Below are 57,671 nucleotides of genomic sequence, written 5' to 3'. Positions count from 1 at the left end.
CTATCTGAATAAACAAGACAACAACGACCTCAACGATCGTATTACCTTTTTTGGTGAATCGGGGGACATTACCATCAACACAAATTGGAATACTTTTGACCTAAACCCTGAAATTTCCGGTTCCATCAGCAATAAAAAGCTAGAGGAATTCAATGAGATGATGTCACAATTCGGGATACGGGAATTGGAATTATTTCAGTTGGCTGCCCAACCTGAATTCCAAGAAGATACCCTTAAACAGGATTCCATTCAAAGACTTATCGATAGAAATGTACTAGGCACGTACAGGTACGCTCTAAATTTTGGGTTGATCAATGGGGATTCGTATGTTACCCCCTATCTTATGACTACAGTAGCAGAAGTGGTAAATCCTATATATTTGGATTCCGTTTACAAGGTACTGGAACCCCAGGTAGCTTCCTCCAAGTACGGGAAACTTCTAAGGGCACAATTGGATGGCCAATAGTATCTAGTTGGAGAGCTTGTTGAACTCTTGAACCAAGGCCATTGCCTTTTCTTCCAATAGATTTCGGATATTTTTAAAATGGGCTTTGTGGTTTTCCACATCCTTTTGATGGATCTTGGCCATAAGCTCATCAAAAACGTTAATGGCTTTGTCAATGATTACGGTTCCCTCTTCTGAATCTTTTTTATCAGAACCAGCTTCCCACAGGTAAACCGCCTCAATAATGTCTCCCAAGACAAAATTGACATCTTTCTTTAAATCGCGAATACTTGCCATACTAGTGTTTTTTCAAATGTACTATTAAATGGTTACTTCTAAAAGTTTGACTCCTTCTGTAGCAATGTTAATTTTTGTGCTGGCAGCAGGAACCAATACTGTTTCACCTTTCCTTATAAGTGCACTGCCTCCATCATTGCTTATGTTCGCTTCCCCTCCCACACACATGTAAATGCTAAAGGAATCCCTGTTTGTGACATCCTGTTCTAGGGAATTGGTGAGTTCCATGAAATTGGTTTTGAAATATGGGCAATCCACCATTTCATTTACCCTGTCCTGTTCATTGGAATAATTTACCTTGAAATCATCCTTCTTGGCATAGTCCATGGCATCCAAAGCCAATTCGGTATGTAATTCCCTGAGATTTCCGTTTTTATCCCTTCGGTTAAAGTCGAAAACCCTGTATGTCACATCTGAAGTCTGCTGGATTTCGGCCAGCAATACCCCAGCCCCAATTGCATGGATTTTACCCGTATTGATGAAAAAGGTATCCCCTTCAGCTACTTCCTCATAGTTCATTAAACTTTCCAAGGTTCCTTCCTCCAAGCTTTTTACATACTCTTCCTTTTCTACATCCCTGTTAAAACCCACAATCAGTTTTGCTCCTGGATCGGCGTCCATCACATACCACATTTCGGTTTTTCCAAAGGAATTATGCCTTTTTTTGGCCAATTCGTCATTAGGGTGCAACTGAATGGACAAGTCTTGTTTGGCATCAATAAACTTGATCAAAATAGGAAAATCCAACCCAAAACGCTCAACCACACTTTTACCCAATAAGGCCTCTCCATTACTTTGAATCAGTTCTTGCAATGAAGTGCCCTTCAAATCTCCATTTTCAACCACCGAAATATCACCATCAACCCCGGAAAGCTCCCAGCTTTCACCAGTAATTTCGCTTTCTATGGATTTGTTCAGTACATCTTTTAGCTTGGTCCCACCCCAAAGTCGTTCTTTAAGAATGGGAGTAAATTTTAAAGGGTAATTGTTCATTTTATCCTGAGTATGTTACAAAATTTCGAGGGGTTTCATAGAGCACCACCTCAAGTTCTTTGTCTTTATGAATATGTGGTCTTAGTTTATTCCAGATCACGATTGCGATGTTTTCTGCGGTGGGATTCAATTCCTTGAATTCCGGAACATCCAAGTTCAAATTTTTATGATCTAAGGCCTCTTCCACATGTTCCTTGATCAATTCTTTCAAAACCTTTAAATCCATAACAAAGCCGGTTTCTGGATCAATTTCTCCCGTAACACTCACAATAAGGTCGTAGTTGTGTCCGTGGTATCTGGGATTGTTACATTTTCCAAAAATGGCATCGTTCTTTTCATCGCTCCAATCCGACCTAAACAATCGATGCGCAGCATTGAAACTTGCCTTTCTGCTTGCCTTAACCTTCATGTTCGGTATTATTATCGGTTAGGTAATCGTAAAAACGCTCAAAAATAATCTTGAACCAGGCCGTATACTTATCTGGATTTAGGGCTATATCCTGTTTAATATCCGAAGGCTGCATCCATTTCCAACCTTCAACTTCCTCGGGATTTATATGGGGTGAATCGTTGTAATGGCCCATCATCACATGATCTAGCTCATGCTCTGTCAACCCATTGTCAAATGGAGCTTTATAAATAAAGGAAAACAGCTCTCGAAGCTCTGTGGAAAATCCCATTTCCTCCATCAATCGCCTTTTACCAGCTTGAATATTGGTTTCACCGTCACGTTGGTGGCTGCAACAGGTGTTGGTCCATAAAAGTGGGGAATGGTATTTATCCTTCGCCCGTTGTTGCAACATGGTCTCCCCCTTGTTGTTCATTATAAATACGGAAAAAGCTCTGTGAAGTACTGCTTTTTCATGGGCTTCCATCTTGGGCATCAAACCAATGGGTTCATCATTGGTGTTGACCAATATCACCTTTTCCTCTTCCATGGGGTAAAAATATGACCTTTGTCACGATTTAAACCCTAAGAGTTTCTAAAAAATGTGGCTTTTGCTGAATTATTTAGAAGAATCGAGGAGATTTTAGGTTCCCCAAATTCTTGATGAAATCGTATCTGAAGATTACTTCAAAGGAACCATCATTAAATGTGGCAGCGCCTAAATCCGTAATTTCCCGATCGTAGGCAAGTCCCAAAAAGATTTCATCAGACAGTCGGAAGCCTACAAGCCCACTGAAGGCAGCATCCCAACGGTACGCAATTCCTCCAACAAATTTCTCATTGAGCATGAAGTTGGCCGAGAGGTCCACTTGCAAAGGAGCTCCTTGGACCATTTTTCCCAAAACCGTTGGTTTGAATTTTAAAAATGGATTGATATCCCAAACGTAGCCGGTAATCATATACCAATTGATACGTTCTTTGGCGGTAGATACCGAGGCTTGATCAAAATGCGTAGTTTCCAGCAATCTCGGTACAGAAGCACCCGCATAAAATCGATCCGTATGATAATACACCCCAGCTCCGATATTGGGTGAAAACTTATTGCGAATGTCCTGTTGGGCCTGTAATTGTGGGTCAATCTCAAATTCATCCAATTCCGAATATCGAATATCCAACATATGGGCGCTGGCCTTAAGACCAAAGCTCAGTTTACCATCAAAAGAAGTTTGAATAGTATAGGAGAAATCCACATCAAAATAGGTTTCCGAGGTGGGCCCAATTTTATCATTTACCACTGAAAGACCAAGGCCGACACCTCGGTATCCCAAAGGGGTGTGTACGTTGAGCGTTTGGGTTTCAGGTGCACCATCCAATCCCAACCATTGGTTCCGATATAGCGCAGCTATGCTTAAATGCCCCCGGGAGCCCGCATAACCAGGATTTACGCTTACCGTGTTATACATGTATTGGGTATACTGGGCATCCTGCTGTGCATGAATCGAAGGAGCCAAGCACAACACTATCAAAATCCGCAACCATTTTATTTTTTTCCTAATATCCTTTACCACAGCTTCAAATTCGTTTATCGGTTAATGTATAGGTAGCCTGATAGCTGGTTCATTCTTCCTGTTGGGTCTTGGTAGTCTATGATATAGAAATACGTACCTACAGGGAGTTTGTTATCCTTGTTAACAGTTACCCTTCCTTCAGAAGTGCCATCGAAGACATTTCCGGTGGTGTTGTATGACTTGGTTGCGTAGACCTGCACACCCCATCTGTTATAAATCTTTACTGTGTTGTTTGGATAATCTTCTAAATTATTTATGGTGAATACATCATGGATTCCATCTCCATTGGGCGTTATCACATTGATCACATCAATGGCATCAACTTGGGTTGGCCCAAGGTCAGAATCAAGATAGTTCGGTATATTATCCCCATCCGAATCGTCATTAGCGTAGTTGCCGTCACCATTCAAATCTTCGTCAATGGTGGCAATTCCGTCATCATCGTCGTCTTCATCTCTATAATCTAGCACCCCATCCGAATCGGTATCCATCAAGTTGGTAATAGGATCATCTATTTCATCATTGACATCTATATCTATGGCTGTTGAACCCTCAAATGCATCATCAAGTCCATCATTGTCCTTATCTGACCCTGTTATGGTTACATCCGCAATCCCGTCTTGGTCTCGGTCGTTTCCTTCAATTAGGTCTGGTACATTATCATCATCACTATCCTCATCCACATAATCCGGAATGCCATCTCCTTCGGTATCAACTGGAATCAATCCCACGTTTCCTCCATTTTCGTAAGCGTCATCCAAGCCATTGTCATTGGCATCTGTCAAACTTGGTGGAATATATCCGAATGTGGGTTGGGCCTCCACATTATCCGGAATACCATCGTTATCGCTATCTATGTCCAGATAATCAGGAATACCATCCGCATCCGTATCAGTTGGGTCCGTAGTGGGATCGTTATCATTATCCGTGTTCAAATCCTCAAAAGCGTCAACAATTCCATCATTATCAGCATCTAAATCGATGGTAGGAACATTCACCATAATGGTAATGGTGGCAGTACTACAGTTAGCCGCGCCATCACAAATGGTATAATCCAGGGAATCAGTTCCCAAATAGCCTGGATTTGGGGTATATGTGATGAAATCATCCGAAGGATTGGTCGGTGTTCCGTTATCATTTAAGACGATGGATCCATTTGTAGGGCTTGTGGTTGTAATACTTCCAGTAAGCGGTAGATCATTGTCATTGGCCAACATATCAATGTCCAAGGCAACATCTTGATCTGTAGCTACCGAATCATCCAAAGCATCCACAATTGGGAGCACATCAACAGTTACCGTTGCAGTGCTACATGCCCCAAATAAGTTACATAAGGTATAGTCAAAAGTGTCGGTTCCGTTGAAATCTGGATCCGGTATGTAGGTCACAATATCGTCCGTTGGGTCATTGGCCGTGCCATTATCGTTAATTGTCACACTCCCGTTTGCAGGATCCGTTGTGGTAAGAATGCCATCGGTTGGTAAATCCGTATCATTGGCGAAAATATCCACCACCACACTATCATCTTCATCCACAGAAACAATATCGTCCATCAAATTACCGGATTGACTCATACAAACTACTGTGAATCTGGGGAGTTCGCTGGAATTCCCTGCTTTGCTTATGGTGGCTACATAGCGTTCCACGGTCTGGGTGCTGGTCACTGTGGGTTGGGTCTGATCTCCTGAGAGCGCAGGGTTCCAACTTACGGTGGCTCCCGAGGGAATACTGGCAGCAATATTCAAGGTAACCTGATTGTCTGGAGCAGCACAATCCGTCAAAATAAAGTAACCTGTGGCATTGGAACCACAAAGCGTTCCGTCATAAGTGGCAAAATACACTCCAGGTTGGGTAGCTTCGTAAAAAAAGTCTGTTCCCAAAACGGTTCCCAAATCTGAGGCCTCATACCATTGATAGTTGGTTTCATCACCACTATTGGGAGCTTGCAGCAAGAATTGTGCTTGTAATAACTGACTTCCAAACAGGAAGGCCAGCACTACAAATAATAAAGACTTATGTGGGGCAAATAATCTCAAAATCTTTGTTCAGTCTTTATGTTATTTTACAACGAATACAACATTGATCAATGAATTGTAGCCTGTGGGTACCGCATCTACTGTATAAGACATAACTCCTGTGTCGCTGATAGATACTCCAGAGAATACACTTGTATCATAATAGGTGATATAATAATGCAATTCATTGGCCGCATAGGTTGGAATAGCACTCGGTGCCGAGGGATTACTAACCGCTGGGCTTCCATATTGGGCCACATATTGGGCATGTAAATCGATTGGCGTAGCCGCTCCTACCGAAGAAGCAGGCACAGCAATTGAAGGTGGGTAGAAAATACGCGCAGCTTTTGATGTAATGGGCGCAATGGCTTGAATAGCCTCTTCTACTGTTGTTTCGTTTGTAGGCGATGCTTCTCCCGCTTCATCCATGTCCACAGGGGTAACCAAATCTACTTCGCTGGCGTTTTGATCATCGGTACTCACAGCACTTATGTCCACGGTAACCGGGGCAGCACCATCGTCCTGCAAGGAAATCGCAAGCTCACCGGTACCGGAGTTGAAAGTAAAGCTATCCACCGTTTGGTCATCTGTATCGGTATCCACTCCGCTTATGTCAACCGTGACAGGCGCCGCTCCATCATCTTCCAAAGAAATCGCAAGCTCGCCCGTACCGGCATTGAAGGTAAGTCCATCAACGGTCTGATCATCCGTACTGACTCCACTTATGTCAACCGTGACAGGGGCAGCGCCATCGTCCTCAAGGGAGATCGCAAGCTCGCCCGTCCCCGCATTGAAGGTCAACGCGTCGACAGTCTGGTCATCCGTATCTGTATCCACTCCGCTTATATCAACCGTGACGGGGGCAGCACCATCGTCCTCAAGGGAGATTGCAAGTTCGCCTGTTCCAGCATTGAATGTAAGTCCATCGACCGTCTGATCATCCGTATCTGTATCAACTCCGCTTATATCCACGGTCACAGGGGCAGCACCATCGTCCTCCAAAGAGATCGCAAGCTCGCCCGTACCCGCATTGAAAGTAAGCCCATCGACCGTTTGGTCGTCGGTACTTACACCGCTTATATCCACGGTAACCGGGGCCGCTCCATCATCCTCCAGGGAAATCGCCAATTCGCCTGTTCCAGCATTGAATGTAAGTCCATCGACCGTCTGATCATCCGTATCTGTATCAACTCCGCTTATATCCACAGTCACAGGGGCAGCACCATCGTCCTCCAAAGAGATCGCAAGCTCGCCCGTACCGGCATTGAAGGTCAATCCGTCGACCGTCTGATCATCGGTATCTGTATCCACTCCGCTTATGTCAACCGTAACAGGGGCAGCGCCATCGTCCTCAAGGGAGATTCCAAGCTCACCGGTCCCGGCATTGAACGTCAATCCGTCAACAGTTTGATCGTCGGTATCTGTATCAACACCGCTTATATCCACGGTCACAGGGGCAGCACCATCGTCCTCAAGGGAGATCGCAAGCTCGCCGGTTCCGGCATTGAATGTAAGTCCATCGACCGTTTGGTCGTCCGTACTTACTCCACTTATGTCAACCGTGACAGGGGCAGCACCATCATCTTCCAATGAGATCGCCAGTTCGCCCGTACCCGCATTGAAGGTCAATCCATCCACTGTTTGGTCATCCGTGCTCACTCCACTTATGTCAACTGTGACAGGGGCAGCACCATCGTCCTCAAGGGAGATCGCAAGCTCGCCTGTTCCGGCATTGAATGTAAGTCCATCAACTGTCTGGTCATCCGTATCTGTATCAACTCCGCTTATATCCACGGTAACAGGGGCAGCACCATCATCCTCAAGGGAGATTGCAAGCTCGCCTGTCCCTGCATTGAAGGTCAATCCATCGACCGTCTGGTCGTCGGTACTTACTCCACTTATGTCTACGGTCACGGGGGCAGCACCATCGTCCTCAAGGGAGATCGCAAGCTCACCCGTACCGGCATTGAAGGTCAATCCGTCGACCGTCTGATCATCGGTATCTGTATCCACTCCGCTTATGTCAACCGTAACAGGGGCAGCGCCATCGTCCTCAAGGGAGATTGCAAGCTCACCGGTCCCGGCATTGAAGGTAAGACCATCGACCGTTTGGTCATCCGTGCTCACTCCACTTATATCCACGGTAACCGGGGCCGCACCATCATCTTCCAATGAGATCGCCAGTTCGCCCGTTCCTGCGTTGAAGGTCAATCCATCGACCGTTTGGTCGTCCGTGCTTACTCCGCTTATATCCACGGTAACGGGGGCAGCGCCATCGTCCTCAAGGGAGATCGCAAGCTCACCCGTACCGGCGTTGAATGTAAGTCCATCGACTGTTTGGTCGTCCGTACTTACCCCACTTATGTCTACGGTTACTGGGGCTACACCATCGTCCTCAAGGGAGATCGCAAGCTCACCCGTACCGGCGTTGAAGGTCAATCCATCAACGGTCTGGTCATCGGTATCGGTGTCCACTCCGCTTATATCCACGGTCACAGGGGCCGCACCATCATCCTCAAGGGAGATCGCAAGCTCGCCCGTTCCTGCGTTAAAGGTCAATCCATCGACCGTTTGGTCATCGGTATCCACACCGCTTATGTCTACGGTAACTGGGGCCGCTCCATCATCCTCCAAAGAGATCGCAAGCTCGCCCGTACCGGCGTTGAAGGTCAATCCATCGACCGTCTGGTCATCGGTACTGACTCCACTTATATCCACGGTAACAGGTGCGGCGCCATCATCCTCTAGGGAGATCGCAAGCTCTCCAGTTCCTGCGTTGAAGGTCAATCCGTCCACCGTTTGGTCGTCCGTATCTGTATCAACACCGCTGATATCCACGGTCACAGGTGCGGCGCCATCGTCCTCAAGGGAGATGGCCAGTTCGCCCGTCCCCGCATTGAAAGTAAGCCCATCGACCGTTTGGTCGTCGGTATCAACACCACTTATATCAACTGTAACGGGAGCCGCTCCATCATCCTCAAGGGAGATCGCAAGCTCACCCGTACCGGCGTTGAATGTAAGTCCATCGACTGTTTGGTCGTCCGTACTTACCCCACTTATGTCTACGGTTACTGGGGCTACACCATCGTCCTCAAGGGAGATTGCAAGTTCGCCAGTCCCTGCGTTGAAGGTCAGTCCATCGACCGTCTGGTCATCCGTATCTGTATCAAGGGCCGAAAGATCAACTGTGACAGGGGCAGCGCCATCGTCCTCAAGGGAGATTGCAAGTTCGCCGGTCCCCGCATTGAACGTCAAGCCATCGACTGTCTGGTCATCGGTACTGACTCCACTTATATCCACGGTAACGGGAGCCACGCCGTCATCCTCCAAGGAAATGGCAAGCTCGCCCGTCCCAGCGTTGAAGGTCAATCCATCAACGGTTTGGTCATCTGTATCAACACCGCTTATGTCAACGGTCACAGGGGCAGCACCATCGTCCTCAAGGGAGATCGCAAGCTCGCCAGTTCCCGCATTGAAGGTCAAGCCATCCACGGTCTGGTCATCCGTACTTACTCCGCTTATGTCTACGGTCACAGGGGCAGCACCATCGTCCTCCAAAGAGATCGCAAGCTCGCCCGTTCCGGCATTGAAGGTCAATCCGTCAACGGTCTGGTCGTCCGTACTTACCCCACTTATGTCTACGGTCACAGGGGCAGCACCATCGTCCTCAAGGGAAATGGCCAGTACGCCTGTTCCCGCATTGAAGGTCAATCCATCCACTGTTTGGTCGTCGGTGCCTGTAAAGCTTGTTAGTGTACCATTTTCACTTGTGTAAGTAAAGGTTCCATCCAAATTATCTGTTAATGTTGTTATGGTTTCAGAAATACTTACGGACGCAACGTTCAGATAAAGTCCGCCGTCAGTTCCTGCGCTTATATCGTTGTTGGCGTTCGCACTGATCAAGTCCACTGTGGATGGTGCCACTCCATCATCTTCCAATGAAATGCTCAATTCACCACCGGTTATTGATAAGTTGTCAATTGTCTGGTCATCCGTATCGGTATCAAGGGCGGAAAGGTCAACCGTGACAGGGGCAGCGCCATCGTCCTCAAGGGAGATTGCCAGTTCACCTGTTCCTGCATTGAATGTCAATCCATCGACAGTCTGATCATCTGTACTTACCCCGCTTATATCCACGGTAACCGGGGCAGCACCGTCGTCTTCAAGGGAGATCGCAAGTTCGCCTGTTCCAGCGTTAAAGGTCAACCCGTCGATTGTTTGATCGTCTGTATCGGTATCAAGGGCCGAAAGATCAACTGTTACAGGGGCAGCTCCATCATCTTCCAAAGAGATTGCAAGTTCTCCTGTTCCAGCGTTGAATGTCAATCCGTCGACAGTTTGGTCATCCGTGCTCACTCCGCTTATATCCACGGTCACAGGGGCCGCTCCATCATCTTCCAAGGAGATTGCAAGCTCGCCTGTTCCGGCATTGAATGTCAATCCGTCGACCGTTTGGTCATCCGTATCTGTATCAAGGGCCGAAAGATCAACTGTTACAGGGGCAGCTCCATCATCTTCCAAAGAGATTGCAAGTTCTCCTGTTCCAGCGTTGAATGTCAATCCGTCAACGGTCTGGTCGTCGGTATCGGTATCAACACCGCTTATGTCTACCGTAACAGGTGCGGTGCCATCGTCCTCAAGGGAGATCGCCAGTTCGCCTGTTCCGGCATTGAAAGTCAATCCATCAACTGTTTGGTCATCCGTATCGGTATCAAGGGCCGAAAGATCAACCGTGACAGGGGCAGCGCCATCGTCCTCAAGGGAGATTGCAAGTTCACCTGTCCCCGCATTGAAGGTCAATCCGTCCACTGTTTGGTCATCTGTATCGGTATCAAGGGCCGAAAGGTCAACTGTCACAGGGGCAGCGCCATCGTCCTCCAAGGAAATAGCCAGCTCGCCCGTACCGGCATTGAAGGTTAATCCGTCGACCGTTTGGTCATCCGTATCTGTATCAAGGGCCGAAAGATCAACTGTTACAGGGACAGCTCCATCATCTTCCAAAGAGATTGCAAGTTCTCCTGTTCCAGCGTTGAATGTCAATCCGTCAACGGTCTGGTCGTCGGTATCGGTATCAACACCGCTTATGTCTACCGTGACAGGTGCGGCGCCATCGTCCTCAAGGGAGATTGCCAGTTCGCCTGTTCCGGCATTGAAAGTCAATCCGTCGACAGTTTGGTCATCCGTGCTCACTCCGCTTATATCCACGGTAACCGGGGCAGCACCGTCGTCTTCAAGGGAGATCGCAAGTTCGCCTGTTCCAGCGTTAAAGGTCAACCCGTCGATTGTTTGATCGTCTGTATCGGTATCAAGGGCCGAAAGATCAACTGTTACAGGGGCAGCTCCATCATCTTCCAAAGAGATTGCAAGTTCTCCTGTTCCAGCGTTGAATGTCAATCCGTCGACAGTTTGGTCATCCGTGCTCACTCCGCTTATATCCACGGTCACAGGGGCAGCACCATCATCTTCCAATGAGATCGCCAGTTCGCCCGTTCCTGCATTGAAGCTTAATCCATCAACGGTCTGGTCATCGGTACTGACTCCACTTATATCCACGGTAACAGGTGCGGCGCCATCATCCTCCAGGGAGATCGCAAGCTCGCCTGTTCCGGCATTGAAGGTCAATCCATCGACTGTTTGGTCGTCCGTACTTACTCCACTTATATCTACGGTCACTGGGGCAACACCGTCGTCCTCAAGGGAGATTGCAAGTTCGCCGGTCCCCGCATTGAAGGTGAGGCCATCGACTGTTTGGTCGTCCGTGCTTACTCCACTAATATCTACTGTAACGGGAGCAACACCATCATCCTCAAGGGAGATCGCAAGCTCGCCTGTTCCGGCATTGAAGGTCAATCCATCGACCGTTTGGTCGTCCGTGCTTACTCCACTTATGTCAACCGAGACAGGGGCCACACCATCGTCCTCCAGGGAGATCGCAAGCTCACCCGTTCCTGCGTTAAAGGTCAATCCGTCAACCGTCTGGTCATCGGTATCGGTATCAACTCCGCTTATGTCAACTGTGACAGGTGCGGCGCCATCGTCCTCAAGGGAGATCGCAAGCTCGCCCGTACCGGCATTGAAGGTCAATCCATCGACCGTTTGGTCGTCCGTGCTCACTCCACTGATATCCACGGTCACTGGGGCTACACCATCGTCCTCCAAGGAAATGGCCAGTTCTCCAGTACCCGCATTGAAGGTCAGGCCATCAACGGTCTGGGCATCCGTACCAGTAAAGCTTGTTGGTGTACCATTTTCACTAGTGTAGGTGAAGGTGCCATCCAAATTATCTGTTAATGTTGTGATGGTTTCAGAAATACTTACGGACGCCACGTTCAGATAAAGTCCGCCGTCAGTTCCTGCACTTATATCGTTGTTGGCATTTCCGCTGATCAGGTCCACCGTGGACGGCGCCACTCCATCATCTTCCAAGGAAATACTCAATTCACCTCCTGTTATAGATAAGTTGTCTATTGTCTGATCATCCGTATCGGTATCCACTCCGCTTATATCCACGGTCACAGGGGCAGCACCATCGTCCTCCAAGGAGATCGCAAGCTCGCCTGTTCCAGCATTGAATGTAAGTCCATCGACTGTCTGGTCATCGGTACTGACTCCACTTATATCTACGGTCACAGGGGCCACACCATCATCCTCAAGGGAGATCGCAAGCTCGCCCGTACCGGCATTGAAGGTCAATCCGTCCACTGTCTGGTCATCGGTATCAACACCACTTATATCAACTGTAACGGGAGCCGCTCCATCATCCTCAAGGGAGATGGCCAGTTCACCAGTACCTGCGTTGAAGGTCAATCCATCAACTGTTTGGTCATCTGTATCCACACCGCTTATATCCACGGTCACAGGGGCAGCTCCATCGTCCTCCAAGGAGATCGCAAGCTCGCCCGTACCGGCATTGAAGGTCAATCCGTCCACTGTCTGGTCATCGGTATCGGTATCCACTCCACTGATATCAACTGTGACAGGGGCAGCACCATCGTCCTCCAGGGAGATCGCAAGCTCGCCCGTTCCGGCATTGAATGTCAATCCGTCGACAGTCTGATCATCCGTACTTACCCCACTTATGTCAACCGTGACAGGGGCTACGCCGTCATCTTCCAAGGAGATTGCAAGCTCGCCCGTTCCTGCATTGAAGGTCAATCCATCGACAGTCTGGTCGTCCGTACTTACCCCGCTTATATCAACGGTAACTGGGGCAGCGCCATCGTCCTCCAAAGAGATTGCAAGCTCGCCCGTTCCGGCATTGAAGGTCAACCCGTCCACGGTCTGGTCATCCGTGCTCACTCCGCTTATATCCACGGTGACAGGTGCGGCGCCATCGTCCTCAAGGGAGATAGCAAGTTCGCCGGTTCCAGCGTTAAAGGTCAATCCATCAACGGTCTGGTCATCGGTATCGGTATCAACACCACTTATATCCACGGTGACAGGGGCAGCGCCATCGTCCTCAAGGGAGATCGCCAACTCGCCCGTACCGGCATTGAATGTAAGTCCATCGACCGTTTGGTCATCCGTACTGACTCCGCTTATGTCAACGGTAACAGGGGCCACGCCGTCATCCTCAAGGGAGATGGCCAATTCGCCAGTACCTGCATTGAATGTAAGTCCATCGACCGTCTGGTCGTCAGTACCTGTAAAGCTTGTAGGAGTACCATTTTCACTCGTGTAGGTGAAGGTTCCATCCAGATTATCCGTTAACGTTGTAATGGTTTCAGAAATACTTACGGACGCCACGTTCAGATAAAGTCCGCCGTCAGTTCCTGCGCTTATATCGTTATTGGCGTTCCCACTGATCAAGTCCACTGTGGATGGTGCCACTCCATCATCTTCCAATGAAATGCTCAATTCACCACTGGCTATCGATAAGTTGTCAATAGTCTGGTCATCGGTATCGGTATCAAGGGCCGAAAGGTCAACTGTGACAGGGGCCACGCCATCGTCCTCAAGGGAGATTGCAAGCTCACCTGTTCCTGCATTGAAGGTCAGGCCATCAACGGTCTGGTCATCGGTATCGGTATCAAGGGCCGAAAGGTCAACTGTGACAGGGGCCACGCCATCATCCTCAAGGGAGATTGCAAGTTCACCTGTCCCTGCGTTGAAGGTCAATCCATCAACTGTCTGGTCATCCGTGTCTGTATCAACTCCGCTTATGTCAACTGTGACAGGGGCAGCACCATCGTCCTCTAGGGAGATCGCAAGCTCACCTGTTCCAGCATTGAATGTCAACCCGTCGACTGTTTGGTCGTCCGTACTGACTCCACTTATGTCAACTGTGACTGGGGCCGCGCCATCATCCTCAAGGGAGATCGCCAGCTCGCCCGTTCCCGCATTGAATGTCAGGGCATCAACAGTCTGATCATCGGTATCTGTATCAACACCGCTTATATCCACGGTCACAGGTGCAGCACCATCGTCCTCAAGAGAGATCGCAAGTTCGCCAGTACCGGCATTGAAAGTAAGTCCATCAACTGTCTGGTCATCGGAACTGACTCCACTTATGTCAACCGTGACAGGGGCCGCGCCATCATCCTCAAGAGAGATCGCAAGCTCGCCTGTCCCTGCATTGAAGGTCAATCCATCGACCGTCTGGTCATCCGTATCTGTATCAACTCCGCTTATGTCAACTGTGACAGGGGCAGCGCCATCATCCTCAAGGGAGATCGCAAGCTCGCCTGTCCCTGCATTGAAGGTCAGTCCATCGACTGTTTGGTCATCCGTATCTGTATCAACTCCGCTTATGTCAACTGTGACAGGGGCAGCACCATCGTCCTCAAGGGAGATCGCAAGCTCGCCGGTTCCGGCATTGAAGGTCAATCCATCGACTGTTTGGTCGTCCGTACTTACTCCACTTATGTCAACCGTGACAGGGGCCGCGCCATCATCCTCAAGGGAGATCGCAAGCTCGCCTGTCCCTGCATTGAATGTAAGTGCGTCAACTGTCTGGTCGTCGGTATCAGTATCTACTCCGCTGATATCCACGGTCACGGGGGCAGCACCATCGTCCTCAAGGGAGATTGCAAGCTCGCCTGTTCCGGCATTGAAGGTCAGTCCATCAACGGTCTGGTCGTCCGTGCTTACTCCACTTATGTCAACCGAGACAGGGGCCACGCCATCGTCCTCCAGGGAGATCGCAAGCTCACCCGTTCCTGCGTTAAAGGTCAATCCGTCAACCGTCTGGTCATCCGTGTCGGTATCCACTCCGCTTATATCCACCGTCACAGGGGCCGCTCCATCGTCCTCAAGGGAGATCGCAAGCTCGCCCGTACCGGCATTGAATGTCAATCCATCGACCGTTTGGTCATCCGTATCGGTATCAAGGGCCGAAAGGTCAACTGTTACAGGGGCCGCTCCATCATCTTCCAAGGAGATTGCAAGTTCACCTGTCCCCGCATTGAAGGTCAATCCGTCAACCGTCTGGTCATCCGTGTCGGTATCCACTCCGCTTATATCCACCGTTACAGGAGCCACGCCATCGTCCTCCAGGGAGATCGCAAGCTCGCCCGTTCCTGCGTTAAAGGTCAACCCATCAACTGTCTGGTCATCGGTATCTGTATCAACACCGCTTATATCCACGGTCACAGGGGCTACGCCATCGTCCTCAAGTGAGATCGCAAGCTCGCCAGTTCCAGCGTTGAAGGTCAATCCGTCTACTGTCTGGTTATCCGTGTCAGTATCTATCAATGCCGCCAATGCTGCTAGGGCAACTGAAAATGTATTCGCGTCGGAATCCGTAATTTCAAGGTTGGTGTTAGTTCCATCAATTCCGAAAGAAGTAATTGTTGTATTGGTATCTGTAAGTGTATCGCTTAAACTGCTTAAATCGACACTTACATTTCCCCCATTTTCCAATGTCAATGTCAATTCATTTGTAGCTCCATCCAACGTAAACCCAGTTAACTGCTGATCATCTGTTGACGTCAATTCCCAAGAATTACCATCCCAGAAATAAATGGTTCCCGTATTGGTATTGACATAAACGTCTCCTGTATCTGCTCCAGCAGGAGTTATTGCTCCTGCCGCGGTGACCAAAGTTCCGCTCAAGACTTCGCAGTTACATTGATCTTGTAGGGTTACTGTGGTTTGAGAAAATGCAATTCCTGTAAAAAGCATGAGGATTGCAACTAAGATGCTCTTTTTCATGGGGTTATGATTAGTAGACATCGGGTCTGGGTTGAATTATTGTAATTGTTAGAGCTTAATAAAGCTTTTAAATCAGTTGTTCTTTTTGCATAGTATTTCTACACTTTACAAAATTACCCTTACCTCTAGGGGGGGAAAATATTTGTTGTGTACGCCTGAAATCCGACGGTATAGGGTTTAAATTCTGAGGTTACCTTTTTATTTTGAGGTGAAAAATTCAAGGTAGTTGGTCGATTAAACCAACGCAGTAAAAGGCTAAAGCGCATAGCAAAATTGATTTTCAGGCCCTTAAATTGGATGAAATAGTTGTAAGAATTGGATGTAAAAAAAGGTCTAATCCCTATTGACCCGATACGTAATTCCGCGATTGGTTATTACCGTAGGAATGTTTAAAACGGACATGGGTGAGAACTCAGAAGTAGAGTTACTCAAGGTAGCTGTTGCGGTAATCAAATCCCCACCAGAAGGTATCACGGTCAATGGAATCGAGAACTCAAATGCATTGGTATTATCTATATTTCCATCGGCATCCGAATAGGCTGAAACACTGCCATCCGTATCGGAACCACCACCTTCATCAGCACTACCGAGGTATGTTTGACCTTCCCCGTAGTCTATGGATAGGCCCAATTGATTATCCCCACTTGTCGCGGTTCCTTCACTAATATCGGTCAAGAAAAACTCTAAAGTTGTTCCAGGTCGTGACCAACCCTTGACCACGAGATTAGAACCTGAAAGATATGCAGATTCAATAACCGGGAAATTCAACAAATTGTTGGGTCCGCTATCTACATCTCCATTATCGTTTAGGGTAACTCCATCCCCGTCTCCCGCAGCGGCATCCAAATCAATACCTAGAGCTGCAGAGGAAGTTCCATTGGCATAAATGGAGTTTTGACTGATTAGATTACCTGTACCGCCAATTACCACTATTCCAGCACCACCATTGCTATAAATTTGATTATTAGTTAGTTGCGAGTTGTCCCCTGCGACCAACACACCCATGTTTTCCACATTTCCAGAGCAGTTACCACCATCTTGACCCGAGGCGGTAATTGCATTTTCCGTTATGATCAAAGCTCCAGAGCTTGCTGAGCCATCTATACCTGATGCTGCCGCGTTTTCTATGAGGTTTTGTTGAATGGTAATTCCAGTACCTCCGAGTATCTCAATATTGCCATCACAGGCCTGATCTCCATTGGAAGTTATATGATTGTTCTGAATCAGACTGCTTGTACCTCCATTTAGTCGTATTCCAGTATCCGTATTGGTAGCTATATAATTGCCATCTATTGTTAGACTTCCTCCCAATATCTCTATACCATAATCTATATTGCCACCGTTTGAACCTTGGGCATTGACCCCCAAAAGGTTGGATGTAATGTTCACTGTTCCACTATTTATCTGGATTCCAGCATTATTGTTCGCATATACAGCCAAGTTCCTAATAGTAGCATTGGCCTGAGCATCAAAAACATCTCCTTGATTTCTATAAACCTGAATCTCAGGTCTGGAATATGTTGGTAAGCTAATGGCTGAAGTTCCCACGGTGCTACCTCCAGAGCCTACTGTTCCTGAATTGGTATCCCCTGAATAAGCTGTTTGGGTACGACCATCTATACTAGTGTTGTCCCCAGTAATCGCGGTCAAAGGATTACCATTGCTAATGGTGATATCAAAGAAGCCACTGGAATAATTGGAATCGGCGGTTCTACCCAAGGCATCCGAGCTTGGGGGAATCATAAAAATAGAGGTGTCATCTCCAGCTGCTGGATTGAAAATGGCGTTAGCCCCAATATCCAATCCTGTTTCATCCAAATTATTGGAGTTTACAATAAATTGTTCCAAGGAACCTTGTCCATCCTCGTTGGTATTAACAATGGTGTTAAAGTTGAAGCCAAAGTCCAATCCCACAATACCACCGCTGTTAATGGTTACCGCGGAGGTGGTTTGAGCTCCTGTAAGGGTTCCGGTCCCAACATCTTCAGCAGAAGGGTCGGCACCACCAACTTCGCCTGTCACGTCCACAAAGGAACCCGAGGTATTGTAATTTCTATAGGTTTGGACTGGAATACATGAAGTACAGCCTATTCCGCCTCCTCTTGAAGATCTTACAGTAGAGTTTACAACGCGGATGGTATAGTCCCCGTCTGCCATTCCTCCAAAAGTGTAATCTCCATTACTATCTGTAGTAGTACTTTCAATATAAACATTTGATGAGTCATAGATTTCTAGGGTAGCATTGTTTACCCCTGCTCCTGAAGCGGTTGCCATGTCCCTACCTGAACCTCCAGGGTAGTTGACATCCTCAAAGACGGTTCCGTTCACCAAGTTGGACTGTACCCGAATCAAAACCGCATTAAAAAATACCGCATCCGAAGCCACAGAAACATTGGCTGTTACCTGGGAATCCCCAGGTGATATGTATGACGAGATCCCATAGGTGTCCAAATCAACACCGTAGGTAGTGGCGTCATTATACACAGGCGCCTGTGTATCATCATAAATAGTGCCGTTGTATGCGTTGTTTCCAGTTTGTCCACCATCTCCACTCAAAGTAAAGGTTGTGGTCGCTTGATTGGTAATAGAAAGTGTTTCCGAGGCGCCAGAGAGTGTATCGTCCCCTTCCCAAGACAAGAAAGTGGCTTTGGCACCTGAACCTGCAATGGCATAAAACGAATCTAATGTAAACGAATCGCTTGCATTTCTAAGTCGTTGAAAACCTTGATACAGGTTGATACTGGATGCCGGCAGCGTAGGGTCGTCATAAAAGATCATCAAAGCCCAACCTCCCAAAACACCCTGACTTCCACAACTACTTGTGGTATCAATGGTTAAATCGGCAAAGTCGTATGTGTTTGTAGAGGGGTCCGCCAAGCCTGTAACAATGGATGTAACATCGCTCAAATAACTCCAATAGGTTGCAGAATAGGCATTGTACGCCAAATCTGCCGTAATGGATTGTCCTTCAAAGGTAACATTCGCATCCATAGTAGAACTGGAATGTGCCCAGTACAAATAAGCTTTTCTAATGGTTGCCGTACCTGGGATTGGCGCAATCAAGGTACCTGAACTGGAATTGGTCACTGCACAAGGGTCCGTACCATTGTTTGCCGTTCTCAGGGTATTTCCAGTGACTACGTAATCCACATTCCCATGGAACTCCTCATATAGCACCAACGGAGCATCTGAAGAAATCTGAGAATTGATTGTACCTGTTGCAGTATCTGTAATATCTACTGTACCATCTGAGGAACTGGTAAATTGAATGGTAAATGTTTCATCCGATTCTATCACGGAATCATCCGTAATGGGAACGGTAATGATTTCTGTATCACCAACAGTACCATTAAAATTCAAGGTACCCGTGGTGCTTGTGTAATCGCTGCCAGCCAAGGCAGTTCCATCCACAGTTTGAAAGCTGACCGTAAATGCCCCTGAAGCACTTAAACCCGTATGTGTCACCGTAAATACAGCATTGCCTGCATCCTCATCAACACTGACATCCGTAATGTCCATTGTTGGGCCAGGAGTATAACAAGAAACGGTGGCTTCCCATCCATTGTTGGTCACACTAAAATCCGAGGTAAACCGAAAGGTCAAACAACCTGAGCCATCACTTGAGGTGATGGTACTAGGAGGGGTATTTCCATTGTGATACTGGCCAATTAGGGTCCCCCCTGTTGTGGTACCTTCATAAACATAAAGAAAGTCATATCCGTTCTCCACATCGAAACTAGTGAAGTTGATTCGGACAAAACTTCCTCCAGTATCCGGGCAAATGGTATACGTAATGTCTTCATTATTGGAGTATGTTGCAGATTGACCTCCTGTATCCAGGAAAGTTCCGTTACATGAGTTATCAGTTACCCCATCTGTGATAATCAGGCCGTCGTTATCTGTTATATTACCTATTGCCGTATCTGAAAAGTCCACGGAACCATCGGAAGAGGCTGTAAATTGAATGGTAAAAGTCTCGGTGCTTTCCAGAGTGCCGTCATCCGTAATGGGCACAGTAATTGTGTCCGTATCACCGGAAGTTCCATTAAAGTTAAGTGTTCCACTGGTAAAGGTGTAATCACTACCCGAAGTTGCTGTACCATTTACGGTTTGAAAATTAACGGTAAATGCCCCTGATGCGTTGGCGCCTGTATGTGTTACGGTAAAAACCGCATTGCCCGCGCCTTCATCAAAAGTTATGTCGTTGACCGTGACCGTGGGGTTAAAGGTTGCTGTAAATAGCACGTTGTCTATGTAAATGGTCTCACTACCTCCCCAATTGGAATCTCCACCTACAAACCGAATGGATGAATTGGCCGATATCTGATCGGCCGTTAAATTATGGGAAACCGAACCTGTATTGGTGCTATTTATTGTTGCCACCGTCTGGTAGGACGAGGTATTGTCGTTCCAAAGTTGTACCAAAAGGGACTCGTTGCCCCTGGAGGTTGCATCATAATCCAAATCCAAGGTTGCACTGGATGCTCCTGAAAGATCCAAATCCCTGAAAATGGTCCTACTGTCTATATTATTGAATTCCAGCTCATTCCCAACAATTTCTATACGCCCCGAACTTGGACTGTCATCATCATTGGTTTCGTCCCAACTGGTCGCAAAATTCTGGGTACCGTCGTTATTGGAATATGAGGTGGAACTAAAATTATCGCGATAGGTATCCTGCCCCATCATGGAGAAACAGGCAAAAACAAATAGCACATTGCATAGTGCAATTGTTCTTTTTAGAGGTTTTATTTTGGTAAGCATATAGTTAGTGGAATATACTTTTTCCAAATGTAACCGTAGTTCCATGCGCCTCTAAATAATTGTTGTGAAAGGGCTTATCGATAAAGTGAACAGGTATAAATGTGGGGTGAGGAATAACCGATTTGAGCTATAAACACAAAAAAAGGAACCTGAATTTGAGGTTCCTTTTTATATAATACGTAAAAATATTACGCTATTCGAATATGATAAATTCCGATCTTCGGTTCAACTGATGCTCGTCGCTTGAACAGCGAACCCCATTGCTACAGTTGTTTACCAATCGTTTTTCTCCAAAGCCCTCTCCCTGTAGTCTTTCTGCGGCTATTCCTTTGGAAATCATATAATTTACGGTGGATTCCGCCCTCTTCTGGGACAGCCATAGGTTATAGGCATCATTACCCCTACTATCCGTATGGGAATTTACCTTGATTTTCAAGCTGGGATATTTCTCCATGGCCACGATGACTTTTTGAATCTCAATTTCGGCATCTGGACGAATATTGTACTTGTTCAAATCAAAGTAAATGGTACTCAGCTGCAGTAATTTGGCCAAATCATCACCGAATCCTCCCGTGACCACATCACGTTCCAGATAAAAGTCCACAATTCTTGGTTTGCCGTAGGACTTGTTGAGGTATTCCTCGGCCGGAACATATCCATCCCTTGAAGCCCGTACAAAATTACCTTTGGAACAATCCAAGCTTAGCACATAGTTGCCTTGTGAATCTGTCAAGGTAGATGATACCTCCTTGTTTTCCTCGTCTATGATCATAACCGTTGCTCCTGCCAAAACCTCATTGGAAATCCTATCCCTTACCGTTCCTGTCACTTCTTGGATACAATCCAAGACCAAGGGTTCGTTCTCTGTAAATTCGTAAATATCGTCTTCACCCATACCGCCTTCCCGATTGGATGAGAAGTAGCCAATCTTGGTCTCATTATCCAGGATAAAGGCAAAATCATCTTGATTCCCATTTACTGGTTTTCCCACATTTACCACAGGTTCGTTGAAGTTTCCAAAAGTGATTTTGGTCGCAAAAACGTCCAAACCTCCCAAGCCAGGGTGCCCATCCGAAGAAAAATATAATATCCCTTCCTGGGTTATATAAGGAAAGGTTTCCCGAGCCCTGGTGTTAATGTTTTTGCCAAGATTGATGATAGGCCCATAGGTTCCATCGCCAATGATTTCCGTATAAAATATATCGGACTCTCCCACGGAACCTGGCATATCAGAAACAAAGTAAAGTTTCTTCCCATCCGGACTCAGGACTGGGTGGGCCACGGAATACGAATCGCTGTTGAAGGGCAATTCAAGGATGTTGGTCCATTCGCCATCCACCAATTCTGCACTATAAATTTTAAGCCTGATGATACCCTGCTCATCCTTGTATTTTTTGCCATCCAAGAAGTTGTTCCGTGTAAAATACATGATTGTCCCATCTTTGGAAACCACAGAAGTGGATTCGTGGAGTCTGGTGTTTACATCTCCAGGAACCTTGACCACACGATCATTGGAAACACTATCTGCATTGACCTTGTATAAATCCAAGAAATCCTTGGAGTTCCACGTATGTCTGTACCTTGCCAAATTTCCAGTATCCCTATCGGAAGAAAATATCAGTCCCTTTTCGTAGAATGCAGCTGCAAAGTCAGAGTACTTGCTGTTATAGGCAAAGGGTTTTACACTGAACCTGCCCGAATTCTTCTCAATCTTGGCCAAGTAGTCCTCATCTGAAGGGAAGTCTCCTTGGGCGGTCATTTGCTTGAACTTGGACATCATGTCAGATGCCGCATCGTATTCCCCAAGGGTTTTTAAACTTTGCGCATACCTGAAGAAATAATCTGGTTCTGTTTCATCAGGATAGGCCTCGGCCAACCTTTTGTAAACATTTGCCGCTTCTTCGTATTTGGCATTAAAGTAATAGGCATTTCCCAAGCGTTTCAACAAATCTTGGGATACATATCCTTTATCCAATACCTTTTTATAAATATCAATAGCCGGACTAAAGGAATATTCGTTATAGCGTTCGTCCGCCTTGGCCTGGGCTTTGGCTCCCTGTTTTTCATTCACCTTTACCTCCTCCTGAGACCAAAATGGGCTAGAATATCCTAGAAAAACAATTACAAGGATTAGTATTCTTTTTTGCATAGTTCAGGTATTAAAAGAATCTAGGTGAAACCGTTCTTTGGAATGCCTTCAACAATTCCAGTCGTAAAAACACTTCAAAAGACCCATCATTGAATTGGGTTCCTCCCAGTTCCGTGGTCTCCCGATCATACGCCAGACCGAGCATTATCTGATCCGTGATTTGAAACCCGGCTAAAGCACTAACAGCCGCATCCAATCTATAGGCCCCGCCAAAATAGAATTTATCCGCATACAGGAAATTGGCCGATATATCCACTTGCAAAGGAGCTCCTCCCACAGCTTTGGTCAACAAAGCGGGTTTGAACTGCAAATCTGCATTCAAATCGAAAACATAACCTGTAATCATATAGAAATTGATACGTTCCGTGGACAAGAAGTTTACGGAATTGGCATCGTTCGCATTGTTATCAAAATACTCCGTCTCCAAGATATTGGGAGCGGACACACCAAAATAAAACTTGTCCGTATGGTAGTAAATACCCAATCCAAAATTTGGGTTGAACTGGTTATCTATATTGTCCTGTTGCACCACCTCTTGATCAAAGTTCCGTAACCCGTTAAAATCCAAACTCAACATATTCCCCCCAGCCTTTAGTCCGAAGGAAAGCTTGGCATCCAAGGCAACATCTATGGTGTATGACAGCACAGCATCAAAATAGGTCTCTTGAACCACCCCATCCCCAATATTATCATTGACTATGGATACCCCATACCCCAATCTACTATTTCTTATGGGGGAATGAAGGTTGAGACTAAAAGTCTCAGGTGCGCCATCAAGGCCTATCCACTGGGAACGATACAAACCGGCAAAGCTCAATTGTCCCCGGGAACCCGCATAAGCCGGGTTCACAGTCAGCGTATTGAACATATACTGGGTATACTGGGCATCTTGTTGGGCAACAAGACTCTGAATTGTGATTCCAATAAGTAAAAACGGAATTAAAAAGTGCTTTTTAATCATTCTGTTTCAATATGTTACCTACTTATATAAATGTATTCGGAGTCGGTAAAACTTCCTTCTTCCGTTTCATAGTCAAAGATATAAAAATATACCCCTGCCGGAAGATAATCGTTCACGCTTAGGGTTGACCTACCGCGTGATCTGCCGTCAAATACATTATTGATGTTGTCGTAATCTTTTCCTTCGTAAACCGCCACACCCCATCTGTTAAAGATGCGAAGTGTACTGGTCTTAATATTTCTTACTCCTCTAATAAACAGGAAGTCATTTTTTAAATCCCCATTGGGCGTCAGCATTTGGTTCACCTCAATATTTTCCACGGATACTGTCACCACCGCTGTGTCACAATTGTCAGGGTCGTCCGCTTCACAAATTTGATATTCAATGGTATAGATGCCATCAGGCGTATTTGGAGCAACGGTAACACTTCCGTCCGGATTTATGGTCAAATCACCAGTCGAAGTCGAGGTGAGAATCACATTGATTATCGTTGCAGATTCGCCATTTACGGTATCGTTGCCAAGAACATCACTGCCAGCAATCAACCCACCAGCACTTGTTGAACCATATGCATCATCAGTGGCCACAATCTCATTTGCCATTCCTGGGTCTACCTCTATGGTCACGGTGCCCGAATCGCAGTTTTCCACATCCGCTATTTCACAAATGGTGTATTCGATGGTATAGGTTCCTTCTTCTGTTCCTGGAGTTACAAGAATACTTCCATCCTCAAGAATGGTTAGTTCTTGAGTAGGAGTTGAACTTAGAATAACATTCTCCAAAGTTACAGGCATCCCATCCAGGGTATCATTGTCAAGTACGTTACTGTTCGGAATCTCACCTCCGGAAGTATCAGCACCATAAGAATCATCCATTGCGATAATTTCGTTGCCCATACTTGTCCCTACCACTACTGTTACGGTTCCTGTATCACAGTTATCCATATTAGCTAGCTCACAAATGGTATATTCAATGATGTAGGTACCGTCAGGTGTTCCTGGCTCTACCCTGATGGTTCCATCCTCCAAAATGGTCAATACATCTGTTGGTGTGGAAATCAAAATGACATCCTCCAAGGTTACAGGTTCTCCGTCCAAGGTATCGTTGGCAAGCACATCGCTATTGGGAATCTCACCTTCATCTCCATTCGTAACAAATGAGTCATCTACTGCATCAATGGTCTTAGGAGTATCAGGATCCAGATAATCGGGGGTACCGTCATCGTCCGTATCGTCATTGGTGGGATCGTCGTCACCGTTCACGTCCTCGTCAGGAGTGTCGATTCCGTCCCCGTCGTCGTCCAGGTCGCGGTAGTTCACGTCATCCGTCCCATCTGTGTCCGGCAGGTCGTTGGCCGGGTCGTCGATCTCGTCGTTCACGTCATAACCATCATTGACATCAGACCCCTCGTAACCGTCGTCCAGTCCGTCGTTGTCCGTGTCCGTGCCCGTGTAGGCCTGATCGGGAACACCGTCAAAGTTGAAGTCGTTCCCCTCGTTGTTGTCCGGTACCAGGTCGTTGTCCGTGTCGTCGTCCAGATAGTCCGGAATTTCGTCGTCATCCGTGTTCTCAGGGGTAAGCCCGCCCAAATAGGCAGAGTTCACACCTTGGTTCGCCTCATAGGTCGCCTCGTCGTCGTCGTTCGGTGGGATATAGGTGGCCGTGGGCTGTGCCTCGACATTGTCAGGGATACCGTCATCGTCACTGTCGATGTCCAGGTGGTCGGGCCTTCCGTCACCATCGCTGTCCAATGGGTTGGTCAGCGGATCGTCGTCGCCATCTATGTTGTGGTCCTCCGTGGTATCGAGGATACCGTCATTATCGTCATCAAGATCAACAAGGTCCGGTACGCCATCATCATCGGTGTCGTCCCCAGGTCCGTCCGGATCCAGGTAATCGGGGGTACCGTCATCGTCCGTATCGTCATTGGTGGGATCGTCGTCACCGTCCGCGTCCTCATCAGGGGTGTCGATTCCGTCCCCGTCGTCGTCCAGGTCGCGGTAGTTCACGTCATCCGTCCCATCCGTGTCGGGCAGGTCGTTGGCGGGATCGTCAATCTCGTCGTTCACGTCATAACCATCGTTCACATCCGAGCCCTCGTAACCGTCGTCCAGTCCGTCGTTGTCCGTGTCCGTTCCCGTGTAGGCCTGATCGGGAACTCCGTCAAAGTTGAAGTCGTTCCCCTCGTTGTTGTCCGGTACCAGGTCATTGTCCGTATCATCGTCCAGATAGTCCGGAATTTCGTCGTCATCCGTGTTCTCTGGCGTAAGCCCGCCCAAATAGGCAGAGTTCACACCTTGGTTCGCCTCATAGGTCGCCTCATCGTCATCGTTAGGCGGGATATAGGTGGCCGTGGGCTGTGCCTCAACATTGTCCGGGATTCCGTCATCGTCACTGTCAATGTCCAGGTGGTCCGGCCTTCCGTCCCCATCGCTGTCCAAGGGGTTGGTCAGCGGGTCGTCGTCGCCATCTATGTTGTGGTCCTCCGTGGTATCGAGGATACCGTCATTATCGTCATCAAGGTCAACAAGATCCGGTACGCCGTCATCATCGGTGTCGTCCCCAGGTCCGTCCGGATCCAGGTAATCGGGGGTACCGTCATCGTCCGTATCGTCATTGGTGGGGTCATCGTCACCGTCCGGGTCCTCATCAGGAGTGTCGATCCCGTCCCCGTCGTCGTCCAGGTCACGATAGTTCACATCATCCGTCCCATCCGTGTCGGGCAGGTCGTTGGCAGGGTCGTCAATCTCGTCGTTCACGTCATAACCATCGTTCACATCCGAGCCCTCGTAACCGTCGTCCAGTCCGTCGTTGTCCGTGTCCGTGCCCGTATAGGCCTGATCGGGAACACCGTCAAAGTTGAAGTCGTTCCCCTCGTTGTTGTCCGGTACAAGATCGTTGTCCGTATCATCGTCCAGATAGTCAAGATTGTCAACGCCATCTGTATTTACAGGGTCAATTCCCTCATCACCACTTCCTTCATAGGCGTTGTCCAACCCGTCATAATCATCATCTTGCCCAGTTGGTGGAATGTATCCTGCTGTGGTCTGACCTTCGACATTATCTGGAATTCCATCATCATCTGAATCTATATCCCTAAAGTCTTTGACACGGTCATCATCTGAATCAATTGGCTGAAGTCCCAAACAACCACAAGCACTAAGTCCATAGGCATCATCCAAGCCATTTCCGTCCATATCTTTTCCTGAGGGCGGAATATATTCGGAGGTTTTTTGCGCTTCTATATTGTCCAGGATACCGTCATTGTCGGAATCAATATCCTTGAAATCCCATATATGGTCGCCATCGGTATCAACTGGAATCAATCCGCCACAGCTACCTGGAGTTTCTTCGTAGGCATCGTCCAATCCATTTCCATCTACATCTTCCCCAGAAGGGGCCACATACCCTGGCAAAGGTTGTGCCTCAATGTTATCAATGATACCATCATCATCAGAATCCAAATCCAAATAGTCGGGTACCCCATCTCCATCGGTATCGGTAGGATTGGTCCAGTACTTATCGTCCCCGTCCTCATTTTTGTCTTCAACCGAATTAATTATACCGTCGTTGTCATTATCTATATCCTTGTTGTCAGGAACTCCGTCTCCGTCTGTGTCCGTGTAGAACGAGATTGGTGCCTCCATTGTTGAAGCGTGAGCAGCATTTTGAAAGCTCAAACAAAATGCGACGAATGCCAGTGAAAAAAGACTATATGAAACCTTTTTCTTAAGATTTAAGAAAGTAATTTTTTCCATAATGATAGTTTTGGTCAACGTATCACCATGGCATTAGTGTTCTCGAACTAGTAAGAAAATGGGGCTTTTCTTTACTATTTTTGACTATTGGGTTCTCGCTTCCCAACAACCAACTTTTGCGCACATAGTTAATGCATTTGATGTGCAAGACCTATTTTTATCGACAAAAGGCAAATTCCTCATCATTACCTACCACTTATATTTATACGAACAGATTCTGTGAACGGATTATTGATAGGTAAAAATCTAGTTTTTTTTGCGACGGAAAATTACTTTACTTTTTTCTATCAAATGGCATTTTTAAACAATTTTTGTCTTCTTTCTTTTAACAAATGTCTAAGTGGCTCCAAATAGAATTTATAAGCCATAAAACCCCTATTTTTGCCGAAATTTTTGTAGATGGATTTTGAAAAGGAAATAGCCAGACGAAGGACTTTTGGAATTATCTCCCACCCTGATGCGGGTAAAACAACCTTGACCGAGAAATTATTGCTGTTCGGTGGGGCCATTCAGGAAGCCGGAGCGGTTAAAAACAACAAAATCAAAAAGTCGGCCACCAGTGATTTTATGGAGATTGAGCGTCAAAGGGGAATTTCCGTGGCCACATCTGTATTGGCCTTTATCTACAAGGACAAAAAAATCAATATTCTGGATACTCCTGGGCACAAGGATTTTGCCGAGGACACTTTTAGAACCTTAACGGCTGTGGACAGTGTCATTGTGGTAATTGATGTTGCCAAAGGGGTCGAGGAGCAAACGGAAAAATTGGTGGAAGTATGCCGCATGCGGAACATTCCCATGATCGTTTTCATCAACAAATTGGATCGTGAGGGTAAAGATGCGTTTGACCTTTTGGATGAAGTAGAACAAAAACTGGGACTTTCCGTTACCCCATTGAGTTTTCCGATTGGAATGGGCTACGATTTTAAGGGAATCTATAACATATACGAGAAAAATATCAACCTGTTCAGTGGCAACAGCAAACAGAATATTGAAGAAACCATAGCGTTTACCGATATGGAAAGCCCTGAATTGGAAAAAATCATTGGAGAAAGCGCCGCTGAGGAACTAAGGGATAACCTAGAACTTGTATCGGGAGTTTATCCTGAGTTTGATATGAAGGCTTATCTGGAAGGCACTCAACAGCCTGTTTTCTTTGGTTCTGCACTAAACAACTTTGGAGTTAGGGAATTGCTGGATTGCTTTGTGGACATTGCACCTCCGCCAAGAGCTAAAATGGCCGAAGAGCGTCTTGTGGAATCGGATGAAAAAGACTTTTCAGGATTCGTTTTTAAAATCCATGCCAATATGGATCCCAAGCACCGGGATAGACTGGCCTTTATCAAAATTGTATCGGGTACCTTTGAACGCAACAAACCTTACCTCCATGTACGACAAGATAAAAAGCTGAAATTCTCAAGCCCAAACGCTTTTTTTGCTGAGAAAAAGGAAATCGTAGATATCTCTTATCCAGGGGATATTGTGGGTTTGCATGATACTGGAAATTTCAAGATTGGAGATACCTTGACCAATGGGGAAAAATTAAACTACAAGGGCATTCCGAGTTTTTCACCCGAGCATTTTAGGTATATCAACAATGCTGACCCCATGAAAGCCAAACAATTGTATAAGGGGATAGACCAACTGATGGATGAAGGTGTTGCGCAATTGTTCACGCTGGAAATGAATGGTAGAAAAGTCATTGGTACAGTAGGCGCGCTTCAATACGAGGTAATCCAATACCGCTTGGAGCATGAATATGGGGCCAAATGTACCTATGAAAACTTTCCAGTTCACAAAGCCTGCTGGGTGGAGGCGGAAGACCCAAATAACGAGGAATTCAAGGAATTTAAACGGGTAAAACAGAAATTTCTGGCTACGGATAAAAGAGAGCAGCTCGTTTTTCTTGCAGACTCCGCTTTTTCGCTTCAAATGACCCAACAGAAGTATCCATCGGTTAAGCTACGCTTTACTTCGGAGGTGACGGAATAGGAACACTCTACACATACATTACGCATAATCAGGAAGTTGCAAAGATTCAATTCATGGAATTTTTGTACTTTATTGGCTGTAACCAATAAAAACTTTTCTTATGTCTGATTCAAACAAACCACCAGTATGGTTCTGGGTGGGAAGTGTTCTTCTTGTATTATGGAACCTTTCCGGTGTTTATAGTTATTTAAGTACCAAGTTTAACCAGGTTGAAATGTTGGAAGCCATGACCCAGGCACAACGGGAATTATTTGAAGCCTTTCCTGCTTGGGCGACAGCTGCTTTTGCCATTGCAGTATTTGGCGGAACAATTGCTGCTATTGGACTTTTGTTGAGAAAAAAATGGGCAAAACCCTTATTTGTAGTTTCCTTGGTAGCCGCCGTGGCCCAATTTATCAATTGGTTGTTTATCCAAAATGCCCCAGAAGCATTTGGTTCCGAAGCCTACACAATGCCCATAATTGTGGTAGTCATTGGGATTTTGCAGATTTGGTTTTCCAAAAAAGGCATACAAAAAGGATGGCTTAGCTAAGAAGGTCCGCATTAAAAAATATAAAACCCTGACTTTTAGGTCAGGGTTTTGTTTTATGCTTCGCCGGTAGGCCCAAAATTGAGCGGAATGGGAGGTTGCTCGTAGTCCTTGATGGTTCCATGGGCTTTTTCAAATCTTGCCACATTGTCATTTAAGGCCTTAAGGAACTTTTTGGCATGTTGTGGAGTCAATACAATTCTGCTCTTCACCTTTGCCTTGGGCGCTCCAGGCATCATGCTAATAAAGTCCACTACAAATTCTGAAACTGAATGATTAATAATGGCTAGATTGGAATAGATTCCTTCTGCCGTTTTTTCGTCCAGTTCTATATTGATTTGCTTTTGGGTTTTATCGTTTTCAGCCATTATGATTTATTTGATTAAGTTTCGTTAGAAATTGAATTCTATCACTCAAAAATAATCTGTTCATTTTGTCTTGAAACAAAACGAACCAAAAATTCAAGAGGATTTCAAGGAAATTTTTGCGATTTCATCTCAAAATCGCTGACAAACCTAATCGTTACATGCTCTTTTTTGCTTCGCAAAACGCACTTTCACTCGATTTGCAGCTATTTCAGCGAAATCCCAATCTCAGTTTGAAGTCAATTCCTAAAAAAAGAAAACCCTGACAATTGCCAGGGTTTTGTTTATTAGAATTTGAATTCCTCTTTTCGGGCCATGATTTCATCGTATTCTTCTTTGGAGCCTACAATGATACTGTCATAATCCCTCATACCGGTACCGGCTGGAATTTTGTGTCCTACAATTACATTTTCCTTCAAACCTTCCAAGGTATCCACTTTACCGCTTACCGCAGCTTCGTTCAATACTTTGGTAGTTTCCTGGAAGGAAGCTGCAGAGATAAAGGACTTGGTCTGTAATGAAGCACGCGTAATACCCTGTAGGATTGGAGTTGCCGTAGCTGCTACAGCATCTCTCGCACTTACCAAGGTCTTATCCGCTCTTCGCAATACAGAGTTTTCATCTCTCAAGGCACGGGCAGAAATAATCTGTCCAGCTTTCAAGTTTTCAGAATCCCCTGCATCTTCAACAACTTTCTGACCGAAAATCTCATCATTTTCACGGATGAAGTCGTCCTTGTGAACCAATTGGTTCTCCAAGAAAGTAGTATCCCCAGAATCCTCAATTCGTACTTTACGCATCATCTGACGAACAACAACCTCGAAGTGCTTGTCGTTGATCTTAACCCCTTGCAGACGGTATACTTCCTGAACTTCGTTCACCAAGTATTGTTGTACCGCAGAAGGCCCTTTGATCGCCAAGATATCCTCTGGAGTAATAGATCCATCAGACAATGGCATTCCTGCACGAACGTAATCGTTCTCCTGAACCAAGATTTGGTTGGATAGTTTTACCAAGTACTTCTTAATTTCGCCAGACTTCGCTTCGATAATGATCTCACGGTTACCTCGCTTGATCTTACCGAAGGAAACCACACCATCAATCTCGGAAACCACGGCAGGATTGGAAGGGTTACGTGCTTCAAAAAGCTCGGTCACCCTTGGAAGACCACCTGTAATATCCCCTGCTTTAGCGGACTTACGTGGAATCTTCACCAAAATCTTACCTTCCTTGATCTTCTCACCGTCGTCCACCATCAAGTGGGAACCAACGGGTAAGTTATAAGAACGCAAGGTCTCTCCTTTGCCATCCTTGATCAACAAGGTTGGAATCAATTTCTTGTTTCTGGATTCGGAAATTACCTTCTCTTGGAAACCAGTTTGTTCATCGATTTCAACTTGATAGGTAACTCCTTGCTCTATGTTTTCGTAGGCAATTTTCCCAGTGAATTCGGAAACAATCACACCATTATAGGGATCCCATTGACAAACAACGGTTCCTGGTTTGATTTTGGCCCCGTTCTTCACAAATAATTGAGATCCATAAGGAATGTTATTGGTACTCAAAGTAATACCGGTATTGGCATCCACCACTTTGATTTCAGAAGTTCTGGAGATTACAATATTGGCTTTTTCGCCTTCGCTGTTTTCTCCAACAACGGTTCTCAAATCCTCAATTTCGGCAATACCTTCAAACTTGGCTTCCAATTTGTTGTCCTCGGAAATGTTACCTGCAATACCACCCACGTGGAACGTACGAAGTGTAAGCTGTGTACCAGGCTCACCAATGGATTGTGCTGCCACAACACCTACGGCCTCACCACGCTGAACCATTTTATTGGTTGCAAGGTTTCTACCGTAACACTTGGCACAAATTCCTTTTGGAGCCTCACAAGTCAACGCAGAACGTACCTCAATCTTCTCAATTGGCGCAGCATTGATTTTCTTCACATCGGCTTCAGAAATTTCCTGACCAGCGGTCAATAGCAATTCCTCCGTTAATGGATTGTATACATCATGTAGTGAAACCCTACCCAGGATTCTTTCACCCAAGGTCTCCACTACTTCTTCGTTCTTTTTCAAGGCTTCAACCTCAATTCCCCGAAGCGTACCGCAATCCTCGATATTGATGATCACATCTTGGGAAACATCCACCAAACGACGTGTCAAATATCCAGCATCCGCAGTTTTCAAAGCGGTATCCGCTAGACCTTTACGCGCACCGTGGGTAGAGATAAAGTATTCCAAGATGGAAAGTCCTTCCTTAAAGTTGGAAAGAATCGGGTTTTCAATAATCTCACCACCACCTGCGGTAGATTTTTTAGGCTTAGCCATCAAACCACGCATACCAGTCAACTGGCGAATCTGCTCCTTGGAACCCCTTGCACCTGAATCCAACATCATATACACAGAGTTGAATCCTTGTTGATCTTCACGAATTCGCTTCATGGCCAATTCCGTCAACATGGCGTTGGTAGAAGTCCACACATCAATTACCTGGTTGTAACGTTCGTTGTTGGTAATCAGACCCATGTTATAGTTCATCATAATACCATCAACCTGATCGTTGGCATCGTTGATCATATCATGCTTCTCTGGCGGAATGATAATATCACCCAAACTGAAGGACAAACCTCCTTTAAAGGCGAAATCATATCCCATGGCCTTGATTTTATCCAAGAACTCCGCCGTAGCTGGAACATCGGTCACTGCAAGAATGTCTCCAATGATATTTCTAAGGGACTTCTTGTTCAAAACGGTGTTGATATAACCCGCTTGTTCAGGCACAACGCTGTTGAACAAAACACGTCCAACAGTGGTTGGAATGATTTGGTTTACCAGCTCTCCCTCTTCATTAAAATCTTTGGCCCTAACCTTGATTCCAGCATTCAAATCCACCATTCCTTCGTTAAAGGCAATCTCTACTTCTTCAGCAGAGTAGAAAGTCAAGCCTTCTCCTTTAATTGGAACTTCCTTGGTAGATTTACGCTCCTTGGTCATATAGTACAGACCCAATACCATATCCTGCGAAGGAACGGTAATTGGGGAACCGTTGGCTGGGTTCAAAATGTTTTGGGAGGCCAACATCAATAGTTGCGCTTCCAAAATGGCCTCTGGGCCCAAGGGTAAGTGAACTGCCATTTGATCCCCATCAAAATCCGCATTAAATGCGGTACATGCCAATGGGTGCAAACGGATTGCCTTACCTTCAATCAACTTGGGCTGGAACGCTTGAATCCCCAATCTGTGCAATGTGGGGGCCCGGTTCAATAGTACCGGATGTCCTTTAAGGACATTCTCCAAGATATCCCAAACCACAGGCTCTTTCTTGTCTATGATTTTCTTGGCCGATTTTACCGTTTTTACAATCCCTCTTTCAATCAGTTTTCTGATGACAAAAGGCTTGTACAGCTCGGCAGCCATATCTTTTGGTAGACCACATTCGTACAACTTCATTTCCGGCCCAACAACGATTACGGAACGAGCGGAGTAATCCACACGTTTACCCAAAAGGTTCTGACGGAAACGACCTTGCTTACCTTTCAAGGAATCAGAAAGGGATTTCAATGGTCTGTTTGATTCTGTTTTTACAGCAGAAGCTTTTCTTGTGTTATCAAACAAGGAATCTACAGCTTCCTGTAGCATACGCTTCTCGTTTCTCAAAATCACCTCGGGGGCCTTGATCTCCATCAATCGCTTAAGACGATTGTTACGGATAATTACCCTACGATATAGATCGTTCAAATCGGAAGTTGCGAAACGACCACCATCCAACGGCACCAACGGACGTAATTCTGGTGGAATTACGGGAACCACTTTCATGATCATCCATTCTGGGTTGTTTTCCCTGTTGTTTTGGGACTCACGCAAAGCTTCAACAACCTGAAGTCTCTTCAGTGCCTCTGTTTTACGTTGCTTGGAGGTTTCTGTGTTCGCTTTGTGTCTCAATTGATAGGAAAGCTCTTCCAAATCGATTCTGGACAACAAATCAATCAAACATTCAGCACCCATTTTAGCCACGAACTTGTTAGGGTCCGTATCTTCCAAATACTGGTTTTCTGCTGGAATGGATTCCAAAATGTTCAGGTATTCCTCCTCGGTCAAGAAATCCATTTTATTGATTTCCTCACCTTCCGGTCCTTTGGCAATACCAGGCTGAATCACCACATACCTTTCGTAATAGATGATCATATCCAATTTCTTGGACGGTAATCCCAATAGGTATCCAATTTTATTTGGAAGGGAACGGAAATACCAGATATGCGCTACAGGAACCACCAAGTTGATGTGCCCCACACGATCTCTACGTACTTTTTTCTCCGTTACTTCCACACCACAACGGTCACAAACAATTCCGCGATAACGGATACGCTTGTATTTACCGCAGGCACATTCGTAATCCTTTACCGGGCCGAATATACGCTCACAGAACAGTCCATCCCTCTCAGGCTTGTGCGTTCTGTAGTTAATGGTTTCTGGCTTTAAAACTTCACCACGGGACTCTGCCAAAATGGACTCTGGAGAGGCCAATCCGATGGAAATTTTATCAAACCTTTTTGGTGCGTTATTATCTTTTATTCTAGCCATAATACTATGGAGATGATATGATTAAAAATGCTTTATTATTTACTACTCTTCCAATCGGATGTCCAAACCTAATCCCTTAAGTTCGTGCATCAATACGTTGAAAGATTCTGGCAATCCAGGTTCTGGCATGGTCTCACCTTTTACAATGGACTCATAGGTCTTGGCCCTACCGATAACGTCATCAGACTTCACGGTCAAGATTTCACGTAGGGTTGATGAAGCTCCATAGGCCTCTAGTGCCCATACCTCCATCTCACCAAAACGCTGACCACCAAATTGTGCCTTACCACCCAACGGTTGCTGTGTGATCAAGGAGTATGGTCCAATAGATCTAGCGTGCATCTTGTCATCTACCATGTGTCCTAATTTCAACATATAGATAACTCCCACGGTTGCCGCTTGGTCAAAACGCTTCCCTGTTCCACCATCATAAAGGTGGGTGTGTCCAAATCTTGGCACTCCAGCCTCATCTGTAAGTGCATTGATCTGCTCCAAGGTAGCTCCATCAAAAATTGGGGTTCCGTACTTTCTGCCCAATTTAAGACCTGCCCAACCGAGAACAGTTTCGTAAATCTGTCCAATGTTCATACGGGAAGGTACCCCAAGTGGGTTCAATACGATATCCACTGGTGTTCCATCTTCCAAGAACGGCATATCCTCCTGACGAACGATTCGCGCCACAATACCTTTGTTACCGTGTCGACCCGCCATTTTATCACCTACCTTAAGCTTACGCTTTTTGGCGATGTATACCTTGGCCAATTTCATGATTCCCGCAGGAAGTTCATCCCCAACAGAAATAGTAAACTTATCTCTACGTAGGTTACCTTGGATGTCGTTCAACTTGATCTTGTAGTTGTGCAACAAGTCGGCCACCAATGCATTGGTTTTGTCATCCGTTGTCCAGCTACCACCAACCAAGTGAGCAAAGTCATCCACGGCATTCAACATTTTAATGGTGTATTTCTTTCCTTTTGGAAGTACTTCTTCACCCAAATCGTTGATTACCCCTTGTGAAGTTTTACCATTGATCAAGCCAAACAATTTCTCGATCAAGATATCCTTCAACTGTTGGAATTTCACTTCGTAGTCCATTTCCAATCTTGAAATGGCCTCTTTATCCTCGGAACGCTTACGCTTGTCCTTGATGGAACGGGAGAACAACTTCTTGTCAATCACCACCCCTCTCAAGGAAGGAGAAGCTTTCAAGGAAGCATCTTTTACATCACCCGCCTTGTCACCAAAGATGGCACGCAGTAATTTTTCTTCCGGAGTTGGATCGGATTCCCCTTTTGGAGTAATCTTACCTATCAAGATATCACCAGGCTTTACCTCGGCACCGATACGGATCATACCGTACTCATCCAAGTCCTTGGTTGCCTCTTCGGAAACGTTTGGAATATCGTTGGTCAATTCCTCCGCACCCAATTTGGTATCTCTAACTTCAAGGGCATACTCATCAATATGGATGGAAGTAAAAATATCCTCACGTACCACTTTTTCGGAAATCACGATCGCATCCTCAAAGTTGTATCCTTTCCAAGGCATGAAGGCCACCTTCATGTTTCTACCCAAGGCCAATTCGCCTTTTTCAGTGGCATATCCTTCACAAAGTACCTGTCCTCTTTTTACCTTATCGCCTTTTCTAACAATAGGCTTTAGGTTGATACTGGTACCTTGGTTGGTCTTTCTAAACTTCACCAAATCGTAGGTCTTGGAATCTTCCTCGAAGCTTACCAAGCGCTCTTCTTCCGATCTTGTGTATTTAATGGTAATTTTCTGTGCGTCCACATATTCCACAACACCATCACCTTCGGCATTGATCAATACCCTGGAATCCGTGGCCACTTGTCTTTCCAGACCGGTACCAACGATTGGGGATTGTGGTCGTAATAATGGAACCGCCTGACGCATCATGTTTGATCCCATCAAAGCACGGTTCGCATCATCATGCTCCAAGAACGGAATCAATGAAGCGGAAATGGATGCAATTTGGTTAGGGGCAACATCCGTGTAGTTCACTTCTGATGGATCTACAACCGGGAAATCACCTTCTTCCCTTGCAATTACCTTATCATCCTGAATTTTCCCTTTTTCATCCATAGGGATGTTGGCTTGGGAAATCTTCATCCCCTCTTCTTCTTCAGCACTTAGGTAACTGTATTCCTTGGTGTTCACTACTCCATTTTCCACCTTACGGTATGGAGTTTCCAAGAAGCCCATTGGGTTTACTTTGGCAAATACTGATAGGGAAGAAATCAATCCAATGTTCGGTCCTTCAGGAGTTTCAATAGGACAAAGTCTTCCGTAGTGGGTATAGTGAACGTCACGTACCTCGAAACCGGCTCTTTCACGGGAAAGACCTCCTGGCCCCAATGCGGACAATCTTCTCTTGTGCGTAATCTCGGCCAACGGGTTGGTCTGATCCATGAACTGGGACAACTGGTTGGTTCCGAAGAAAGAATTGATTACCGAAGACAAAGTCTTGGCGTTGATCAAGTCAATCGGGGTAAATACCTCGTTGTCACGTACGTTCATACGCTCACGAATGGTACGTGCCATACGAGCCAAACCTACACCAAACTGAGATGACAATTGCTCGCCTACTGTTCTTACACGACGGTTGGACAAGTGATCGATATCATCAATCTCCGCTTTGGAGTTGATCAACTCTATCAAGTATTTAATGATGGTAATGATATCTTCCTTAGTCAAAACTTGTTTGTCCATTCCAATATCAAGACCCAATTTCTTGTTCATTCTATAACGACCTACCTCACCTAGGTTGTAACGTTGGTCAGAGAAGAACAATTTATCGATAATACCTCGCGCAGTTTCCTCATCTGGCGGCTCGGCATTACGCAATTGTCTATAGATATGCTCTACCGCTTCCTTTTCAGAGTTGGTAGGGTCTTTTTGCAAGGTATTGTGGATAATGGCGTAATCAGATTGCGCATTATTCTCCTTGTGGAGTAGGATAGTCTTGACATCGGCGTCGATAATTTCATCCACATGCTCTTTTTCAAGAACGGTATCACGATCTAGGATGATCTCATTACGCTCGATGGACACCACTTCACCGGTATCTTCATCCACGAAATCTTCGTGCCATGTGTTCAATACCCTTGCAGCCAATTTACGGCCCAACACCTTTTTAAGACCGGCTTTGGAAACCTTTACTTCCTCGGATAGGTCGAAAATCTCCAAAATGTCCTTATCCCGCTCATATCCGATAGCACGGAAAAGCGTGGTTACGGGCAATTTTTTCTTTCTATCAATGTAAGCGTACATAACGCCATTGATATCAGTTGCAAATTCAATCCAAGAACCTTTGAAAGGAATTACCCTGGCAGAATACAACTTGGTACCGTTGGCGTGGAACGATTGTCCGAAGAATACACCTGGTGAACGGTGCAACTGGGAAACAACTACCCGCTCTGCCCCGTTGATCACAAAAGTTCCGCTGGGAGTCATGTAAGGGATGGTTCCCAAATACACATCCTGAACGATGGTTTCAAAATCTTCGTGCTCTGGATCGGTACAGTATAATTTTAGTCGCGCTTTCAATGGAACGCTATAGGTAAGCCCACGCTCTATACATTCTTGGATGGAATATCTTGGTGGGTCTATGAAATAGTCTAGAAATTCTAGAACAAACTGGTTTCTAGTGTCTGTGATTGGAAAATTTTCCATGAAGGTGTTGTAGAGACCTTCATTTCCTCTTTCGTCAGATTTGGTTTCAAGCTGAAAAAAGTCTTGAAAGGATTTAATCTGAATGTCCAAGAAATCCGGGTATTCCGGTATGTTCTTAGCGGATGCGAAATTTACTCTTTCAGTATTGTTTGTGAACATCAATGGACAAGTTTTGATCGTGAATACTATGCGGGTTGGTGTACGGCTTTATACACTCCTTATTAAAAGAGGCTAAGGCCTAACCATTAAAATGGAAAGACCTTAACCAAACTTGTATGGTAAAAGCTATTATTTAAGCTCAACTTCTGCTCCAGCTTCTTCCAATGATTTTTTGATACCTTCTGCCTCATCTTTGGCAATACCTTCCTTAACAGCTTTAGGAGCGCTGTCAACGATGTCCTTAGCATCTTTCAATCCAAGACCGGTCAACTCTTTTACAAGCTTAACAACAGCCAATTTGGAAGCACCGGCAGCTTTAAGGATCACGTCAAATTCTGACTTCTCCTCAGCAGCCTCACCTTCACCACCACCAGCGGCAGCACCACCAGCAACGGCTACTGCAGCAGCAGCAGGCTCAATACCGTATTCTTCTTTTAATATGTCGGCCAACTCGTTTACCTCTTTTACTGTTAGGTTAACCAACTGTTCTGCAAAATCTTTTAAATCTGCCATTTTTCTATCGTTTAAATAAAATTTTTAAAATATACTTAGTTAATTGTGCGCGAATTATTCTTTCTCAGATAAGGTCTTAAGGATACCAGCAAGTTTTCCACCACCAGATTTAAGCCCAGAAATAACATTCTTGGCCGGTGATTGCAACAATCCGATAATATCCCCAATAACTTCCTCTTTGGACTTGATACTTACAAGTGCATCCAGGTTGTCGTCCCCGATGAAAATTGCTTCTTCAATAAAAGCACCTTTCAATACAGGTTTATCCGATTTTTTTCTAAAGTTCTTGATAAGTTTCGCAGGTGCATTTCCGGTTTCGGAAAACATCATGGAGGTATTCCCTTTCAATACTTCGGGAAGTTCTCCAAATTCCTTATCAGAAGCTTCCATTGCTTTTGCAAGCAAGGTGTTCTTTACGACCGCAAGTTTAATGTTTGCCTTAAAACACGCTCTTCTCAAATTAGAGGTGTCAACAGCATCCAAACCTGAGATATCTGCCAAATAAATATTGGCGTTCTCAGCTAACTGTGCAGTCAAATCTTCGATTACGGTTGCTTTTTCTTCTCTTGTCATCGTTATAAATATTGAACTACCAGTTAAGAAACTGCTTTAGGATCTAATTGAACACTAGGACTCATGGTACTGGACAAATAGATGCTCTTCATATAAACACCTTTTGCAGCAGCAGGCTTCATTTTTACCAAAGTATCCAACAATTCCTTGGCGTTACCTGCAATTTTATCAGCGGAAAAGGAAGCTTTTCCAATTGCTGCGTGTACAATACCTGTTTTGTCCACTTTAAAATCAATTTTACCGGCCTTCACATCGGAAACAGCTTTTGCCACATCCATAGTTACGGTACCGGTCTTTGGATTGGGCATTAAACCTCTTGGCCCCAAAACTCTACCTAAAGGACCTAGTTTACCCATAACGCTTGGCATGGTGATGATTACATCAACATCGGTCCAACCGCCTTTAATTTTATCCAAATATTCATCCAACCCAACAAAGTCAGCTCCAGCCTCTTTGGCTTCCGCTTCCTTATCCGGGGTCACCAATGCCAAAACTTTTACGTCTTTACCTGTTCCATGAGGAAGGGTAACCACGCCACGCACCATTTGGTTTGCTTTTCTTGGGTCTACACCCAAACGAACTGCAAGGTCAATGGAAGCGTCAAACTTTACATTGGTTATTTCTTTTACTAAAGCTGATGCCTCTTCCAAAGAATAGAGCTTGTTCTTATCTATTTTGGAATGGGCTTCTTTCTGCTTTTTAGTCAATCTTGCCATTATTAAATTGCTTTAAGATTTTAAAAAGGTCTTTTACCAGCTACTTTAAGTCCCATAGATCTTGCAGTACCCGCAACCATACTCATTGCAGATTCTACGGTAAACGCATTCAAATCGACCATTTTGTCTTCAGCGATTGCTTTTACCTGATCCCAGGAAACACTACCTGATTTAACCCTGTTAGGTTCGCCAGATCCTTTTTTAATCTTAGCTGCTTCCAACAATTGAACTGCCGCGGGTGGTGTTTTTACAACAAACTCAAACGATTTGTCTTTGTAAACGGTGATAACAACTGGTAATACTTTACCAGGTTTGTCCTGTGTACGCGCATTAAACTGCTTACAGAACTCCATAATGTTAACACCAGCAGCACCTAAGGCGGGTCCAACCGGTGGCGATGGATTCGCAGCACCTCCCCTAACTTGTAATTTAACTACCTTATCTACTTCTTTTGCCATTGTTTTTAATTAAAATGAAAGTGTGTTAATTGGAAGCAACACAACTTTATATATGTAACAGCTCTATTTTATTTTTGAGAGTCAAGACCTTTAGTGACAAGATTCAAGACTGCTCACTGTCTTGTTTCTTGGTTCCATCCATCTTGAATCTATACTTTTTCTACTTGCATATAACTAAGCTCCAATGGTGTTTTTCTTCCGAAAATTTTCACCATCACCTCAAGCTTACGCTTCTCTTCATTGATCTTCTCAACCGTTCCGTTGAAACCGTTGAAAGGACCATCAATTACTTTGATAGTTTCACCCAAAACAAAAGGAATGGCCACATTGTCCGTGTTCACGGCCAACTCATCCACTTTTCCAAGCATTCGGTTTACCTCTGCCTTTCTTAGCGGAACTGGATCTCCACCTTTGGTTTCTCCCAAAAAGCCAATTACATTGGTAATGGAGCGAATGATGTGCACCATTTCCCCACCCAAATTGGCCTTGATCATGATATATCCAGGAAAGTAAACCCTTTCTTTGTTGATTTTTTTCCCGTTACGGATCTGTACAACTTTTTCAGTAGGCACAAGAACTTCTTCCAAGTAATCACCAAAACCATTGCGCTCCACTTCACTTTCGATGTAGCCTTTGATTTTGTTTTCCTGACCACTAACAGCCCTTACTACGTACCATTTTTTCTCCAGAACCTCAGACATACCCAACTATCCTATTATGTTATCAAAATACAAACGGATCAACTTACTGAACAGGGAATCCACTCCCCAGGTGGCCAATGCAAACAAGATTGAAAAAACCGCCACAATCACCATTAGATTGGATGCCTTTTCCCTGTCTAACCACGTAACGTTACTCTTTAATTCTTCAAAAGATTCCTTAATGTAAGTGAACATAGTGTATTTGTATTTTCTCTCGCACGGGAGGAGAGACTTCCTTCGACTTCGCTCAGGATAAACTTCTCGTCCCAGTACGTTTTTCGTCTTTTCCGCTTTGCACGGGAGGAGAGACTCGAACTCCCGACACCTGGTTTTGGAGACCAGTGCTCTACCAACTGAGCTACACCCGTTTATATTTACACTGAAAGGTATCCCGATTTATCGGGACACCCTTTAGTGCAATATTTATTGTAATATGATTTAATCTAGGATCTCAGTAACCTGACCGGCACCAACAGTTCTACCACCTTCACGGATAGCAAAACGAAGACCTACACTCAATGCGATTGGCTGAATCAAATCAACATTGATAGTCAAGTTATCACCTGGCATTACCATTTCAACTCCATCAGGAAGACCAATGTTTCCTGTTACGTCAGTAGTTCTTACGTAGAACTGTGGACGGTAGTTGTTATGGAATGGTGTGTGACGACCACCTTCTTCTTTCTTAAGGATATAAACCTCGGCTTTGAATTTAGCGTGTGGCTTAACGGAACCTGGCTTACAGATTACCATACCTCTTTTGATGTCGGATTTTTCAATACCTCTCAAAAGGATACCTACGTTATCACCAGCTTCACCTCTATCCAAAATCTTACGGAACATCTCAACACCAGTAATGGTAGAAGCCAATTTCTCAGCACCCATACCAATGATATCAACTGCATCACCTGTATTGGCAACACCTGTTTCGATACGACCGGTAGCAACAGTACCACGACCAGTAATGGTGAATACGTCTTCTACAGGCATCAAGAAATCCTTATCAACATCTCTTTTAGGAAGCTCGATCCACTCATCAACCGCAGCCATCAACTCCATTACAGTATCTACCCATTTTTGCTCACCGTTAAGTGCACCAAGTGCAGAACCAGAGATTACAGGTCCGTTGTCACCATCGTACTCATAGAAAGAAAGCAATTCCCTTACTTCCATCTCAACAAGTTCCAAAAGTTCGTCATCGTCAACCATGTCAACTTTGTTCAAGAAAACAACGATTCTTGGAATACCAACCTGACGCCCAAGAAGGATGTGCTCACGAGTTTGTGGCATAGGTCCATCAGTTGCAGCAACAACCAAGATGGCACCGTCCATTTGTGCAGCACCAGTAACCATGTTCTTTACGTAATCCGCGTGACCCGGACAGTCAACGTGTGCGTAGTGACGGTTTTGTGTTTGATACTCTACGTGAGACGTGTTGATGGTAATACCCCTTTCTTTTTCTTCAGGAGCATTATCGATAGAATCAAAGCTTCTAAGCTCTGACAAGCCCGCATTAGCCAATACGGTAGTAATAGCAGCGGTCAACGTAGTTTTTCCGTGATCCACGTGGCCAATAGTACCAATATTTAAGTGCGGTTTGGAACGATCAAAAGTTTCCTTTGCCATTTTAAATAATTTTAATCTTAGTTTATATTAGTGTACAAATCGTTTTGAGCCAATGACGGGATTTGAACCCGTGACCTCTTCCTTACCAAGGAAACGCTCTACCCCTGAGCTACACCGGCGTAAAGTGTTGAATCAACTACCTTTAAAAACCTTTAAAGGAAGAGATTCCTGCTTTCACTTCGACTAGGCTCAGTATAAGTGCAGGAATGACTTTAGAGCGGGAGACCGGGTTCGAACCGGCGACATTCAGCTTGGAAGGCTGACGCTCTACCAACTGAGCTACTCCCGCATTTATGGATTTTACATCCAATGGTATTCAATATTTCAACTTAAATCCCAACACAAGTTGGAATTGAACTTTAAACTTTCATTTACATTCTTACAAAAGTAACCTTTTGACAAATGCCCCCTCAAGTTTGTTGTGGGGAGAGCAGGATTCGAACCTGCGAAGGTGAAAACCAACAGATTTACAGTCTGTCCTCGTTGGCCGCTTGAGTATCTCCCCGCCTTATTTTCAGTAACTTACGAGCCGATAGAGGGACTCGAACCCACGACCTGCTGATTACAAATCAGCTGCTCTAGCCAGCTGAGCTATATCGGCTTTTTAGAGCCTTTTTTACATAAAAAAAGTCCGCTATTTCTAACGGACTGCAAATGTATATATTTATTTTTTTAATCAAAATAAATTTTCAAAAATTTTCATCAAGCTTTTGCCCTCATTTTCTCTTTCTTTTTCACCAATTGTCTTTCCAAAGAACTACAGGCAGAATCCACAGCTTCCTCAAAAGATTTGCATTGCTTTTTCACAATGATTTTATCCCGGGGCACCAACAACTTGATCTCCACTATCTTATTTTCCTTTGCGCTTGTATTTTCCACTTTTAAATACACATCGGAACCTATTACCTTATCATAAAAAACATCCAGCTTATCCATTCGTTTTTGAATGAAATCCAATAGCTTGGCATCCGCGTCAAAATTTACCGATTGTGCATTTACTTTCATAAAATTTAGTTTTTAGGGTTGCCCAGGGCAACTTGGTTAAACATTTCAAGAAATCCACTATTTCTTGTTTCTGGGATGGGCGTTCAAGTGAACCTTTTTGAGTTCGGCTATACTATTGTGCGTGTACACCTGCGTAGATGCCAAACTGGAATGCCCCAATAATTCCTTAACGGAATTCAAATCTGCTCCCCTATTTAGCAAGTGGGTTGCAAAGGTGTGCCTGAGTATATGGGGGCTCTTTTTCACCTTAGGGGATACCAAACTAAAATACTTATTTATGGTACGATAAACAAGTGTTTCATAAATTTTAAGACCTGCCTTGGTCAAAAAAAGGTGGGTGTTATCTGTAACGGAATTAAGCTGGCTGCGCTGCACCAAATAGTCCTGGAGCATCTGTACCGTAGCGGGCAAGAGCGGTAACAGTCTTTCTTTATTTCTTTTACCCAGTACTTTAAGGGTTTGGCCAGAGGCATTGAAATCTGTACACTTTAAATTGACCAGCTCTGCCCTGCGAACACCGGTTGCATATAGCAATTCAATAATCAGCTTGTCCCTAACCCCTTCAAAATCGTCTTCAAAAGGTATTTCCAACAATATCTTCTCCATTTCCTGCTCGGAAAAAGGCACTTCCACCTTTTTGTTGGTCTTAAGTGCCCTATGTTTTGCCAGAGGAGAGACATTTAGCTGTCCTATCTTTTGTAGAAATCGATAGTAGGCCCGTAAAGACGATATCTTTCTATTTACCGTGCGATTGGAAATCCCATTGCCGACCAGGTCAACAATCCAGCTTCTTATAATGGTATACTCCACATCATCTATGGAGGTTATCCCATACGTATCGCCACAAAAACCAGCAAACTCCATAATATCCTTTTGATAGGCGGTAATGGTATGCTCCGAGTAGTTTTTCTCCAACCTTAAATATGATATGAAAGCGGACAGCTGCATGAATCAAAGTTACCCATTGCAATTACATTTAAAAACAAAAATCCCGTTACAATGTTTTGCAACGGGATTCTATATGGTTCGGAAATAAGATTCTAGATTTCCTCCTGATCTCTTAGTCCTTGTATATATTGAGCTTTTTGAATTTCAGCTCTACGTTTTACAGAAGGCTTTGTAAATTGCTGTCTTTTACGCAATTGACGCATGGTACCTGTCTTATCAAACTTACGCTTGAAACGCTTTAAAGCTCTATCGATGTTTTCTCCTTCTTTTACTGGTATAATTAACATGGGCTACAACCTCCTCTCTTTTAGATTTTGGAGTGCAAATATACTGCTAATAAATAGAATTGAACAAATTACTTGAGGATATTTCTTGAAATAACCACTTTCTGGATTTCGGTAGTCCCCTCACCTATGGTGCAAAGCTTGGCATCCCTATAGAACTTCTCCACGGGAAAATCCTTGGTATACCCATATCCTCCATGAATCTGTACCGCTTCGTTGGCCGCTTTCACACAGACCTCAGAGGCATACATCTTGCACATGGCCCCTAATTTGGTCACAGGTTTGCCTTCATTTTTAAGAAACGCTGCCTTATGCAACAATAACTCCGAGGCTTCAATCTCGGTAGCCATATCTGCCAACTTAAAGGATATCCCTTGAAATTCACTGATGGGTTTTCCAAATTGCACCCGCTCTTTGGAATATTTCAATGCGGCTTCATATGACCCTTTGGCCACACCAAGTGATAGTGCTCCAATAGAAATTCTTCCGCCGTCCAAAACCTTCATGGATTGAATGAAACCTTCCCCAATCTCCCCCAAACGATTTTCATCCGGAATCCTACAATCAGAGAAAATGAGCTCAGCCGTTTCACTGGCCCGCATTCCCAACTTATCTTCTTTCTTACCACTGCTAAACCCAGGAGTGCCTTTTTCAACAGCAAAAGCAGTCATTCCTCTGCTATCCCCTTTTTCTCCGGTACGGGCAATGACAACAGCAATATCACCACTTATTCCATGGGTGATGAAGTTCTTGGCACCATTGAGTATCCAAAAATCCCCATCCTTAACCGCTGTAGTATTCATTCCCCCCGCATCTGAACCGGTGTTGTGCTCGGTCAAACCCCAGGCGCCCAACCATTCGGCTGTTGCCAATTTAGGGATCCATCGCTGCTTTTGTTCGTCATTCCCAAAAGAAAGAATGTGATTGGTACATAAGGAGTTATGGGCAGCCACAGAAAGTCCAATAGCAGGATCCACTTTGGAAATCTCCTCCAAAATGGCAACGTACTCATGATACCCAAGTCCAGAACCTCCAAGTTCGTCCGGTACCAATACTCCCATGAAGCCCAGCTCCCCAGCCTTTTTAAACACCTCTATGGGAAACGTCTGTTTCTCATCCCATTCCATCACATAAGGTTGAATGTACTGCTGCGCAAATTCACGTGCAGCCTCAGCAACCATCTTCTGGGTCTCTGAATATTCAAAGTTCATCGTGGACAAAGTATCCGTAACCATTCGCAAAATTTTATAGGGTCAAATATAATTTAATTCTATCAATCCTTTCTTTGGGAAAAGTCTCCACCTTGGCTAAATCATCCAAGGATTTAAAAGATCCATTCACTTGTCTGAACTGAACAATTTCCTGGGCCAAACTTTGGCTGATATAAATTAAACGGGATAATTCCTCAACTGTTGCCGTATTCACATTGACTTTTCGGATTTCGGGTGGGGTCAACACCTTAAATTTCTTTAGGGTGCGTTCAACAGCCTCTGGCTCCAATCCATAAACATCATGGAGCTGCTCCTCAACCAAGAACCCACCCAATCGGTCCCTAAACTTGATAATACGAGCAGATAGCTTGTCACCAATCCCTTTTACCTTTTTGAGGTCTTGAGCGGTAGCTTTGTTTAAATCCAGAATTTCAACGCTATTGGATTCATTGCGCTTCTTCGTAAAGGTTGATTTAGCACTTTTATTCCAATTGGGAAATTTGAAGTAAGGTGATATCTCATCAAGCAGGGAGTCCGAAACCAGGGTGACTCGTTGAAACTCCTTGGCAGAGTTTACATACTTGCCTTGTTTTCTGAAGGCATATAATCTATCCAGTTCTTCTGGGGCAATTCCCAAGGTATACCCTTTATATTCCGTGATAAAGTTTGGATTGAATGGATATAACTTAAAGGAAGGCTTTTGTTGCTGGATATGCTGCAAACTGTCTACCCAAGATTGCTCCATGTTATCAACCAGAAACTTGGAAGGTTCCCCATTGGAAGAAGAACTGACATAAAAGTAAACCCCTTGCAATGCAATAATGAGTAGCAACAAAAAGAAAATCCCACTCCGTTCTTGTTTATTGAATCTGAAGTGGGAATTAAGTTTTTTCAAAGTGATGGATTACTTGCTCTTGACAAAATTCTTGATGTCCGACACATATTTGTCCATTTCTTCCCGTACCCTTGGGAACAAGAACAACAGCCCGATCATATTTGGGAATACCAAGGCAAGAATCATGGCATCGGAGAACTTGATAACTGCATCAAGAGTTGCCGCAGCACCAATTACAACAAAGATCAAGAACAATACTTTGTAGGCCGTATCCGCTTTTCTACCTCTTCCAAAAAGATATTTCCAAGATTGAAGTCCATAGTACGACCAAGAAATCATGGTAGAGAAGGCAAAAAGTATGATAGCGATAGTCAAAACATATCTGAATCCAGGAATTACGGAATCGTATGCCATGGAAGTAAGGTCAACCCCGCCAACATAATTCCCTGTCTCCGTAATCAAAACGGTACTGTTCACTGCATTTCCATAATCAAATGCTCCAGCATCCATATTAAAGAAGATGATCACCAAGGCTGTCATGGTACAAATTACGACGGTATCAATGAAAGGCTCCAAAAGGGCAACAACACCTTCACTTGCAGGGTATTTGGTCTTTACCGCGGAGTGTGCAATGGCTGCAGAACCGGCTCCAGCCTCATTGGAAAATGCCGCGCGCTGAAATCCAACAATAATCACACCCACTATACCTCCTAAACCAGCTGCTGGGGAAAAGGCCCCGGCGAAAATCATTCCGAAGGCATCTCCGATGTATTCAATATTGGCAAAGATGATCACCAAGGATGCCAACACATAAACACCAGCCATAAAAGGAACTATCTTTTCCGTAACGCTGGCAATTTTCTTGATTCCACCTATAATTACAATACCCACCAAAATGGCCAAGATTATCCCAATTACAAATCCGGTGGCACCACCTTGAAGATTTAGCATGGTAGATAATTGCACCGCTGCCTGATTGGACTGGAAGGCATTACCTCCCCCGAAGGAAGCTCCGACGCATAAAATGGCAAATATGGCCGCCAGTACTTTTCCAAGGCCCGTAAAGCCTCTTTCTTTAAGTCCTTTGGACAGGTAGTACATAGGTCCTCCGTACACGGTTCCGTCTTCTCCAACATCCCTGTATTTTACACCCAAGGTACATTCCACAAACTTGGTGGACATACCAATAAGACCGCAAACGATCATCCAAAAGGTTGCTCCAGGCCCACCAATGGCAATGGCTACCGCTACCCCCGCAATGTTACCCAAACCAACAGTTCCTGAAACTGCAGTAGCCAAGGCTTGAAAGTGACTTACCTCTCCCTCCTTGCTTTCATCCTTGATGGTACCATGAACATCCCCGTCAACAACATTCAAATCTGTTTTTTCTGCACTGTGATGGTCCAACTCATCATACTTTCCACGAACAGTGTTTATGGCCAAACCAAACTTGGAAATATTGGGAAACTTGAAAACAATAGTGAAAAAAGTAGCACCAAAAATCAATAAAATCAATACCAAGGGCATATTGTACTCCCCAATTGGGATGGACGTAAGTACGAATCCTTCCCACCAAGTGGCAAAGGGCATAAATGCATCGTTGACCCTTTCGTCCAGGCCTTTTTCTTGAGCAGTTGATAAAAACGGTAGAAATAGTAGTAAAAACAGAGGAATTCTGTATTTCATGATATGAAGTTTGGTATGTTAATTTGATGTAAAGTGGGCAATATCCTAAAAAAATTCAACGGAATCAAATTTAAAAGTTATAAAACTAACCGATTTGAAACATTTGGTTGAGTTTCCTAATCTGCTCTGGTCTGCCCAAAACAATGACCTTTCCCTTGGGTTGTAATTGAAGATCTGCCTCAGGGTTTATGATGTAATTACCATCAGGTTCAATGTACCCAATAATGGTGCATCCTGTTCTTCTTCTCAGATCTAAATCGCGAAGGGAATTGCAGTCCACCTGATCCGTAAAATCCTCAATTTCCACTTCCTCCAAATTGGTGGTATGCTCTCCTTCCATGGAAAGTTTATCCATAAAAGTGATCAAATCGGGCATGACCACCAAAGAGGCCATATGATCGCCACCAATCTTATCGGGCATGATCACTTTATTCGCACCAGCGAATTGTAATTTAGTCTGGGAAGTTACCTGCGAAGCCCTACTGATAATAAAAAGTTTCTCATTCAACTGACGGGCCGTAAGCACAATAAACAGGTTTTCGGCATCATCCGGAACCGCGGTTATCAGATATTGCGCACGCTCAATCCCTGCCTCCAACAAGACTTCGTCCTCATTGCCATCCCCTTCAACAAAAAGCACCTCATCCTCATAGCGTTCAATGACTTCCTTATCCCTTTCTATAACCACAAAAGGTTTATTGTACGCCTTAAGTCTTTCTGCAGCTTGCATTCCGTTTCTACCAAAACCGCAAACCACAACATGGTCCGTAAGCGCATCTATTCGTTTTTTCACTTTTTTTCGTTTTAAAATTTGAAGTGAATTTCTTCCCAACAGGTATTCGGTTATTACCGATAAGGCAAAACCAAAAATGAAAACACTGGTTACGATTAAAAATACAGTAAAAATCTTTGCATCGGCATCCAAAGGCCTCACCTCTGAGAAACCAACCGTGGTCACCGTAATTATGGTCATATAAACGGCCTCGATCCAGGTAAAATCTGAAAAGAATTTGTAGCCCACCACCCCAAAAAGCAATACAAGTACCATTAAACTAATGGCCCAGACTATTTTGGATCGCAGTAATCTTATCATATTAAAGGTCAAAAACTGAGGTTCGTTTGGTATAGACCAAATCCTTGATCTTCAACCAAAATGCAATAAAAAGATATAGGGCAAAACCAAAACCCAATGTTACAAAGGTTAAATAAATAAAGGTGGTACGAACCACCCTTGCACGGATACCCAATCGCTCCGCTATACGACGGCAAACCTCAAATCCCCTTTTTTGGAAAAAGTAAAGTGTGTTGTAAAACAAGCCCATGATTTTAGCGTCTTAGCAAAAAAATGCCCTGTGTCCTAAGCAAAGCATTGGTTAACCTAAGCTCGCTAAAATTATGTATTTCTATTCAATAAATGGGAACCCAAGCTGCATTGCAAACACTTATTTTTTGAACAGTACTTGGTGTACAGCTGAATTTTAGCCTGGCTTTCCAAAGCATTTTGGCTCTTGGACCCTAGGGACGCAAAGTTCTTTATGATGGAATTTGTTTCTCCTGAAATGTTGGATACCAACGCAATCAAACCATCACTCCAATCTTGTCCCAGATGTTTTGCATAACAGAATTTGAGGGGCACCAAGGTATTGAGGATAAGCAAGTCCATAAAGGTTTCTGATAATGTCTTTGTTCTATTTCCAGAACGCTTACCAAAGGTAAAGTGGTTGCTCCAATAGGGACTGGACGCTATCTGCAACACATTATACAAATCCGTTACGTTTTCTTTTTCCACTAAGGTCGAAAACAAATTTTGGTGCTTGGCATACAAGTTGGCGAGTTGGGATAATCTTATAGTAGGAAAATTGGCCGGGCGCAACCCAAAGAATTCCGGTTTGCCAAACAAGGGGACAAGCTGATACTTTCTTTGTAAATATCGATATTCACTTTTGAGTTGCAGAAAATATGCATCCGAGCAGTCTTGCTCTTCCAATAGTCCAAAATGGCCAAAAAATAAACTTTCCAAGGCCCCAACATCCCTACTTTCCTTTCTTATGATTGAAAAATCAAGCTGCAAAGCCCTTTGAAAAAAGAAATCCCCATTGATCTTGCTGCCAAAATTCTTGGTAAGCAGCACAAAAAGTACAGTTTCCCAATTATTGTTGGATTGCTTGAGCAAATTCAAAATCAGTTTTGATTTTTGCTCTAAACGTTCCATGTACAATCTGTTCAGATAGTTTTCCATCATAAAGGCATCAAATTGCCCAAATTCACGTTCGCAATTGATAAATGACGGATTGTAGTGCTGAAATAATTCTTGATACTTCTCAAGAACCGTAGGCGCAATGTAGTTTTTCAGTTCAAGGGTGGGAATTATCGTTCCATCCTTTCTAAAAATGGAAATATCGTCCTCCCAAACTACATGGAGGATTACATTGTCATAGTTTCTGTCTGTTTCATGGTGGTGCGCATACCAATCTGAAGATTTGAGATGAATTTCCACATTACCAGCCCATAACTGACCGCCAACCTCAACCGAAGCATTAAAAAAATCCGGGCCGGCATACAGATTTAACGTACCCGGGTTTTTGATTACAATGTCTTGGGAGGTTGTTGTGGTGAGGGGTCGTCCTTGAAGCTTTTCGCACCTCCATATAAAATGGAGTAGGTCTTCCTTCATGCCACTAAAATAGGAAAATGTTTACCACTTTCCCGCATAGGTCAGGGAATCCCCAGAAGTATGCTTTAAATAAGCATGTTTTAGATTATTGATTTGCCGAATGTGATGGTAATCATGTGCCAGCCAGTTCAGTAGAAAGGACCGGGCCGATATCTTACCCAAATCAGGATGCTCCAAGGAACTTTCCCAGTCGACATTTTCCAAGTCCCTTAACCATTTGATAGACGTGGCCCTTTCGTTTAAAAAGCGCTGTAACATTTCTTGAAAATCCTGTTCCATATAGTTACGTTGGGTATACCAACCTTCAGGGTCAATGGGCACCAAAGATTTGGTGGGAGTTTCCAAGGCATGCTTAACCCTGGCCCTGAAATCTTCCTTTTCCTCATCCACCAAATGACAAATGATTCCTAACAAACACCAGTCCAAAGGCTTCGCCTTCCATAGTAGCATTTGAGGGGGCAAACCAGATAAGGTTTCCCTGAAAACTCCCGCATTGTTTTCCAATGCCGATATGATTTCATGGGAATGCATGCTTACTCAGTTACCTCACCTTCCCAATTCATAAAACCTCCTTCAAGGTTATAGGTGTTTTCAATACCAACACTGTTCATAATAGCGCAGGCTTGGGCACTTCGGTTACCTGATCTGCAGTACACGTAGTAGTTTTTGGATTTATCCAATTTTTCAATTTCATCCAAAAATTCCTGTCCTAGGTAAATATCTATATTGGTAGCATTTGGAATATATCCTTCCTCCACTTCTTCAGGGGTTCGTACATCCAAAACAAAGGCATTGGAATCGTTTTCCAATTGCTCTTCCCATTCTTCTTGTGATAAATCTGACATCTTTAAGAGTTTAAGCTCTGCAAAAATAAAAATCCGGAGCATAACCCCGGATCTAAATCGCTTTATTCTTTTGATTAAACTTTTATTCCACACCCTATGGCCTTTGTTTTGGTCACTTTGATTTCCTTTCCATCCAACATGGCATCCACAGCGTTCTCTACGAATTTCTCCTCCACCTGGTTGGCATCCCTATAGTTATCATCTATAGCGCCGATGTACCGAACCGCATTTCCCTCAGTTGTTTTCTCCAACACGTAGACATGTGGGGTTCGCGTAGCCCCATATTGCGGGAATACCTTTTGACCTTCATCCAACAAATAGGGAAAAGTAAATCCTTTGTCTTCTGCCCGTTGTTGCATTTTGGCAAAACTGTCTCCCGGCTGCTTGAACGGATTGTTGGGGTTAATAGCTATTAAAGGAACACCCAAAGGTTTGTATTTCTTGTCCAAAGCGATAATTCGGTCTTCATACTTAACGGCATAAGGACAGGTGTTGCAGGTAAATATGACCAAAAAGCCTTTGGCGGTATCAAAATCAGAAAGGGAAACCATGGAACCATCCACATTTTTTAAGGAAAAATCGGTTGCCATATCCCCAATATCGTAACCAGCTTCTGTGGAATCCGTATGTGCGCTAAATGCGCCCATTAGCACGATAAGCACTAAAAATCCAAAATTGCGTATTGTTTTCATGACCTATTATTTGGTAAAGCCATTCACGGCTTCTGTTAACTCATCATATGTAAAACCGTGACCGTAAAACTTCCGTTGGTCCCCATTGTAGATTATGGTAGCTGGTATTCCTCCATCCCAATCCGAGTCTATTTTAGGAATCCAATCGTTTTGTTTGGGGTCATCCAAAATCACTACTTCAGACTTAATTCCTTTCTTCTCCACGTAGGGCTCCAACCTGGATTTCCACATGGAAGGCATATCCAAGCTCACCAAGATAACCTCTACCCCATCGGCCTTTCGTTCCGCGTTGACTTTTTCAAAGTACGGCATCTCCTCCAAACAGGGTTTGCACCAAGTGGCCCAAAAGTTGACAACATAGGTTTTCCCATCATCTTTATGTAGCAAAGGTTCGAATTCGGTAAAATCATACACTGGAAATTTCACCTTTTCATCGTTTTGTGCTCGGACTTCAACCTTGTCTTCCTCCTTGGAGGACATGGATGTATCCGTTTTTGCTTTGTTGCCACATCCAGAAATCAAAAGAACCAAAAAGACACTGGAGCACAATAAGTGTTTCATTTGCTGATGTTTACACATTAAAATTAGGCAAAGCCCAATCCTTCATTTATTTTTTAACAAAAAATTATCTGTTAAAAATAACATCGAATTCAGAAAAGCACATACATTTGTCTATACAATTGTTGTAGAAACATGAATGTTGAAGAAATCATAAAGACAGAAATAAAAATACCGATAAAGGCACGAACCATGATTCACTTTGCCTTGGTAGCCAATAAGGTTAGGGAACAATTCTCCATTGCGTTAAAACCCTATGATGTTTCTGAACAACAATTTAATGTGCTCCGTATTCTGCGTGGACAAAAGGGCAAGCCTGCCAACCTTTCCACAATCAACGAACGCATGGTAACCAAAATGAGCAACACCACCCGTTTGGTGGACAAACTTATTCTCAAAGGCTATGTGGATCGTCGCACTTGTCCTGATAATCGACGTAAGGTGGAAATCATGATTACGGAGGAGGGAAAAACCGCTTTAAAAAAAATAGATAAGGTAATGCAGCAAACCGAAATTGAAGTTTTAAAAAACTTCACCTCCAAAGACCTTGATAATTTTAATACACTTTTAGATAAATTTTAATATGAGTAATATACTGGAAAACAGAACCTGGCGATACGCCACCAAAAAGTTTGATCCTGACAAGAAGGTTTCCGACCAAGATTTGGAACTTCTTCTGGAAGCAACCCGATTGAGTGCTTCTTCTTATGGCCTACAGCCTTATCACGTATTTGTAATCACAGATCCAGAAATAAGGGAAAAATTAAAGCCCGTTTCTTGGGGGCAATCGCAGATTACAGATGCATCCCACTTAATCGTCTTTGCCAATGTAACCGATTTTGGTGAAGAATTATTGGATAGTTATGTACAAAACGTAAGCTCCACTAGAAACATCCCAGAGGAAAGTCTTAAGGGATATGGGGATTTTATGAAATCCAAATTGTTGGATCTTCCCGTAAATGTCAAAAGCAGCTGGACCATGAAGCAGGTATACATTGCTTTGGGAAATTTGATGCAAGCAGCGGCAGAGCTAAAAATCGATACCTGTCCTATGGAAGGTTTTGAAGCCAAGGCCTACAACGAAATCCTTGGTTTGGACGAAAAAGACTTGAATGCCTCAGTGGTGCTGCCTATTGGTTACAGATCAGAGGAAGATGAGACCCAACACTACGCCAAAGTAAGAAAATCAAAAGAAGAATTATTTACCCATATATAAATCCTAATTATTATTAAAGCACAATCATGAAAAAGACAATTTTAAGTTTAGCCTTGACCACTGTATTTGGATTAACGGCCTTTGCCAACCCTATTGACGGTGAAAAGAAGGAAATAAAGACAAGTGAAAGTAAAATCGTTTGGAAAGCTTACAAAGTAGGCGGGGGCCACGAAGGAACCATTGGTTTAAAGTCCGGGGCATTGGAATTTGATGGAGACCAATTGGTAGGAGGTGAATTTGTAGTGGACATGACTACGATCACCAACACGGATATGACCGGCGAATACAAGGGCAAATTGGAAGGGCACTTGAAATCTGATGATTTCTTTTCCACAGCTTCAAATCCAACAGCATCCTTGGTATTTACCAAAGTTGAGCAAAATGAAGGTGGACTTTATGATGTAACCGGAGACCTTACCATTAAGGGGATTACCAAATCCATTCGTTTTGATTTATCCATTGATGGTAATAAAGCTACTGCCAGTTTGAAAGTTGACCGTACCAAATACGACGTAAAATACGGGTCAAGTATTATTGGTACCGCAAAGGACAAGTTGATCTATGACGAATTTGATTTAGTGGTTGATTTGCAGATGTAGTCAATGCTAGTTTAGTGTTTGGAAATCCCGTTCGAGTTTGTCTTGGACGGGATTTTTATTTTCACAAAACATTATTTGGAAGTTACAATTTCCTTTCTATCTTTGATGCAATGAATTTGAGAATAGTAAATACTTGGTGGTGGATCAACTTACGTCAAACGTCGTGAGCTAGTCCCCATTGTAATCATATAGAGGCTTGTCATCACGACAGGCCTTTTTTAATTTATAACGGTACAATGACCTATAAACTTGAAACCCATTTTAAGCAGATTCTTGCTGATACGATTACCCCGGTGAGCGTGTATTTGAAAATTCGCGATAAATTTCCGAACAGTATCCTATTGGAAAGTAGCGACTATCATGCAAACGACAACAGTTTTTCCTATATCTGTTGCAACCCAATAGCTTACATCAAAGTTCAGGATGAGATCATTACTCAGCGTTTTCCAGATGGAAGCAAGGAAGAAATCAATATTGGCCCAGATACCGATGTAACCCAGGTGATACACAGTTTTGGCCAACTATTTTCAGTCCCGGACAACGGTTTCAAGTTCATTAACAATGGCCTTTTTGGGTATATGGCCTATGATGCGGTTCGCTATTTTGAGGACGTTGAAGTTACGTCCAAAGCCGATTCCATTCGCATTCCAGATATATACTATGCCGTTTATCAGAACATCATTGCCATTAATCATTTCAAGAATGAAGCCTACCTTTTTGCTCACTGTTATGAATCAGATAGTAATGTGGACGAACTGGAGCAGTTGTTCAAAATAAGGAACTTTGCCTCTTATAATTTTTCCAAGGAAGGAGCAGCTGTATCCAACCTAAAAGATGAGGAATATATAGAGCATGTGGCCTTGGCCAAAAAACACTGCCAACGGGGAGATGTATTCCAATTGGTTTTGTCCCGAAGGTTCTCGCAAGGGTTTAAGGGTGACGAGTTTAATGTGTACAGGGCACTACGATCAATCAACCCCTCCCCCTACTTGTTTTATTTTGATTATGGGGATTTCAAAATTTTTGGAAGTTCGCCAGAAGCCCAATTGATCGTTAAGGACGGAAAAGCTGAAATCCATCCCATCGCGGGCACTTATAAAAGAACGGGAAATGATGAGAAAGATGCGGAATTGGCCAAAAAATTGGCTCAGGATGAAAAGGAAAACAGCGAACATGTTATGCTGGTGGATTTAGCAAGAAATGACCTCAGTAGAAATGGAAATACGGTGAACGTGGAAACTTATAGGGAGGTGCAGTACTTCTCCCATGTGATTCATTTGGTATCCAAAGTAACGGGGCTCAAGAAAAAAGAGAGCACGACCATGAAAGTGGTCGCGGACACCTTTCCCGCAGGAACATTGAGTGGTGCTCCCAAGCATATGGCCATGCAACTGATTGAAAAATATGAAAAAACCAGCCGGGCCTATTATGGAGGCGCCATTGGTTTCATGGATTTTAAAGGCAATTTTAACCATGCCATTATGATCCGAACTTTTTTAAGCAAAAACCATCAATTGCATTATCAAGCTGGCGCTGGTTTGGTAGCAGCTTCGGATCCAGAGACCGAGCTTCAGGAAACATACAACAAATTGGGTGCTTTAAACAAAGCGCTGGAAATTGCAGAAACAATCTAAAAAATGGCCAGAAAGATTTTAATGATAGACAACTACGATAGTTTCACCTATAATCTGGTGCACTATCTGGAGGATTTGGATTG

General features: G+C 44.4%; 42 protein-coding genes and 5 tRNA genes (2 of these 47 only partly in view). 8 read left to right on the top strand and 39 right to left on the bottom strand.

The window, feature by feature from the left end:
• Positions 1-466, top strand: partial view of a DUF4369 domain-containing protein gene (locus ACOOE0_RS11210; protein ID WP_420399005.1) — the 3' portion only. It extends 230 nt beyond the left edge of the window; the window shows 466 of its 696 coding nt (coding positions 231-696); its start codon lies beyond the left edge, outside the window; the stop codon is at positions 464-466.
• Between the two features lie 3 nt (positions 467-469).
• On the opposite strand, the gene ACOOE0_RS11205 is transcribed toward ACOOE0_RS11210, so the two are convergent.
• The 11 genes from ACOOE0_RS11205 to ACOOE0_RS11155 all read right to left on the bottom strand — a co-directional run bounded on the left by ACOOE0_RS11205 (position 470) and on the right by ACOOE0_RS11155 (position 27,490).
• Positions 470-742: a hypothetical protein gene (locus ACOOE0_RS11205; RefSeq protein ID WP_420399004.1), complete on the bottom strand. Its 273-nt coding sequence runs from the start codon at positions 740-742 to the stop codon at positions 470-472.
• A 24-nt stretch (positions 743-766) separates the two neighbouring features.
• Positions 767-1,735: a type I phosphomannose isomerase catalytic subunit gene (locus ACOOE0_RS11200; protein ID WP_420399003.1), complete on the bottom strand. Its 969-nt coding sequence runs from the start codon at positions 1,733-1,735 to the stop codon at positions 767-769.
• Position 1,736: 1 nt separating this feature from the next.
• Positions 1,737-2,144 (bottom strand): 6-pyruvoyl trahydropterin synthase family protein, encoded by a 408-nt coding sequence (locus tag ACOOE0_RS11195; RefSeq protein WP_420399002.1) that lies wholly within the window; start codon positions 2,142-2,144, stop codon positions 1,737-1,739.
• Positions 2,134-2,673, bottom strand: a complete 540-nt coding sequence (idi, locus tag ACOOE0_RS11190; protein ID WP_420399001.1) for an isopentenyl-diphosphate Delta-isomerase — start codon at positions 2,671-2,673, stop codon at positions 2,134-2,136. The genes ACOOE0_RS11195 and idi overlap by 11 nt, the downstream gene beginning before the upstream one ends.
• A gap of 73 nt (positions 2,674-2,746) precedes the next feature.
• The gene (locus ACOOE0_RS11185; RefSeq protein WP_420399000.1) at positions 2,747-3,658 is read right to left on the bottom strand and encodes a type IX secretion system membrane protein PorP/SprF; all 912 of its coding nucleotides are present in this window, start codon (positions 3,656-3,658) and stop codon (positions 2,747-2,749) included.
• A gap of 47 nt (positions 3,659-3,705) precedes the next feature.
• Positions 3,706-5,727 carry a gliding motility-associated C-terminal domain-containing protein gene (locus ACOOE0_RS11180; protein ID WP_420398999.1) on the bottom strand — a complete coding sequence of 674 codons (2,022 nt, stop codon included), beginning with the start codon at positions 5,725-5,727 and terminating at the stop codon, positions 3,706-3,708.
• 21 nt (positions 5,728-5,748) lie between these two features.
• Positions 5,749-15,858, bottom strand: a complete 10,110-nt coding sequence (locus ACOOE0_RS11175; RefSeq protein ID WP_420398998.1) for a beta strand repeat-containing protein — start codon at positions 15,856-15,858, stop codon at positions 5,749-5,751.
• Between the two features lie 333 nt (positions 15,859-16,191).
• The gene (locus ACOOE0_RS11170) at positions 16,192-20,667 is read right to left on the bottom strand and encodes a beta strand repeat-containing protein (RefSeq protein ID WP_420398997.1); all 4,476 of its coding nucleotides are present in this window, start codon (positions 20,665-20,667) and stop codon (positions 16,192-16,194) included.
• A 148-nt stretch (positions 20,668-20,815) separates the two neighbouring features.
• Complete coding sequence (locus ACOOE0_RS11165) at positions 20,816-22,771, bottom strand: OmpA family protein (RefSeq protein WP_420398996.1); 1,956 nt, start codon at positions 22,769-22,771, stop codon at positions 20,816-20,818.
• 10 nt (positions 22,772-22,781) lie between these two features.
• On the bottom strand, positions 22,782-23,732 hold the full coding sequence (locus ACOOE0_RS11160) for a type IX secretion system membrane protein PorP/SprF (protein WP_420398995.1): 951 nt from the start codon (positions 23,730-23,732) through the stop codon (positions 22,782-22,784).
• A gap of 14 nt (positions 23,733-23,746) precedes the next feature.
• Positions 23,747-27,490 carry a gliding motility-associated C-terminal domain-containing protein gene (locus ACOOE0_RS11155; RefSeq protein WP_420398994.1) on the bottom strand — a complete coding sequence of 1,248 codons (3,744 nt, stop codon included), beginning with the start codon at positions 27,488-27,490 and terminating at the stop codon, positions 23,747-23,749.
• A 399-nt stretch (positions 27,491-27,889) separates the two neighbouring features.
• Here ACOOE0_RS11155 and ACOOE0_RS11150 point away from each other — a divergent pair, with 399 nt between their 5' ends.
• The gene (locus ACOOE0_RS11150) at positions 27,890-29,482 is read left to right on the top strand and encodes a peptide chain release factor 3 (protein WP_420398993.1); all 1,593 of its coding nucleotides are present in this window, start codon (positions 27,890-27,892) and stop codon (positions 29,480-29,482) included.
• Positions 29,483-29,582: 100 nt separating this feature from the next.
• The gene (locus ACOOE0_RS11145; RefSeq protein ID WP_420398992.1) at positions 29,583-30,014 is read left to right on the top strand and encodes a hypothetical protein; all 432 of its coding nucleotides are present in this window, start codon (positions 29,583-29,585) and stop codon (positions 30,012-30,014) included.
• A 53-nt stretch (positions 30,015-30,067) separates the two neighbouring features.
• Here ACOOE0_RS11145 and ACOOE0_RS11140 read toward each other — a convergent pair whose 3' ends face one another.
• The 28 genes from ACOOE0_RS11140 to ACOOE0_RS11005 all read right to left on the bottom strand — a co-directional run bounded on the left by ACOOE0_RS11140 (position 30,068) and on the right by ACOOE0_RS11005 (position 54,142).
• Positions 30,068-30,379: a DUF3467 domain-containing protein gene (locus tag ACOOE0_RS11140; protein WP_420398991.1), complete on the bottom strand. Its 312-nt coding sequence runs from the start codon at positions 30,377-30,379 to the stop codon at positions 30,068-30,070.
• A 284-nt stretch (positions 30,380-30,663) separates the two neighbouring features.
• Positions 30,664-34,962 carry a DNA-directed RNA polymerase subunit beta' gene (rpoC, locus tag ACOOE0_RS11135; RefSeq protein WP_420398990.1) on the bottom strand — a complete coding sequence of 1,433 codons (4,299 nt, stop codon included), beginning with the start codon at positions 34,960-34,962 and terminating at the stop codon, positions 30,664-30,666.
• Between the two features lie 42 nt (positions 34,963-35,004).
• Positions 35,005-38,814: a DNA-directed RNA polymerase subunit beta gene (gene rpoB / locus ACOOE0_RS11130; RefSeq protein ID WP_420398989.1), complete on the bottom strand. Its 3,810-nt coding sequence runs from the start codon at positions 38,812-38,814 to the stop codon at positions 35,005-35,007.
• 129 nt (positions 38,815-38,943) lie between these two features.
• The gene (gene rplL, locus ACOOE0_RS11125; protein WP_420398988.1) at positions 38,944-39,327 is read right to left on the bottom strand and encodes a 50S ribosomal protein L7/L12; all 384 of its coding nucleotides are present in this window, start codon (positions 39,325-39,327) and stop codon (positions 38,944-38,946) included.
• Between the two features lie 54 nt (positions 39,328-39,381).
• Positions 39,382-39,900 carry a 50S ribosomal protein L10 gene (gene rplJ, locus ACOOE0_RS11120; RefSeq protein WP_420398987.1) on the bottom strand — a complete coding sequence of 173 codons (519 nt, stop codon included), beginning with the start codon at positions 39,898-39,900 and terminating at the stop codon, positions 39,382-39,384.
• A gap of 23 nt (positions 39,901-39,923) precedes the next feature.
• Positions 39,924-40,616 carry a 50S ribosomal protein L1 gene (rplA, locus tag ACOOE0_RS11115; RefSeq protein WP_420398986.1) on the bottom strand — a complete coding sequence of 231 codons (693 nt, stop codon included), beginning with the start codon at positions 40,614-40,616 and terminating at the stop codon, positions 39,924-39,926.
• Between the two features lie 20 nt (positions 40,617-40,636).
• Complete coding sequence (rplK, locus tag ACOOE0_RS11110) at positions 40,637-41,074, bottom strand: 50S ribosomal protein L11 (protein ID WP_073181477.1); 438 nt, start codon at positions 41,072-41,074, stop codon at positions 40,637-40,639.
• Between the two features lie 149 nt (positions 41,075-41,223).
• Entirely contained in the window at positions 41,224-41,775 is a 552-nt protein-coding gene (gene nusG / locus ACOOE0_RS11105; RefSeq protein WP_138839375.1) for a transcription termination/antitermination protein NusG, read from the bottom strand.
• Positions 41,776-41,781: 6 nt separating this feature from the next.
• Positions 41,782-41,970: a preprotein translocase subunit SecE gene (gene secE, locus ACOOE0_RS11100; RefSeq protein ID WP_138839377.1), complete on the bottom strand. Its 189-nt coding sequence runs from the start codon at positions 41,968-41,970 to the stop codon at positions 41,782-41,784.
• A 100-nt stretch (positions 41,971-42,070) separates the two neighbouring features.
• Positions 42,071-42,143 (bottom strand) — tRNA-Trp (locus ACOOE0_RS11095).
• A gap of 70 nt (positions 42,144-42,213) precedes the next feature.
• On the bottom strand, positions 42,214-43,401 hold the full coding sequence (gene tuf / locus ACOOE0_RS11090) for an elongation factor Tu (protein WP_420398985.1): 1,188 nt from the start codon (positions 43,399-43,401) through the stop codon (positions 42,214-42,216).
• Between the two features lie 47 nt (positions 43,402-43,448).
• A tRNA-Thr gene (locus ACOOE0_RS11085) sits at positions 43,449-43,520 on the bottom strand.
• Positions 43,521-43,617: 97 nt separating this feature from the next.
• Positions 43,618-43,690: transfer RNA gene (locus ACOOE0_RS11080), tRNA-Gly, on the bottom strand.
• 133 nt (positions 43,691-43,823) lie between these two features.
• Positions 43,824-43,906, bottom strand: a tRNA-Tyr gene (locus ACOOE0_RS11075).
• A gap of 22 nt (positions 43,907-43,928) precedes the next feature.
• A tRNA-Thr gene (locus ACOOE0_RS11070) sits at positions 43,929-44,002 on the bottom strand.
• Between the two features lie 101 nt (positions 44,003-44,103).
• Entirely contained in the window at positions 44,104-44,406 is a 303-nt protein-coding gene (hpf, locus tag ACOOE0_RS11065) for a ribosome hibernation-promoting factor, HPF/YfiA family (protein WP_138839381.1), read from the bottom strand.
• Between the two features lie 57 nt (positions 44,407-44,463).
• Entirely contained in the window at positions 44,464-45,354 is an 891-nt protein-coding gene (locus ACOOE0_RS11060) for a tyrosine-type recombinase/integrase (protein WP_420398984.1), read from the bottom strand.
• 92 nt (positions 45,355-45,446) lie between these two features.
• Positions 45,447-45,641, bottom strand: coding sequence for a 30S ribosomal protein S21 (gene rpsU, locus ACOOE0_RS11055; RefSeq protein WP_073181465.1), 195 nt, complete (start codon positions 45,639-45,641; stop codon positions 45,447-45,449).
• A 68-nt stretch (positions 45,642-45,709) separates the two neighbouring features.
• Positions 45,710-46,849 carry an acyl-CoA dehydrogenase family protein gene (locus tag ACOOE0_RS11050; RefSeq protein WP_420402215.1) on the bottom strand — a complete coding sequence of 380 codons (1,140 nt, stop codon included), beginning with the start codon at positions 46,847-46,849 and terminating at the stop codon, positions 45,710-45,712.
• A gap of 34 nt (positions 46,850-46,883) precedes the next feature.
• Complete coding sequence (locus ACOOE0_RS11045; RefSeq protein ID WP_420398983.1) at positions 46,884-47,744, bottom strand: ComEA family DNA-binding protein; 861 nt, start codon at positions 47,742-47,744, stop codon at positions 46,884-46,886.
• A gap of 9 nt (positions 47,745-47,753) precedes the next feature.
• Positions 47,754-49,370, bottom strand: a complete 1,617-nt coding sequence (locus ACOOE0_RS11040) for an alanine/glycine:cation symporter family protein (protein ID WP_420398982.1) — start codon at positions 49,368-49,370, stop codon at positions 47,754-47,756.
• A gap of 85 nt (positions 49,371-49,455) precedes the next feature.
• On the bottom strand, positions 49,456-50,463 hold the full coding sequence (locus ACOOE0_RS11035; protein WP_420398981.1) for a potassium channel family protein: 1,008 nt from the start codon (positions 50,461-50,463) through the stop codon (positions 49,456-49,458).
• Position 50,464: 1 nt separating this feature from the next.
• Positions 50,465-50,692 carry a PspC domain-containing protein gene (locus tag ACOOE0_RS11030; protein WP_138839391.1) on the bottom strand — a complete coding sequence of 76 codons (228 nt, stop codon included), beginning with the start codon at positions 50,690-50,692 and terminating at the stop codon, positions 50,465-50,467.
• Between the two features lie 71 nt (positions 50,693-50,763).
• Positions 50,764-52,044: a DUF2851 family protein gene (locus ACOOE0_RS11025; protein WP_420398980.1), complete on the bottom strand. Its 1,281-nt coding sequence runs from the start codon at positions 52,042-52,044 to the stop codon at positions 50,764-50,766.
• 21 nt (positions 52,045-52,065) lie between these two features.
• Positions 52,066-52,575 carry a DinB family protein gene (locus ACOOE0_RS11020; RefSeq protein ID WP_420398979.1) on the bottom strand — a complete coding sequence of 170 codons (510 nt, stop codon included), beginning with the start codon at positions 52,573-52,575 and terminating at the stop codon, positions 52,066-52,068.
• A gap of 2 nt (positions 52,576-52,577) precedes the next feature.
• The gene (locus ACOOE0_RS11015; RefSeq protein WP_420398978.1) at positions 52,578-52,889 is read right to left on the bottom strand and encodes a rhodanese-like domain-containing protein; all 312 of its coding nucleotides are present in this window, start codon (positions 52,887-52,889) and stop codon (positions 52,578-52,580) included.
• A gap of 74 nt (positions 52,890-52,963) precedes the next feature.
• Positions 52,964-53,581 carry a thioredoxin family protein gene (locus tag ACOOE0_RS11010; RefSeq protein WP_420398977.1) on the bottom strand — a complete coding sequence of 206 codons (618 nt, stop codon included), beginning with the start codon at positions 53,579-53,581 and terminating at the stop codon, positions 52,964-52,966.
• Positions 53,582-53,587: 6 nt separating this feature from the next.
• Positions 53,588-54,142 carry a TlpA disulfide reductase family protein gene (locus tag ACOOE0_RS11005; RefSeq protein WP_420398976.1) on the bottom strand — a complete coding sequence of 185 codons (555 nt, stop codon included), beginning with the start codon at positions 54,140-54,142 and terminating at the stop codon, positions 53,588-53,590.
• 132 nt (positions 54,143-54,274) lie between these two features.
• Between ACOOE0_RS11005 and ACOOE0_RS11000 the strand changes: the two genes are divergently transcribed.
• The 5 genes from ACOOE0_RS11000 to ACOOE0_RS10980 all read left to right on the top strand — a co-directional run.
• Positions 54,275-54,721: a MarR family winged helix-turn-helix transcriptional regulator gene (locus ACOOE0_RS11000; protein WP_420398975.1), complete on the top strand. Its 447-nt coding sequence runs from the start codon at positions 54,275-54,277 to the stop codon at positions 54,719-54,721.
• Position 54,722: 1 nt separating this feature from the next.
• On the top strand, positions 54,723-55,355 hold the full coding sequence (locus ACOOE0_RS10995; protein ID WP_420398974.1) for an NAD(P)H-dependent oxidoreductase: 633 nt from the start codon (positions 54,723-54,725) through the stop codon (positions 55,353-55,355).
• Between the two features lie 26 nt (positions 55,356-55,381).
• Positions 55,382-55,954: a YceI family protein gene (locus tag ACOOE0_RS10990; protein WP_420398973.1), complete on the top strand. Its 573-nt coding sequence runs from the start codon at positions 55,382-55,384 to the stop codon at positions 55,952-55,954.
• A 236-nt stretch (positions 55,955-56,190) separates the two neighbouring features.
• The gene (locus ACOOE0_RS10985) at positions 56,191-57,588 is read left to right on the top strand and encodes an anthranilate synthase component I family protein (protein ID WP_420398972.1); all 1,398 of its coding nucleotides are present in this window, start codon (positions 56,191-56,193) and stop codon (positions 57,586-57,588) included.
• A gap of 3 nt (positions 57,589-57,591) precedes the next feature.
• Positions 57,592-57,671 carry the start of an anthranilate synthase component II gene (locus ACOOE0_RS10980; RefSeq protein WP_420398971.1) on the top strand. Its footprint extends 487 nt past the window's final position, so only the first 80 of its 567 coding nucleotides appear in the window; the start codon lies at positions 57,592-57,594; the stop codon falls past the right edge of the window.

The organism is Flagellimonas sp., assembly GCF_965215805.1.
Lineage (GTDB): Bacteria > Bacteroidota > Bacteroidia > Flavobacteriales > Flavobacteriaceae > Flagellimonas.
This window is presented reverse-complemented; position numbering and strand designations above follow the sequence as displayed.

Bases quoted from the DNA above. Each gene is read 5' to 3' on its own strand.
- ACOOE0_RS11205 (WP_420399004.1), bottom strand. From the start codon at position 742: ATGGCAAGTATTCGCGATTTAAAGAAAGATGTCAATTTTGTCTTGGGA.
- ACOOE0_RS11200 (WP_420399003.1), bottom strand. From the start codon at position 1,735: ATGAACAATTACCCTTTAAAATTTACTCCCATTCTTAAAGAACGACTT.
- ACOOE0_RS11195 (WP_420399002.1), bottom strand. From the start codon at position 2,144: ATGAAGGTTAAGGCAAGCAGAAAGGCAAGTTTCAATGCTGCGCATCGA.
- idi (WP_420399001.1), bottom strand. From the start codon at position 2,673: ATGGAAGAGGAAAAGGTGATATTGGTCAACACCAATGATGAACCCATT.
- ACOOE0_RS11175 (WP_420398998.1), bottom strand. From the start codon at position 15,858: ATGAAAAAGAGCATCTTAGTTGCAATCCTCATGCTTTTTACAGGAATT.
- ACOOE0_RS11170 (WP_420398997.1), bottom strand. From the start codon at position 20,667: ATGGAACTACGGTTACATTTGGAAAAAGTATATTCCACTAACTATATG.
- ACOOE0_RS11165 (WP_420398996.1), bottom strand. From the start codon at position 22,771: ATGCAAAAAAGAATACTAATCCTTGTAATTGTTTTTCTAGGATATTCT.
- ACOOE0_RS11160 (WP_420398995.1), bottom strand. From the start codon at position 23,732: ATGATTAAAAAGCACTTTTTAATTCCGTTTTTACTTATTGGAATCACA.
- ACOOE0_RS11155 (WP_420398994.1), bottom strand. From the start codon at position 27,490: ATGGAAAAAATTACTTTCTTAAATCTTAAGAAAAAGGTTTCATATAGT.
- ACOOE0_RS11150 (WP_420398993.1), top strand. From the start codon at position 27,890: ATGGATTTTGAAAAGGAAATAGCCAGACGAAGGACTTTTGGAATTATC.
- ACOOE0_RS11145 (WP_420398992.1), top strand. From the start codon at position 29,583: ATGTCTGATTCAAACAAACCACCAGTATGGTTCTGGGTGGGAAGTGTT.
- ACOOE0_RS11140 (WP_420398991.1), bottom strand. From the start codon at position 30,379: ATGGCTGAAAACGATAAAACCCAAAAGCAAATCAATATAGAACTGGAC.
- rpoC (WP_420398990.1), bottom strand. From the start codon at position 34,962: ATGGCTAGAATAAAAGATAATAACGCACCAAAAAGGTTTGATAAAATT.
- rpoB (WP_420398989.1), bottom strand. From the start codon at position 38,814: ATGTTCACAAACAATACTGAAAGAGTAAATTTCGCATCCGCTAAGAAC.
- rplL (WP_420398988.1), bottom strand. From the start codon at position 39,327: ATGGCAGATTTAAAAGATTTTGCAGAACAGTTGGTTAACCTAACAGTA.
- rplJ (WP_420398987.1), bottom strand. From the start codon at position 39,900: ATGACAAGAGAAGAAAAAGCAACCGTAATCGAAGATTTGACTGCACAG.
- rplA (WP_420398986.1), bottom strand. From the start codon at position 40,616: ATGGCAAGATTGACTAAAAAGCAGAAAGAAGCCCATTCCAAAATAGAT.
- rplK (WP_073181477.1), bottom strand. From the start codon at position 41,074: ATGGCAAAAGAAGTAGATAAGGTAGTTAAATTACAAGTTAGGGGAGGT.
- nusG (WP_138839375.1), bottom strand. From the start codon at position 41,775: ATGTCTGAGGTTCTGGAGAAAAAATGGTACGTAGTAAGGGCTGTTAGT.
- secE (WP_138839377.1), bottom strand. From the start codon at position 41,970: ATGTTCACTTACATTAAGGAATCTTTTGAAGAATTAAAGAGTAACGTT.
- tuf (WP_420398985.1), bottom strand. From the start codon at position 43,401: ATGGCAAAGGAAACTTTTGATCGTTCCAAACCGCACTTAAATATTGGT.
- hpf (WP_138839381.1), bottom strand. From the start codon at position 44,406: ATGAAAGTAAATGCACAATCGGTAAATTTTGACGCGGATGCCAAGCTA.
- ACOOE0_RS11060 (WP_420398984.1), bottom strand. From the start codon at position 45,354: ATGCAGCTGTCCGCTTTCATATCATATTTAAGGTTGGAGAAAAACTAC.
- rpsU (WP_073181465.1), bottom strand. From the start codon at position 45,641: ATGTTAATTATACCAGTAAAAGAAGGAGAAAACATCGATAGAGCTTTA.
- ACOOE0_RS11050 (WP_420402215.1), bottom strand. From the start codon at position 46,849: ATGAACTTTGAATATTCAGAGACCCAGAAGATGGTTGCTGAGGCTGCA.
- ACOOE0_RS11040 (WP_420398982.1), bottom strand. From the start codon at position 49,370: ATGAAATACAGAATTCCTCTGTTTTTACTACTATTTCTACCGTTTTTA.
- ACOOE0_RS11035 (WP_420398981.1), bottom strand. From the start codon at position 50,463: ATGATAAGATTACTGCGATCCAAAATAGTCTGGGCCATTAGTTTAATG.
- ACOOE0_RS11030 (WP_138839391.1), bottom strand. From the start codon at position 50,692: ATGGGCTTGTTTTACAACACACTTTACTTTTTCCAAAAAAGGGGATTT.
- ACOOE0_RS11025 (WP_420398980.1), bottom strand. From the start codon at position 52,044: ATGAAGGAAGACCTACTCCATTTTATATGGAGGTGCGAAAAGCTTCAA.
- ACOOE0_RS11020 (WP_420398979.1), bottom strand. From the start codon at position 52,575: ATGCATTCCCATGAAATCATATCGGCATTGGAAAACAATGCGGGAGTT.
- ACOOE0_RS11015 (WP_420398978.1), bottom strand. From the start codon at position 52,889: ATGTCAGATTTATCACAAGAAGAATGGGAAGAGCAATTGGAAAACGAT.
- ACOOE0_RS11010 (WP_420398977.1), bottom strand. From the start codon at position 53,581: ATGAAAACAATACGCAATTTTGGATTTTTAGTGCTTATCGTGCTAATG.
- ACOOE0_RS11005 (WP_420398976.1), bottom strand. From the start codon at position 54,142: ATGAAACACTTATTGTGCTCCAGTGTCTTTTTGGTTCTTTTGATTTCT.
- ACOOE0_RS11000 (WP_420398975.1), top strand. From the start codon at position 54,275: ATGAATGTTGAAGAAATCATAAAGACAGAAATAAAAATACCGATAAAG.
- ACOOE0_RS10995 (WP_420398974.1), top strand. From the start codon at position 54,723: ATGAGTAATATACTGGAAAACAGAACCTGGCGATACGCCACCAAAAAG.
- ACOOE0_RS10990 (WP_420398973.1), top strand. From the start codon at position 55,382: ATGAAAAAGACAATTTTAAGTTTAGCCTTGACCACTGTATTTGGATTA.
- ACOOE0_RS10985 (WP_420398972.1), top strand. From the start codon at position 56,191: ATGACCTATAAACTTGAAACCCATTTTAAGCAGATTCTTGCTGATACG.